Genomic DNA, 56195 nt, shown 5'->3' on the forward strand with positions numbered 1-56195 from the left:
AAAGCGAGCCGCCCGCCATCGTACGAGCTTATTTGGGTCTTTCAAGGCGTCTGCCATTGCTCCGATTGCTTCCGGATCACCCAGATCGGATAAGGTATCCCCCGCGGTACGACGCACAGAGACCGATTGATCCTTTAGTGCACGGTATAAATAAGGCAAAACAGTTTTCCCACCGATCATGCCAAACAAGACCGTTGCCAACCGGCGGATGGATTGCTTGGAATCCTCCAATGCCTTGGCGAGAACAGGAATTTGCTCCTCGGTAGGTTCCATCTGCTCCAGCAGTGCGTATCGTTTTTGCCAATCCGGTTGATCGAACATCTCCAGGGTTACGACAGGTCTGGCTTTTTTCTCTGCTGCTTGAGGAACTGGCGCTTCACCCGATTGCAATGCTGCCTCCACTAGCGCATGTAACCGCTCCTGATCATAAGCTGCTTCAATTTCTTGAGCGACTTCCTCTGCAATCTCCTTGACTTCTCCGTACCTGACACCTTGCTCGATCCATTTTCGTTCGAGAATCAGGTTCGTTGAAACCGAGCTTGCCTTCGTCGCAGCCTCACTAAATCGATCCGAAAGCGCAATCCTCACATGTTCGGTAGGAGAGGTTACCTTTACCTGCCATGGAATCTCGCGAAACATTTGTATAAAAACATGTACTTCTCCAAACGAGGTCACTTCTTCCGGGGGTGCCTCTGCTCCCGATTGTGCGGAACCCTCAAGAATTGCTCGTACTTGAGTCAGGATGGATTGCCAATCAGCATTTGGCTTTCGTTCCAGCGAGAGAAAATCAGCAGTGTGGAAAACACTTGTTACTCCCTGAATATCCAGCAGCTTTTGGATTTCTGCTGGTGCTTGATTACTATTGGCTTTGGTATATTCATGCTGAGCACCCACGGGCAGCTTTCTGTCCAGGTTCAGCTTCATCGCATTCGGGCTTGGTGTAGGCTCAATGGACAACAGCCTCATATCAATCAACTCCCTTTCCGACTGATCTCTTGCTCAATATACTAACAAACAAGCAAAAAACTGCAAGAGAACCAGCTTTTCCGATGTGCTGAAATCTACGAAAAATGTGATTGACCACCTAGTTTATCCTCTGTTTTCTTGTTATTATTAAATTCAAAATATTGATGTTAATTCAAGAAATTGGGTGAGTCAAATGAGTAAATTGATCACTAGCCAAAAAGAAGTCATCTTCCGCATTGAGAGTGAAGAATACGCTATTTCCGTACTAGAAGTTGTATCTATCGAACGTTCCCAACAAATAACTGCAGTTCCCAAACAAAACAAGTACTTGCTAGGCGTAATTGATTTGAGAGGCAACATCATCCCGATCGTCGACCTGAAAAAAGTGCTGACTGGAAATGAGGCCATACTCACCGACTCAACCCGTTTGATCATAGTCCAAGTTGACACTCAAGTAATCGGCTTCGTAGTCGATGCAGCAACAGACATCATTGATATTCCCAGTTCGGCCATTCAGAAGCCATCCCTGTTCCAATCTGCATTTATTTATGGGATCGCCAAACTGGAAGAACGGATGATCATCCTTTTGGATATTCCCTATCTTGTCGATAATGTCATTGGTGATTTGCGCATATCTTAAGTGGTTAATGAAACTCAAAATCGTATCCTGCGTAAGAGAAGGAAAGAAGAATACTCTCCTTCTCTTTTTTAATGTAAAGAGGTGTAAAAATGAAACCACGTGTCTGGGCAGTACTAACAGGGGTTTTACTGATTTATAGCCTGATTGTGTTCTTTATCGGTTGGAACGGATATGTTTGGCTACGTACGCTGGTTGACGTACATGCAGGCTATTATTCCGTTATTATGGCGATATTGGCTTATTCGTATTTTCTCGGGCGAGTCAACTATCGGTTGTCTATTTTCAAAGTCATCGGTTCGTACTGGTTTGCTGCCGTCCAGTTTGCGCTCATCCTCCTGCCTCTCGCTGACTTGTCCGTACTCTTGGCTAGCGCGGTCGGAATCCCGTTAGAATCAGCCGTTTTCTGGACTGGCGCTGTTGTCCTGGCTATTTTCATATTCGCCTTTCTTCTCGGTTCCTGGAATGCTTGGAGTCCAATCGTTCGTACTTATCAGATCAGCATACCGAAGCCTGCGGGGAAATACCGTTCCCTTCGCATCGGCATGGCATCTGATCTTCACTTAGGCACATTGGTAGGCAACGTTCACCTGCACCGTTTGGTGACACAAATCAATGCGCTCGGGCCCGATCTGATTCTATTGCCTGGCGATGTCATTGATGATGATATTGAACCCTTTATCCGAAAAAACATGGGAGAAGTGATGAAACATCTGCAAGCTCCCCTCGGTGTGTATGCTGTTTTGGGCAATCATGAGTATATCGGCAAGAAAATCCCTGAGTATGTCAAAGAAATGACAGCCATTAACATCAGGGTACTCATGGATGAGATCGTTACCCTTGCAGACAGCATCACTCTGATCGGAAGAAAAGATCGAGCTGCACGGCAACGGCAATCCTTGGAACAGCTAGTAGCTGGTGTCGATCCTGCTCATCCTATCTTTGTCATGGATCATCAACCGTATGAACTGAAACAGGCTGCCTTGCATGGTGTTGATCTGATGCTTTCGGGGCATACCCACCGGGGTCAAATCGTGCCGAATCACTTGATCACCAGACGTATTTTTGAACTGGATTGGGGATATTTGCAAAAAGAGCAGCTCCATGCTATCGTATCCTCTGGATTTGGAACTTGGGGCCCTCCGCTGCGACTGGGCAGCCGTTCTGAAATCATACAAATTGATATCACTTTTACCGGATAACCATAGCATTCGATCCTATTGTCAATAATACCCGCTGATACCTCATGCCAAAAGGGAGCGAGCCATGCCACCCGTACCTGATCGGGTGGCTTTCTATTTTCCAATGAATGTGAAGGATTCCTTTGCTTGTTCCCCTTCTTTTCGGTATCATAACACGTATCATGTGTTTTGCTAGGAGGCAGTTTGCTTGTTACTGTCACATAAGAAGTATCGCTTTAGTTCTGTTCAGATCATTGTGTTTTTTTACGTCAGCACAGTGCTCCTTTCTGCCCTTTTGCTCATGCTGCCGATATTTCACAATCCCGGCGTTTCTCTATCATTTATTGATGCACTGTTTACTGCATCGAGTGCCATAAGTGTTACAGGACTTTCGGTTATCACGATTCACGAAGTGTTCAATCAGTATGGAATCATCTTGCTGACCCTTCTCTTCCAGGTGGGAGGAATCGGGATCATGACCATGGGTACGTTCCTCTGGATGATGCTAGGTTGGCAAATTGGGCTGGAGCAGCGAAAATGGATTGCCACTGACCACAACCGCCCTACACTGGCTGGTTTGGTTGAACTGATGCGGAATATCCTGATGCTCACCCTTTTTATCGAAATGATCGGAACACTGCTGCTCGGCAGCTATCTCTTGTGGGCAGGCTATCATGAGGAATGGAATACAGCCTTTTACCACGGATATTTTATCTCAATCAGTGCCTTTACCAACGCAGGTTTTGATCTCTATGGCAATTCACTTCACAATTTTGCTCATGACTACTTCTTTCAAATCATCAACATGACCCTGATCATTTGTGGAGCCATTGGTTTTCCTGTGCTTATTGAAGTGAATAATTACCTGGACAGTCGACGTCGAAAACAACGGTTTACCTTTTCCTTGTTTACCAAGATTACGACTCTTACGTTCTTTTCGCTCGTTGCAATCGGTGCGATCTTCCTGTTTATTTTTGAACGCGATGCATTTTTGCAGGATAAAAGCTGGCACGAGTCGCTCTTCTATTCACTTTTTCAATCCGTATCTTCACGAAGTGGCGGTCTGGCAACAATGGATATTAGCCTTCTCTCACTCCCATCTGCTATCATGCTATCTGCCATGATGTTCATCGGAGCATCTCCCAGCAGTGTAGGCGGTGGCATACGGACTACTACATTTTTTGTTCTGATCGCTACTGTCTTCTCCAACATGCGTGGACATAAACAGGTGAAGGTATTTGGCAGGGAGCTGGTGGAAGATGACATCATGCGCTCATTTGTCGTTTTCTTCGTCGCTATCTGTTTAGTTTTCACGGCTGCCATGCTCCTGGTCTGGATGGAAGACTTGCCTTTCCATCACATTCTGTTCGAGGTTTGTTCTGCATTCGGTACCACGGGTCTCTCCATGGGAATCACTCAGGAGTTAGGCGTTTGGGGAAAATTGATCCTGGTCATCATGATGGTGATTGGGCGGATCGGAATTATCAACCTGTTGTTGCTCTTGAAACGAGATGACCAGACAGTTCGGTACAAATACCCTAAAGAGCGAATTATTATTGGGCAATAAGACGGTCATGACCGTTTTGCCCTCAAGCGGGCGCATCTACTTTTATGACAAACGTCGAGATATTTGTCACTTAAAAAAGCAGGCGAGTTCTCTTTTTACGGAGAGAATCGCCTGTTTTTTGCGAGGGAGCACTTTCTAACTACGCACCGTACTCTCAAACTTTCCTTTGTGAGCGCCATTACAGAAAGGTTTGTTGCTGGACAGTCCGCATCGACAGAGATAGATCTGCTCTTTGCTATCAAGAGGCTTCCCTTCACCATCCAAAAGTGTTACCCCCGTAACCAGCAATGGACCGTTATCCAAAACTTTTACTTCCGCCATTTCTCCTTCACCTCCTTTTACTATCTATATTTGCCTTCCCGGAATCTTTGTACACAGATAAGGCTAGACAAGAAAAAACGGCAACCAGTTTGAACTGATTGCCGTTTTGCTTTTGCTTCATAGAGTGATTAGTAAGGACGTCCGCCTTTAATAAAGCGATAGCCCCAATGTGTACCCTCGAACTTCGTAATCTTCACACCGCCTGCTCCAAACGTATGAAGAATTTGATTGTTGCCGAGGTAGATTCCATTATGTTGAATTGGCTGTACGGATGTATTGATTCCTTTATAATCAGATTCTCTCCAGCCTTTATATTTCATGAACCATACGATGTCGCCTGGTTTCAGCTTGTCCTTATCGTAGAAATAGGTTCCATGTTCTTTTACATAGTTAAAGTGAGAAGTGGCTCCGCCTCGACCGAGATTGATTTTTGCCCCTTCCAGATAGGCCCACATGACGAACTCGGAGCAGTCCATTGTTGTTTTCGTGGAACGGCTGGATGCATATTGATATGGAGTGCCTAAGTATTTCATTCCTGCATCGATTACCTTTTGTCCAAGTGCGGAAGTATTCGGTACTTGTGGAACTGTTGGAGTAGTCGGATTTGTTGGTGTTGTTGGCGCCTCAACAGACACACGACGAGCAGTAACCAGATACTTTTCAGCGTTGGCAAAACTCTGCTCAATCACTCCCCCTTTGCTTTTGGAAGCATAGAGGAATTTGCCATTACCAACAAAGATTCCAACATAAGTAGAGGTTGAATCAAAGACTACAATATCTCCAGGCTGTAGGTTGCTCTTTGAAACAGATGTACCTACCTTTTTGAGTGCACTGATCGTGTCATCAACTTTTACCCCTTGCAGTTTCAATACATAAGCTACAAACCCTGCGGAGTCAAAGGATGAAGGTCCATTTCCATCGCTTTTATATGGCTTGCCCACCAAACTATATGCTTGGTTTACCATCGTTGCGTTGTCCAATTGTGCAGCAAAAGCTTGTCCACTATCAGCCAACATCAGCAGTGTCGTACTTAGCATGACGGCCATTGTTGACTTTTTTAACCAATCTCTTTTCGTCATCTTCTTTCCTCCTGACTGTGATGTTCCCATTTTTCTGGGTCTGTTTCCATACTACTGCCAAGTCGGAGGGGAGATAAGCCCGCAAATATTTCCAAACGTTCATTTGATTACATAGTCCTACATGTTTCTCCTATGAAAAAGGTGGAACTGCTTGCTGAAGAGAGTCTCTGGAACTAATTATTCTGGAAATAATTAGTTCCAGATAATTTTACCTTCTAATTTTATTCAGCAAATCTTCTTTTATAAATTGAGCAAGCTGCATATAACCAATTGAATTGGGATGGATACCGTCCTCACTCCATCCAGAGTGATCCATCGTGAACGGGGCACGCCAAATATCGCTGCACAATATCGTATACTTTTCACAGCTTTTTCGAATCAGTTCATTCAGTTCCTGCAATTGTATACGAACTTGCTCAGCTTTTTGATCGGGCAATTTACGCAACACAGGGAAATCTGGTACCGTAGATGAAATGATTGTTGCTCCTGTCTGTGACAACCTCTCCAACATAAACGTGAACTCCCGTTCAAAGATCGTTGGATTCCATACACTTTTCAACACATCGTTGCCACCTGCCACAACTGAGACAATATCAGGTTGCAAAGAGACAGCTTTCTCCAGTTGCGTCTCTCGCACTTCGGCAGCAGTTAATCCTCTAATCGCTAGATTCTCATAATAGAAGGAAGTATTTTTGTTTTGCCATTCCAAGGCTAGATGATCCGCCCAGCTTCTGCACGGGATGTTGTTCACTTCATCACCGATACCTTTTGTCACGCTGTCACCGATGGCAACAAAACGATTCCACATGAACATCCTCTCCTTTACTCCCCTCGATCTATCCATTCTTTCTTTCGCTTGGCACCGCTACCGTACAACGAGAAATACATACGAGTTGATCCTGTTCATCAACAATGCGAATATCCCACACCATCGTAGAAGACCCGATATGGACAGGAGTAGCATGAGCAAACACAACTCCATCACGCTTGGAACGGATGTGATTCGCATTAATCTCCAAGCCAAGCACGACTTTGCGGTCAGGTGGCAGGTTGATAAATGAACCGAAGCTGGCAGCCGTCTCTGCCAACACAACAGAGGCCCCTCCATGTAAAAAGCCAAACGGTTGGTGAACCTTGGGTGTCACTGGCATTTTCATTACAACGCGTTCCGGTGTTAACTCGACCGCTTCAATCCCGAGCTGTTCCATTATGGTGTTTTTCATCATCTCTTCCACTTGTTTCATTATCAATTCACCCTCCTATTTTCCGACGATAACGTCTGTTTAGTAAGAATAAAGCCTTCCAGATAAGTAATCATTTGCTCCATATACGTCTGGTCTTCATAAAGCCGACTAAGCATGAGCGCCCCTTCCAGAGAAGAAATCAAGATGGTTGCCATTGCATCTGGTTGAACGTCCGGGTTCACTTCCCCCCGTTCGATCCCTTTGGTTATCACGCTGCTGATGGTTTGTCTAAGGGCTTCCATCGCTGTTCTTGCTTTTTCTTTCAATTCAGGGTGTACCGTATCGGTTTCGATTGCCACATTCATAATGGGGCATCCTCCTGGAATCGGCTTGTTGTTATAAAGGCTACTAAACACTCTCAATACTCTGATCAGGCGGTTGATGGCGTTCTTTTCCTGGGACAATGCCTCTTGAAAGATGGCAATGATCGCTTCCACTGCATGATCAAATGCCTTAACAGCTAATTCGTCCTTGCTGGTAAAGTGATTGTACAAGCCCCCTCGCTCCAGACCCGTTTCGTTCATGACATCGACCATTGACGACGCTACGTACCCCTTTTGGTTGAACAGGGCAGATGCTTTTTGTAATATCATGTGTCTGGTTCTTTCACCCTTGCGCATGAGAGTATCCCCCTTTCAAACCATGTATCTCTCTCTATTAAAAAAGAGACATATGTGTCTTTTTTACATTATATACCAACTAAATCTGAATATTCAATTATTTATCTGTTTTTGTTTTTGCAGGAAATAGGCGTTTGACTATACACCAAACCAGTCGACACGGCGTAATTTGCTAGTGCATAGACAAATAACCATATATAAAAAAGGAGGAAAATCGTTGAACTCTCAATACAAAGCTTGGGTTCCCTATCGAGGTCCGTTCGATCCTTGCCCACCGATCCGTGTGAAATGGTACTCAACCCCTCCCAATCTGTATTTAGGCTTTCAACAACCGGATTTACCCCAATTCTCTCCGATGGAAGCACTAAAGCTCGGGGTACTTTGGCCTGTTCTCTACAGCCCGTATGAAGGAAGATTTGAGGGCCGTGAATGGGGGGAACACAAATGAACGAACATCGTGAGGTCGATCAACGGTACTATCAACTGCTGGAACAACTGCAAGCATTGGACTTCGTACTAGTCGAGCTGAATCTGTATCTAGATACACATAAAAACGATCCGAATGCATTGAATCAATACAATCAGTTCACACAGGAGCGCTGGAAAGTAGCACAAGAGTTTGAATCACACTATGGACCATTGATGAACTTCGGCCACAGCTACTCACAATTTCCCTGGCAGTGGACTGACACACCTTGGCCCTGGCAGGTCTAACTTTCGTCGATATTCGCTCTAAAAGATAAAGGAGGATTTCGATCGTGTGGATATACGAAAAAAAATTACAGTATCCTGTTCGAGTAAGCAAATGTGACCCTTATATGGCTAAGCTTCTGTTAGAACAATACGGTGGAGCAGATGGAGAGCTTGCTGCTGCCCTGCGTTACTTGAATCAACGGTATTCCATCCCTGACAAGGTAATCGGCCTTTTGACCGACATCGGGACGGAAGAATTTGCCCATCTCGAAATGATTGCCACGATGGTGTATAAACTGACCAAGGATGCTACTCCTGAGCAAATGAGAGCAGCCGGTCTCGGTGACCACTATGTAGCGCATGACAATGCTCTCTTCTATCAAAATGCTTCCGGTGTGCCATGGACGGCGGCCTACATTCAGGCAAAGGGAGATCCGATCGCCGATTTGTACGAAGATATTGCAGCAGAGGAAAAAGCACGTGCAACATATCAGTGGCTGATTGATATGACCGATGATGTTGATCTCCAGGATGGGTTGAAATTCCTGAGAGAACGCGAGGTTGTCCACTCTCAACGCTTTAGAGAAGCGGTTGAAATATTGAAGGAAGACCAGTCAAGACAGAAAATCTTCTAAGATAGAAACACAAAAACACCAAGACTCTTCTTTAAAAGAATCTTGGTGCTATTTATGTAGACGTATTTGAAAGTGTCATTATGGTGCGGTCGGCGAGACTCGAACTCGCACGGGTCGCCCCGCCACCCCCTCAAGATGGTGTGTCTGCCAATTCCACCACGACCGCAAAAACAATGTAACGATGAAAATAAAGTGGCGGAGAGAGAGGGATTCGAACCCCCGTGACGTTGCCGCCTAACGGTTTTCAAGACCGCCCCGTTATGACCACTTCGGTATCTCTCCGCAATAAAAAGTAACATTATGGAGCGGGTGATGGGAATCGAACCCACGCGACCAGCTTGGAAGGCTGGAGTTCTACCATTGAACTACACCCGCATGTTTTGAATGTTCCCGGGTCCCCGAAAAGTAATCGGTGTATGCAGCGAAGGCATACGTCACTTTTTGGGGTAAAATGGTGAGCCATGAAGGACTCGAACCTTCGACCCTCTGATTAAAAGTCAGATGCTCTACCAACTGAGCTAATGGCTCTCAAACTATGAAATGGTGGGGAGAGACGGATTCGAACCGCCGAACCCAGAGGGAGCAGATTTACAGTCTGCCGCGTTTAGCCACTTCGCTATCTCCCCCGATGATGTAACCCCAAAATGTGTTATCTATTCCGGGGTCCCTGTAAATACACCCCAAAAAGTGAAGAAGTCCGTTGCAGCTTTCACCGAATACTTTTCGGGGACCCGCAACAAAACCTTACTACTTTTTTGGAAGTATGCCGGCGATAGGACTTGAACCCACAACCCCCTGATTACAAGTCAGGTGCTCTACCAATTGAGCTACACCGGCACAATATCGATCACGGAATTACAATATAACATGGACAAGCAAAATAAATCAATAGCAAATTTCGGTAAATCCAAAAAAGGTTTCTCCCCCTTGATACCGTCCGGCTGATTTTATGATTCTTTACTACTGCCCGGTTCAAATGGCAGCGTAACAGTAAATGTCGCACCCTTTCCAGGCTTGCTTTGCACACTTATGCTTCCCTGATGAATCTCAACGATTTTTTTCACAATCGCAAGTCCCAGACCACTTCCGCCATTGAAACGGTTGCGAGATTTGTCGACTTTATAGAATCGTTCAAAAATATGTTCCTGATCTTCCAGAGCGATACCAATCCCTGTATCTGAAATTCGTACGACGACTCTATCATTTTCAAGTCTCAGATGAATGCCAATCGTTCCACCGTTTGGCGTAAATTTAATACAATTGCTGATCAAATTGACCCACACCTGACTTAATAAATCTTCATCGGCAATCAGGTTCACTTCTTCAAGATCAACGTCCATCTTCAACTCTTTCTCCATCCACTGCGGCTCACAGGAAAGGACAATCTTTCGCAGTTGTTTATCCAATCGATAAGATGTCGGCTCAAACGGATGATGCTCTGACTCTAGTGAAGTCAGCTTCAGCAAGTTATCGCTTAATTTGGACAGTCGCAAGCTCTCCGTCTCGATAATCGCTAGGTAATGGTTGCGTTCCTCGGCGCTGAGTTCCTCATTTTGCAGTGCCCGGGCAAAGCCGCTAATCGAGGTGAGCGGTGACTGAATTTCATGAGAGACATTGGAGATAAACTCCTGCCTCATTCGCTCCATCTGGCTCAGTTCTACAGCCATATGATTTATACTCTGGGCCAGCTCGCTGAATGGATGTCTCTCTTCCACTTGCAGGTTCAGCTTCACATCAAAATCACCTTTTGCCATACGCTTCAACGCTTCCAGGATCGGCTGAAACGCTGCCCTTCTCCGTGGGTGAAGAGCACGCCCTACGATATACATCATGAAGCCAAATGCAAAGAATCCAACCAGTCCATTGATAAGCTGCATGAGAAAAAAGGACGGTTGCCAGCCAATACTGTCATAAAACAAAGAAGTACCTAGAATGGCCACTGAAAAACAAACAGTAGTTGCTGTAAGCAAGCTAACAATGCCCTTCAAGCGATGCAAGACATGCGATTTTCTCATGAACGAACCTCCAAGCGATAACCCAATCCCCGAATCGTATTGATTTTGAAAGTTGATTGCTCTTCGGGAAACCGTTCCCGCAGTCGCTTGATATGGACATCAACGGTTCGCTCGTCTCCCTCGTAGTTATAGCCCCATATCTGTTCAATCAATTGCTCACGAGAAAAGGTTTTGCCCGGATAGCTGGCCAATGTAAAAAGCAGATCGAATTCTTTCAATGGGAGTGTCATGCTTTTGCCTTCGTAAGAGAGTTCGAACGTTTTGCGGTCGAGCAACAGCTCACCGATTTGGACTGTCTGCGACATGGCAATTCGGTATCGTTTCAGCAATGCCTTCACTCGGGCAACCAATTCTAGCGGCTCAAACGGCTTAACCAGATAGTCGTCTGCACCAAGCTCGAACCCTTTCACTTTTTGAGTCGTTTCTCCTTTGGCCGTGAGCATTAGCAGCGGTAGATCATATAGCTTCCTTAGTTCTTTGCACAGCGTCCATCCATCCATGTTGGGCATCATGATATCCAAAATGACCATATCCATTTTCTTTTCCTCTAGCATTGCTAAAGCTTCTACCCCGTCGGCTGCTTCGTGGATGTCAAAACCTTCCTTGCGTAAAATCAACCTGACCAATTCTCTAATATGTGAATCGTCATCCACGATCAATATGTTGGTCATCTAATTCACCTCATTAAACAAGCTCTTTGATTCTCAATTGCTGGGTGGCAAATTCACGGTACATCGCATGTGTTTGATAAAGTTCGTCATGCGTTCCACTGCCCGTAATCGATCCTTTTTCCATAAACAAGATTTGATCTGCGTCTACAACAGTGGATAGACGGTGGGCGATTACTAGAGTCGTCCGTCCCTTCATCAGGTTTTTCAGCGCCATTTGTACGACAATTTCTGATTTGCTATCCAGACTTGACGTCGCCTCATCCAGCATCAGAATTTGCGGGTCCCGCAACAACGCCCGTGCGATAGCAATTCTCTGGCGTTGCCCACCCGATAGCTTCATACCTCTTTCCCCTACTTCTGTATCATATCGATTAGGAAGCTCCTCGATAAATTCATGGGCATACGCCATTTCCGCAGCGTGCTGTAGTTCTTCATCTGTTATTTCCCGTTCCATTCCGTAGATGATGTTCTCTCGGATCGTACCGGAGATCAGCGGGCTCTCCTGTGAGACATAGCCAATCTGCCTTCTCCAGGATGACAATGTAAAATCATTGATCGGTTCGGTTCCTAATCTGATCGTACCACTCAGTGGCTGATAATACCTTTCCAACAGCGAAAATAGTGTAGTCTTTCCGCTTCCGCTCGGTCCGACAATCGCAGTAACCTTGCCCGGCTTCACGGTAAAGCTTACGTCCTTCAAAATAGTTTCTCCTGATTGATAGCCAAACGTTACCTGTTCGACTTCAATTGGCTGATTCGCATTCTCCAGAGTGTTCCCGGAAGCATAATCCTCCTCATTTTCGGCAAGCGTGGTAATGATTCTTTCGGTCGCCCCCATCGCTTTCTGAAGCTGTGTAAAAAACATGGTTAGTTGACTCATCGGAATGACAATTTGAATCAGATACAGGATAAACGCCACCAGATCACCTGCTGTCAATGCACCTGTGGATACACGCATCCCACCGTAACCGATGATAAGAACAAGCAGCATCATGACGACAAATGACATGATTGGAGCAATCAGCGCCTGGATTTTTGCTTCTTTCAAGCCAAATTGCAACAGATTCGTAATTCCCTTTTTCCCGTTGCTGTACTCATTCGCTTCAGCGTTGGATGCCTTGACTAGACGAACCTCTGACAGCACCTGATTCAAAATGGTCGTAAAGTTTGCCGTTTCATCCTGTAATCCTCTCGAGATCTTGTGCATTTGGCGACCAAGCGGAATGAGGATAGCAAGAGCCACCGGAACCGCCACAAGCATGATCAACGTCATTTTCCAGTCGAGATACAGCAGTACAGTAACGGACCCGATGATGGAGATAATGCCTGTCAAAAAGCCCGCCAAATGATCCGTAATCAGTTGTTTGACCACAGCCGTATCGTTCGTCATCCGACTGATCGTTTCCCCTGTCTGATGATTATCATAATAAGGAATCGGTAAGACAAGAAGCTTTTTCCACAATCGGTCTCTCAGACTGGCTACAATATTTTGTCCGACATGATTCAATAAATAGGTAGACAACCCCAAAGCCAACGCCTGAGCGATAAAGGCACCAACAATCAGTACAATTTGAGTCGTACTGATGGTTGCAAGTGAAAAGCTGTCTACAAGATTGCTCGTTACCAGGGGAATCGCCAAACCAACCATCGTTGTCGCCACGCTCATAAACAGTGCTATGCCCAGTAACAGCTTAGATGGATTGGTTTCTCTGATCAGTTGGTAAAACTGGCGCCAATCCCCCGATTTTTGTCCCTGTTTCATTCTCCATATCGCTCCTTTATCTGTAAAAAACTGTTTTTATCTCTAATGTTACTAAATCATACAACATCACTATGAACTCAATATGAACTAGCCAAAGCTTATGAAAAAAAAAGAGTCTGGATTGTTCATCCAAACTCAGTGAAATGACTTCCAAAACGCTCCATTCACATTGATAATATTCATGATCTGTGCAAATGGGATTCGGAAGGTAGGGAAGCCTGCAGCATAAGGAGCAATTTCGTAAGGGGAGAAGTAGATGTACAACGCATCTTCTTTTACGTAAAATGGTTGATCCGGTTGAATTCCCTTGTAGCTGTCAGGAAACACATAGGAGTATTGTGGGTCGGTTTTGATCTGTTGCCCGATGATATCGCTCAATACCTGGACATAGTTGCTGTTCGGCCTGAACAAATCCTTCAACTGAAAAAATCTTCCGCCCTGCAAGTCAATGATGGCGTACACCATCGTCGGCATGCCATGTGCTGCGCCAAAGGGGAAATTGTAGCCTGTAAGCTGTAATTCGAGCAGGTGTTCTTTAAAGAATTCTACTGAAAAATCCCCTGAGTAACTGTAATCCAGTTGAGCATTGCTGTCGATTTTCTTGATCTGTGACATCTCTCTTAGCTGTCGATTTACTTTATCCTGTGCTGTCTGGATACTCATTCCTTCAACTTGAGGGTAGTAGACAAAATAATCCTGATTGGGATTGTACTTCTTCTCGATGACCCGATAGGGCTTCTGCAAGGGGATTACAGTGTTTTGCTGATATACGATCCGACCATTCCGATCGTAGTAGGTCACTCGCTGATCAATGTCTGTCTTTATCAGTTTTCCCTCCAGCGTTGCTGTTCCCATTCCTTGAAACGTAGGCAGGGTATCTGTCTTTTTCCCGCTACGATCAATAAAAAACGTAGTTTGGTTCGCACTTGCTGAAGCATAGCCATCCTGATAACTCATTACATTTTGATAGATAAAATCAGTCAAAAAGCGTCCTTGTGTATCTGCAACGGCATAGATAGAACCGAGGTACGGCTGCTTACTATCTTTTGCCCTGCCTACTGCGACCCGTTCCTCTCCAAGCATTTGAATATCGTTATACTCTGGCTTGATCAAATAAGTACCTTGCTTATCAATCAGTCCAAATTTGTTTACCGTGAAATCGGTTGAAGCATTTACGATCGCTCTGCCATTCTCAAAGGGAAGTGCCATTGAATATTTGGGCGGGACCACTACTTTTCCTTCTGTGTCCACATATCCATACAGCTCACTGTTGATCGGCCTGAAAGCCATTAGCCCCTCACTGGGAGAGTTTAGTGACGCATACGGGAACGTCCGGAGCCTGGTTCCATTGCGATCAATCAGGGCATACTCGTTTGCCTTGAGTTGAACCACGGCTTGACCTTCAGAAAAGTCATTCGCTGCTTCAAATTGAAGGGGAATCACTTCCTTCCCTTCCCCATCAAGATAGCCGTACAGGTATTTCCCTTGAGGCGTATTATTTGCTGCCACTGCTCTTCCATCCTGATAAATTCCGATGTAGCTGTATGGTTTCTGTGTCAGTATGGTTCCTTTCTCATCGATCATCCAGAACCCCTTGTCGTCAATTGCTCCTGCTCGCCCGTCCGAAAATTGGGTGATTGATTCGTATTTTGGCAAAATCACAAATTGCCCTGCACGATTGATTACCCCGCTGCGGTCTTTCACCTGGACAATAGCCAGACCGTTATCCTGAAAATCATTTGCCGATGTAAAGCGAGCAGGGATCACAAACTGACCACTTTCGTTGATATATCCCCAAAAGGTTCCCTCTTTCGTTTTCACAGAGGCAGGGTACAGGTTTACTGTTCTTTTCCTCAACTGATACCTGACTTGCTGAATCCAGTTATCATTTCGTTTGGCATTCACAACGATTTTCCAGCCGCTCGGACTGTTTTTTAGCAGAAGCAGGTAATTCTCGCCCTGCCATTCGTAATAACCAACGATTTCTGGAACACCATCACCGTCTACATCCGTCGCATACACGTACTTGCTCCCGTCGTCTCCCCCTGAGGCAAGCAATTCCGCTCCTACAGGCAAAAACATATATACCTTGCTGACAATACTCTGTTCATCCCACATTGCGTTACTCCCCTGATGTTTTATATGAAAAGTGATGGTATATCTTACGTAGGCAAATGCCGGATGGTGTGTAAATAAAAAAACAGCCCTCTCAGCAGGATGCTGAAACAACTGTTTTCTGTACGATCAAGACCGTTTTATTTATATTGTTCCACTTTCTCTTGCAGGACTTTGCTGGTTGTTGGCCCGATAATATGATCCCGAATGACGCCGTCCTTGTCGATAATGAAAGTTTCTGGCTGTCCATTCACCTGATATCGCTTGGATACTTTAAAATCAGGGTCAAACAGATAGGTAGAAGTGGTATTGAATTTCTTCTGGAAAGCGATTACCTGCTCCTTGGTTTCCCCACGGTTGATCAAGAGCAATGTGGCTTTTTTGGATTTCTCGAATCTTTCCAGTTCCGGCGTTTCCTCGATACACGGTTCACACCAGGTCGTAAAAAAGTTCAGTACTACTACTTTTCCTTTATAGTCGGTCAACGACTGCTTCTGGCCGTTCAAATCTTCTAATTCAAAAACAAAGCCTTTTTCTCCTGGAACTGCTCTCGTCATACTTTCTCTCGTACTGAATGCTACTAGGACGGCAATACCGATAGCGATGAACAGCAGAAGCGGCTTTACAAAGTTACGAGTAGTCATTGGCTATTCCCCCGCTATTGTTTGTTCCACTCTTCAAGCATGTCAATCTGCTTTTGCAAATCTCGTTGACGCTTTCCTAGTGTCAAAATATATCCTCCGAGCAACAACCAAATGATTGTATAAGCAGCAAATAAGTAGCCCATATATTTCTCCCCCTCTTTACGAGATAAGTCTTTCTTGAGATTCTTCTTTGGACTTGGCCAGTTGCAATCTCATTTTTTCGATGGCGATTCCTTTGTTCATCAAGACAACATAGACAACGGTGAGTGTGCACAGACAGAACATGAGCGTGAACAGCATTTCCGGTTCAACCCCGCCACCAGACTGATTCACACCTTCACCAAACACCACTGGGTGGAATTTGGTCTGCCACCAACGAATGGACATATAAACAATCGGTACATCAATGAATCCGACAATCCCAAACACCGAAGCGAGACGGGCTTTTTTCTCCCAGGTTCCATCCATCTTGCGAATCATCACATAGGCGATATAGATAAACCAGAGGATCAAGGTTGTTGTAAGGCGTGGCTCCCAAGACCACCAGGTATTCCAAGCAGAGCGTCCCCAGATCGGTCCGGTAATTAATACAATAGTTGTAAACAGAACCCCAAGCTCAGCAGATATCCCTGCGATAATGTCATATTTGCGGTTACGAGTTTTCAAAAACAGGATACTGCACACGCAGACCACAAAAAATGCGAGGAACGCATTCCAGGCTGATCCGACGTGAAAGTAAAAGATCTTTTGTACTGGACCCATCGTCTTCTCTACGGGAGACCAGATGAACACCAGGTACATGGCCATGACCACGAGCGGTATCGATAATATCGTTAGAATTTGGGTAAGCCCAAACCGCGAATTAGATTGCATGGTTATACCTCCAGGATGTATTCGAATAATAGAAAGCAAGCCGTAAAAATAATGACATCGTATGCACCGATCAACTGCATCCACGACCAGATGCCGGCTGTACCTTCCGTAGAAGTCAATAAAATCTTGGTAGCCTGTACGGCAGCCAGCAGCACCGGACTTGCCACAGGAAACAACAGGATCGGCAACAGCATTTCACTGCTTCGTGAATGGGAAGAGAGCGCCGCAAGAAATGTTCCGATACTGATAAAACCAATACTGCCGAGTAATAAAATCGCTATTAACGCCAGGTAATTTCCTGACCATCGAAAGTCAAACAAGAGAAAAACCAATGGAACGGCAACCAGTTCAATAATGATCAGGTTGACCAGATTCGCCAACACCTTGCCAACATAAATGCTGGAAGGATCAACAGGAGCCATGATAAGCGCCTGTAAGTTATCATTTTTCATCTCTGATAAAAAAGAACGATTGAGTCCGAGGATGCCTGAAAAGACGATCAGCACCCAAATGATCCCGGGTATTACATTTTTCACGACCATGTTCGTCGGGTCAAAAGCAAAACTGAATACTACGATGACTAGTCCTGAGAAGATTAACATCGTAGAGACGACCTGTCGTGTTTTCCATTCGGTATATAAATCCTTTTGGGCAATGGTTAGTGCAGCCTGCCAGAGATTCATAGATTCAATGCCACCTGTTTTTCGTATTTTTGGGTCAAGGTACCGATATCCTGCTCTTCAAGTGGGAAGTCGTCACTAATTGTCCCTTTACTGATAATCAGTATGCGATTGCAAAGCGATGCAGCCTGTTGAAAGTCATGCGTTACCATCACACATGTTGTCCCTTCCCCTTTAAGCCGCTGGATGACCTTGTTCAGTGTCAGAACCGCTTGTTGATCCAAACCGGTATGCGGTTCATCCAGCAGGAGAATCTCTGGCGAAGGAAGCAGTGCTCTCGCAATGGACGTCCTTTGCAGCATTCCCCGGGAAAAGGAGCGAACTGGTTCATGTATGAACTTTCGCATCCCAACTTCATCGAGCAGTCGCTTGGCTTTCGCTTCACAGTCCTTCACGCCGTACAGCTTCCCGTGAAACATCAGGTTTTCCATCGGTGAGAAGTGGTCATAGAGCATACTGCTGTGAGATACAAAGCCAATTTTCTTTTTTAGTTCATTGGCATGCTGTTTCGTGTCATACCCCATCAGCGAAATTTCTCCTGATGTCGGTTTGGTGAGCAGGGCAAGCATGCGGAGCAGTGTGCTTTTTCCCGCCCCGTTTGATCCGAGGACAGCAATAGACTCACCACTCTTGATCTCAAAAGTGACACCCCGCAAGATCACTTTGTCTCCTGCTGTTTTGGTAAGTGATTGTACCTGAATCATAATTTGTGGCTCCCCATTTACTGAGTATTGGATTGCTCCTTCAGGCGAAGTTTTACCTGTACGAGAAGATCTTTGTATGCCCCTTGTTTCTTGGCAAACTCTTCATCGGAAATTTTCTGTTCTTTATGTGATTGCTCCAGTTCAACCAGCTTATCCATTAAAACGGTTTGCTTGGCCAGCAGTTGTTCCACTGTTTCAATCGTTTCGTTCTCTCTTGCTGCTCCCATCCGTTTCTTTTGCCAGCGAGAGAAGCCATACAACAAGCCAATCACCAGCAATGCCGCTACAATGGCAATAAAGATGCGTGGTTCAATCGTACGAAGCGGTGTTTGGTTATAGAATTGGAGCCAAGCTGACTGCTCGGTAGGAGTTTGAATTTTGCCTCCTCCTTCAGCCGCCTCTGTGTTTGCTGCCGCTTGATAGGATAATAGAAGCTCCTGGCCTGCTTTTACGCCTTTAATTGTATATCCTGTATAGTTTTGATTATTGAAAGAGTAACTGTTTTTATCAGCCTTGAAGTTTTCAAGGTTAATGTCCCCGCGCCCATCAGGAATCATGATGTGAACTTCGCCTGCTGGATAGTCAAACGTCATCGGAATCTTACCTGATACGCCCCCGTCCAGTTTAAACGAATAGGGAAGATCAACCATTTGACCTGCTGAAAGCGTTTGGGTGGAATAGATCAATTCTTTATCGACTTTCACGGTTGTATCCTTCTCATTGAACATCATAACATCCTTGGCGCCCTTCGGAAGCTGAATCTTGATTACCTTTCCGTCTGCGCTGCCGGTATAGATCTCTTTGCTTGTATTTCGGAAACTAACCATATTAACAACTTCGACCCCACCCTTCATCGGTCGAATAATGGAATAGTACATTTCTGACTGAATCGCCTCTTCAGCAGCAGCTGCCATCCAGGATGGCAACAACAGCATGACTGTCAGAACACAAAACAATATTCGTCTCACTTAGGATCTACCTCCGATGAGTTGAGCTTTTTCTTTAGTTCCAGCTCAATTTCCCTCTCAATTTGTTTTACCAGATCATCATTCGAATCGCTTGCAAGTGAATCACGTTTCGCAGGCGGTTCCGCTTGTACCGATCTGCTCCTCGTTGATAGTGCAAAGAGAGTACCTAAGGTAACGATAATTCCGCCAATCCAGATCCAGTTGATCAGCGGATTTACTTTCACAGTAAAAGTAGCTCTGCCGTCCGGTTCCCATGCGCTGAGAACCACGTACAAGTCTTCCCCCCAGGAACTAAGCAAGGCAACCTCAGTGGAAGGCTGTTCCCACGTTGTATAGAAAATGACTTCCGGTCGAACAGTAGCAATCCGTTTGCCGTTCTGCTCAACAGCAACATCCGCAAAAACGACATCCTTGCTTCCTACCGGTTTTTCCTTCAAATTCTCGTACGTAAGCTTGTAATCTTTAATCGTGATCGAGTCACCGATATTGATGGTCTGCATCACTTGTTGAGTAAAGTTGTGAGAACCAATAATGCCTAGCGCCATGACCGCAATACCCAAATGGACAAAATAGCCTCCGTAACGACGACGGTTCTTGCCAATGATACCGCCAAGCGCTCTCGCAATCGTTTCGCCTGTTGATTTCTGTCTTGCTTTTGCGTCGCTTACAAACGCTACGAAATGGTTGGCAATCATAAACAGCACAATGATTGTGGCAAATAACGGATACAGCTGGCGAATTCCGTACACATAAAGCGAAGCGCCAATGACCAGACTCAGAATGGAGGTAATAATTAACTTCGTCCGCAATTCGCTAAACCCGGCGCTGTTCCACGCCAGCAGCGGACAGATTGCCATCAGGAACATAAGCCCGACCAGAATCGGTGCTTCTACTGTATTGAAGAACGAGATATCAAGGGCAATTTTATTGCCTGTCAAAAATTCAGAAGTAAGCGGGAATACTGTACCCCACAGGACGGCAATCGCAGCTCCTACCAACAAGAGGTTATTCACGAGGAAACTGCTTTCCTTGGACACATAAGACTGAAACTGTCCAGAGTTCGCTTGCAATTGTTGATAACGGCTCATCACCGCATAAACGGTGAAGACAATCGTCATTCCCATGAACGCCAGGAAGTAGTTACCCAACGGTGAATTCGGGAATGCGTGTACAGAAGTAAGGGCGCCACTTCGGGCAATGTACGTTCCAAACAAGGTCAACGCATAAGTGAACGTGATAAGACCGATATTCCACACCCGCAGCATATTTTTGCGCTCTTGCACCATGACAGAGTGCAAAAAAGCAGTTGCTGTCAACCACGGCATGAAGGAAGCATTCTCTACGGCATCCCATGCCCAGTAACCGCCCCAGCCCAGCTCCACATATGCCCACTGTCCGCCCAAAACGTTACCTAGCGTCAGGAACAGCCAGGCAGTCAACGTCCATTTACGAGTCAGTTGGATCCAGTCTGAATTCATGTTTCTCATTAACAAGGAACCGACACCAAAAGCAAAAGGAACTGCCATACCTACATAACCGAGATATAACGTAACAGGGTGAATGACCATCCCTGGGTTTTGCAACAATGGATTCAATCCTGAACCGTCAACTGGCACTGTATCCAGAACGACGAAAGGCTTGGTAATAAAGGCAAGCATAAACAAGAAGAAAATGTTGTTTGCATTCATGATTGCCCCGGCATAAGGAACAACGGCATGATTTCTTGTCTTTTTGCTGTAAAAAATGATTGTTGTGTACAGCGTCAGGAGCACCGTCCACAACAGCAATGATCCTGCGTTACCAGCCCATAAGGCAGACAACTTATACATCATCGGCAAATCGAGATTGGTGTATTTGCTGACGTATTCATTTTCAAAATGGCTTGTGCCAAGCAAATACAAGAGAACGCCGGTTGCAACCGCAGTTCCGATGAACATTCCGAAGCCTGCAAGCTTTGCTTGCTTTAAGAATGTTTCACGCTTGGTGAATATTCCAATGATGGAAGCCACGAACGAGTATACCGCCAAGACTAAACCGAAGACGATGGCTCCATGTCCTAATAAGTTCATGTTGTTTCAATCTCCTCTATCCCATTTATTTCGATGGTTGCTCCGATTGTTGTGAGGGCAGCTGTTGTTTCATTTGTTTATGTTTTTCAGGATCGTAGTTTTTCGGATCTTGACCTTCATATTTAGAAGGACAGCGAGTCTTTACGTGTTCGGCTGTGAAAAGACCGTCAGCGGAAATCGTTCCATCGAGCACAACAATAATTTCATCGGTGAAGTTATCTGGCTTCACACCGTTGTGAGTGACATGGAGGATATTGCCTTTCTCATCCTTTACATCGAATTCAAGTTGGATTTTATCGGCATCCCATTGAATTGATTTTTCAATGAGGTTTCCTTGGGTCATAACATATCGATCGTTAAATTGGGAGGGGTTTGCTGCTAGCTCACTGACTGTAACCTCTGAACCACTGGCTCCCGGTGTGGCTGCAATTAATAAAGAGAAGATCGCAATGGCTATAACAATACCGCCAATATACATTTTTTTGTTTTTATTCATCTTTCTTTTCCCCCTCCACGAATTTCCAACTTATTAAGATTGTTAATAATGCTTTACCTCCAACTTACGTGACCATCTGACACTATGATGTGAGGTTGATCACTTTTATTACAATGTTTGAAAAGTTGCCGTAAAGTCTTCAATTACTGTCCACAAACATCTGATGACCCTAACCCTTATAATCATGGTGTGGGGAAATAAACACATTTAAGGAAAAGGAGGGAGAAGCATGATTGGAAAACTTGTCACCGCATTAAAGAATAAGTATCTGATCGCTGGACTGCTCGTGTTTGGACTCGTTTATGTAGCCTATGATCAAGGTATGGCTGCAACCAGTTCCAAGGAGTTTTGTACAAGCTGCCACGTAATGGCTGACGTGGGAGCAACTTTATCAAAATCAACCCACAAAAATCTGTCTTGCGGAGATTGTCACGTTCCAAAAGACACATTGAACAAAGTGGTCTATAAAGCAAAATCAGGTATGTCCCACATCTATCACAACACGTTTGATGACAAACTACCTGCTGACTTTGTAGCAAAAGAATCCTCTCAAAAAGTGATTCAACAGCGTTGTATCGACTGCCATAGCAGCACAATTTCCAAAATGAGTCATGACACTGGCACAAGTTGTATCAGTTGTCACCGAGACTTGCCGCACAACACGGGACGCTTGCAAAAAGAGAAGAAAGCTGAACCAGCTGTAACTTCAAAACAATAAGCGTACTTAATTAGAAAGTTAGAAAGGAATGTGTTCCATATGAAGATGAGGCACAAATGGCTTGCTGTGCTTGCTCTCGTATTCGGTCTTGGCCTTGCGCTAACCGGTTGCGGCGGGGATCAAACAGCATCCGCTCCTCCAATCCAAACAAACATTCCAGATGGCGAACCAGATTCAGAAGTATGGGGTAAAGAATTCCCGCTTCAATATCAAAGCTATATGGAAAATAACGATGATAAAATCGAAACCAAATTCGCTGGATCCAAACCAGTACCAAAAGTTGACCAACAACCTCTTCTGAACGAATTATTCAAAGGCATGGCATTCGCGAAAGAATATAACGAAGATCGCGGTCACACATTTGCGATTGAAGACGTAACTCACATCAAACGTATCGATGAGAAATCCCCGTCTTCTTGCTGGAACTGTAAGTCTCCTGACGTTCCTTTGCTCGTTGAAAAAGAAGGCGTTGCGTTCTTTAAAGTTCCTTTCAGCAAACGTAAAGACCAAATCACCCACTCCATCGGTTGTGCAAACTGCCACGATGCGAAAACGCTTGAATTAAAAGTAACAAACAAAAACTTCATCGATTCTGCAGCACGTTTGAACATCGATTTGAAACACGCTACAAAACAGGAAATGCGCACGTACGTATGTGCACAGTGTCACAACGAGTACTACTTCAAACCTGATACCAAAGAAGTTGTTAACCCTTGGGATAAAGGTAAAAACCCTGAAGAAATCGTATCTTACTACAACGAAAAAGGCTTCAAAGACTGGGTGCATCCAGATTCCAAAACTCCTATGATTAAAGCACAGCATCCTGATTACGAAATGTTCTCTTCTGGTATGCACGGACAAAACGGCGTAAGCTGCGCAGATTGTCACATGCCTTACCAACGTGATGGCGACAAGAAGAAATTCTCTTCCCACCACTGGCAAAGCCCGATCAAAACACCTGAAACAATTGAGGCATCTTGCCGCACTTGTCACCGTGAAAAATCAACTGATGAGTTGAAAGATCGCGTATTGTACACACAAGTAAAAACATATGACATGCTTTTGAAAGCACAACAAGCGACTCACGATGCTCACCAAGCAGTGAAAAAAGCGCTTGAAAACCCTGCACATAACAAAGACATGATCAAAAAAGCACAAGACTTGATTCGTAAAGCTCAATTCGAGTGGGATTTCGTATCTGCTGAAAGCAGCATGGGCTTCCACAACCCACAATTAGCTCTTGAATCTCTTGGCAAATCCATTGACGATGCTCGTCAAGCTCAACTTCTTGCAGTTCAAGCAATCAGCGCTCCAGTAGCTATGAAGTAAAGAAAAAACCACGCTTCATTAGCGAGGTATAGGGAGTAAATCAAATTAGCCTGATCACACCATGGATCAGGCTTTTTCTTTTTGTCTGTGAAAACGGCTAAGACCATTTTGTGGTATAGTTATGGAAATCATTTGCATTTCAAGGAGGTTTCTATATATGAACGTCGCACAATTGCAGCGCTTAACTGATCACATACTCTATTTACCTGCCAATAACGAAGTGGATCGCCCCATATTGGGTGCCATTTACGGAAAAAACAGAACCTTGCTCATGGATGCAGGAAACTCGCCAGCGCACGCGTCACTACTGCTCGATCAACTAGCTGCGCTTGATCTGCCCCAACCTGAGGTCCTTGCACTTACTCACTGGCATTGGGACCACGTCTTTGGGATGAACCATATCAACTTGCCGACCATTGCCCACAGAGAAACACACGCTGCTCTCTCACAACTGGTTGGGTTGGAATGGACAGACGAAGCGCTTGACAAGCGAGTACAGGAAGGAACAGAAATCGAGTTTTGTGCCACTTATATCAAAAAAGAATACGAGCCTGCTATTCGCAACCAAATCCATGTCACACTTCCCCACATCCTGTTTGATACCAAGGTAGAAGTGGATCTCGGCGGCATCACCTGTGTGATCGAGCATGTGGGCGGAGATCATGCAGCAGACTCTTCTGTCATTTATGTAAAAGAAGAAAAGACATTATTTTTGGGAGATTGCCTGGGTTCAGAAATCTATTGCAAGGAACGCAACTACGTACCTGAGAATTTCCTCGCTTTGCTTGATAAAATCGAGCGTTATGACGTCGAATGGTATATCGAATCACATTGGAAGCCTCTCTCCAGGCAGCAGTTCCAAAGTGAATTGGCGGAAATGCGAGAAATTGCCCTGCTCACGCTGCGTACCAAAGGTGATCGGGAAGCAATCATGCATGAATTCTCCAAGAAGGTAGCCAGAGAATTAACCAAAGATGATCTTACGGTGATCAGTTACTTTATCGCCGGATTCTGTAAAAAAAGCTTCTTATCGTAGCCCATTCGGAGCGGTAGTCGAATTCTTCTTTAGCGATGCTCCGGAAACTTTAACACTTAAAAGTTGTTAAAATTTCCTACACGAAAAAAGTTAATACATAACCTGTCTAATCCTGACAAAAAGTAAATGGGGTGATAAAAATACGGGAGTGATAAGGTTGAAAAAAATCATGATAACGTTTCTTCTGGCAGTGCTTTGTGTATCCGTTCAGACACCAATTGTCGATGCAACCAGAAAAGATTACGCTTCGCTGAAGATAGACACCTCAGCCGTAAGCAACGAAAAGCAACTGGTTAAACGCTCCCAACTGATTGTGTATGGACGACCGGATACAGCATATGAAGAGTACCCTACCAATACGAAAGTTCCTGGCGGCAAAGTTGTCAATTTCCTTCAAAAGATTCATGTTTTACAAACGATGAAAGGCACCACGCCCCAGTTGATCACATTGCTGACCGAAGGAATCGAACCACTCCCCGATCGTTCAAGCCATCTGAACAAACGGTATCCGGGGCCACTGGCAGAAGGCGAGTATATCTGTTTTCTCCAACGAATTGCAGGCACTGACCTTTATTCTCTAGTGGGAATCTGGCAAGGAGTCTATCCCGTTTTCGACGGAAAGACGATTGCTCTGAAAGAAATGGGATTTGCTTCCTTCAATAACCTGACCATTGATGCAATAAAAAAACAGGTACAAATGCTTGACAAGCCAGGCCGCTAACTACTCTTTTGTGTTGAGAAACATTGAAATTCTGCTATAATCGGAATCAATGTTTTGGATTAGAGAGAGGGTTAACTGCTGTGAGTTGGGAAGTATTTAATATTATTGGAACCATTGCCTTTGCAATCTCTGGTGCCGTTGTTGCCATGGAAGAGGAATATGACATTCTTGGCGTCTATGTGCTGGGACTGGTAACTGCATTTGGCGGTGGGATCATTCGTAACTTATTGATTGGCCTGCCAGTGTCAAGCATCTGGGGGCAAGGTGACTTGCTGAAAATTGCACTTCTGGCCATGACCATCGTGTTTTTGCTGCCGAGCCGCTGGATATTCAGATGGAAACGATGGGAGAATCTCTTTGATGCCATCGGACTCTCTGCCTTTGCGATCCAAGGCGCACTGTACGCCACACAAATGCAGCATCCGCTCAGTGCCGTGATGGTAGCTGCCATGATGACTGGTATTGGTGGCGGAATTATTCGGGACATTCTCGCTGGTCGCAAACCCACTGTACTCCGGGCTGAGATCTATGCCGTCTGGGCCATGCTTGCCGGACTTGTGATTAAGCTTGGCTGGGTAAACAGCGACGTTCCCGTTCAGCTTTACCTCCTGTTTGGCATCATCGTGATCCTGCGGCTTGTCAGTGTGCATTATAACTGGCGACTGCCAAAAAGAACGGTGAACAGATGTGAAGAAAGCCAGTCCTAGCCGGACGTGAAACCAAAAAACTCATGCTTATGACAGCATGAGTTTTTTCGTGTATTTCAACTGATTAATTTCCAATCGCATTCTCGAAGTTAATGATCGCCAAATTGTAATTGTAGACAGCACTTTGATACTGGTTTTCACGGTTGGAAAGCTCTTCTTCAGCCTGAATCGTCTCAAGCATCGTAGACAATCCATTATCAAAACGCAGCTTCACTAGTCGATAATTCTCTTTGGTAGCATCCAGTGCTTTTTTGTTCGCCTCAAGTGCTTCTTTTCCCGTTGTGAGATTCAGATATGCCTGGGTTATCTCAATGGTAATTTCCCGTTTGGTATCTTCCAGATTCAATTTGGACTTCTCTACTTCGTTGATGCTCAACTCTCCCTGATAAGTTGCCAAAGATGAGTATTTATTGATCAGCTCTTTGTTTAACTCAGCCACTTTGATCTCTTCCTGCTTTTGCAGAACTTCGGCACGTTGTGTCAAAGCAAGTTCAACAGCAGATTTACGGTCCAGCTTTTGCGAGTCCGTATTCAATGCATCTTGCGTAATGATCCATTCCTTATCCAGATCAGCACCAATAAAGCTGTTCAGTTTCATCTGGGCAATTTTCCAATTGTTCTCCGCTGCAGCAAATGAAGCATTGGCTCCTGCTACTGCCGCTTGTGCTTGCAAGACGTCCGTTTTCGCTCTGGTTCCCAGCTTGAACGCCAAATCAGCTTGTTTCAACTGTGTTTCGGCACGTGTCATTGATTGCTTTTTCAAGTGCAAATCAGCTTCTGCGTTTAACAAATCATAGTAGGCTTTCTTTACGCCTAAAATAATTTTCTTTTCCGTTGCCTTCACAAAGAGATCGTTGACCTTCTTGGCCATCTCTGCCTTTGCTTTATTGATATACTTTTGCTGTGCCATATCAAGTGAATCAATGAAATCAGTAGGAATATCCTTCACTTTGGAATTCACCAATCGTGAGTTGAGATCAGCAGAGTCTGCATCAATCCGCAGTGCTCGCAGATCGCTGTTGTTCTTCAAAGCAAGCTCGTTTGCCAACGCAATTGAAAGCTTGTCACCAACAGGCTGTTCACTCGTGTCAGGCTTTGTGCTTGTGTCTGGTTTCGTCGTGTCTGGCTGCTGCTCTACTGGTTGTTCAGTCGCTTGGTCACCAGAATTTGCAGTTGCAATCGATACTACTCGCTCCTGCTGGTTCCACTCCACCTTCGCCCCTAGTGATTCACCAATAAAACGCAGCGGCACAAACGTGCGGCCATTCGCAATGAGGGCTGGCGCATCAAGAGTTACTTCCTTGCCTCCTGCATCCGCTTTGGTTTGCTGGATGGTTACGTGAATAACCGAATCACCTTGCGTAATGGTCACCAGTTGCTTCGTCGCATCCCAATCAACCTTCGCACCCAATCCTTCACTGATCAAGCGAATCGGCACCATCGTGCGGCCATTTGTAATAAAAGGCTGTGCATCAGGCGAAGCGATCTCTTTTGCATTAATACTTATGTGAATGGGTTCTGTTGCTGTTTTAGCTTCAATTACCGCCGGAACGGTCGTCAGAATCATTGTTGCAGCTAATAGAGCGGTGATTTTTTTCTTGGATAGTATGGCTAGCATATTGTTATCCCCTCCCAAAAGGTACAAACTTTTTCTCAATCTATTTAATGTTATCTGTCATCATTTCAATCCAATGTAAATGAGTGATTCATATACGAAACTTACAAGTTAGATATACAACAAGTGGGGTTGCAAAATCACTAGGGAATCTCCGGCAAAAGTCATTTTCCTCTTATGATAGAGCACATTAATAAGGTGCCAAACTATTTCACAGAAGAAAAACCTATGGAAGGTCCTTCACTTTTTCCAAGCCCTTTAACGTCTTTTGCAGCAAATCAATCAACGTTTCTCGTTCTTCTAGGGTAAGCTCTGACATGAGCAACTCGGCGTTCTTGAAATGAGTAGGCAAAAACCGCTCGATCAATTCATAGGCAGCATCTGTCAAATGAATGGTAATCATCCTGCGGTCACTGCTATGATGCTTTCGTTCGATCAAACCATCTCTTTCCAGACCGTCGATCAAACCTGTAATTGTGCCTCGGGTAACGCCTGCTTTATCTGCTAATTCTGACGGGGTCAGCCGATCCCCTTTATTCCTGAACAGTAGCAGTAATAATGCGACTTTTCCTTGGGAAATCCCATAGCTTGATAATCGTGATTCCATTTCTGTAAATATATCACGTGATGTTCGCATTAATACCATTAAGGTTTCTACAGCCGATACGTCCGTGCCTGGATAGCGAGTTGCTACTTCGTTAAGTACTTGTCTTGTGGGGAGATCACGCAAAACGAACTTCATTTGAGCACCTCTAAAAAATAGTTTGCCACCAAATAATATACCACCGAATCATTTAGCGTCAAGACCGAAAAAATGTATCTAGCAAATTTTCACCTAATTTGCTGCTTCAATTTTGTCTATGATCTGGACGATCTGTTTATAATCAGAGTACCCTTTCGACAGTAAATAGAAATACGTATCTGATGTTTGTAAGTAGAGTCTTGGAAATGTCTCGGCTTGTAATTGTTTCGCTAAAGCAAAATCATATCGTGCTTGTTGCTGAAAGTAATTCTTGTTCATATTTTCGATGAATAATTCAGGATCTAACTGAAAGTGAGTAGCCAGATTTCGATAAAAACCTTCATCATTAGGATTACGTCCCTCAAGAAACAGATAATTGTGGAGCTTATGAACAAACTCTATTGAAGATACAGAGGTTTTGAACTCGCGAAAAACAGCTAGCGCTCTTGCTGGAATCTCGGAATTCATCACGATTTCTTCGTCTTTGATGCGATCAAAAAACGCTTCGCTAAATGGAACTCCTGTTCGTTCTGAGATTTGTTGATAGCCTACTCTAAGGCTTTCGCTTTTTTCCCAACCACCAATCGATTTCACCTGATCGTCTATAATCATCCCCCCGCTTATCACATCAAACTCGAAAGAATCACGATAGTTCTCATAAAGCTGATGTACGACTGGTGTAAAAGCATAGCACCAAGGGCAATAAGCGTCGTAAATATAAATCAATTTTTTCATTGTTCTTTTCCATCTCCGTGTTCGATTCTATTTTTTAAATCTGTGACTGCATCGATTTTCAACCTGATATTAACTTTAAACCATCACATCATGTGAGGCTCAAGTATTTTATATACTAACATGGCTTCAAAAATAATAAAGGCAGAGACCATTGTCAGCCCCTGCCCTAGCGATTCAAAGCACTACACTTTAAATCGGGAAATCAGTATCTGCATTTCTTCAGCCATCTTGGATAATGCTTGGGATGATGAAGTGATTTCTTCCATGATAGCCAATTGCTCTTCTGTCGCTGCTGACGCCTGCTGTGTACCAGCTGCATTGGAAACAGCCACTTCTGCGATACCTGTAATCATATTCGTCAGACGTGTGCTAGTAACCATTTCTGAAGATGACACGGAAACATACTGAATTTGTTCTGCTACTTCGCTTACTGAGCTTTCGATTCGCTTGAAGGATTCACCGGCTACATTAACTACTCTTGCACCTTCCCCTACTTCTTCCATCCCTGTCTCCATTGTGTAAACTGCATTTTGAATGTCGGCCTGGATAATCTGAATATACTCACCGATCTTGCCTGCTGATGCAGTCGATTGCTCTGCCAGCTTGCGAACTTCGTCTGCTACGACGGCAAATCCTCGTCCATGCTCACCCGCACGTGCCGATTCAATTGCGGCATTCAGCGCAAGCAAGTTGGTCTGCCCTGCAATGTCTCTGATTACCTCGACAATACTGCCAATGTGTTGTGACCGCTCTCCCAGTCCTTTGATTACATTAGCAAGACTGGTCATGGTTTGGATAATAGAATTCATTTGCTCAATGGTAGTTTGTATCGAACGATTCCCCTCAGTTGCGGTAAAAGCAGCATCTTGTGCTTGTCGATTCACATTCTCTGCATTTTTGGCAATGTTCTCTATGATCGTATTGATCTCTTGCAGCACGTTGCGACCGGATTCGATGCTTTGCACCTGATTATCTGTACCAACTGCAATACTTGCAATCGTCGTAGCAATTTCTTCACTAGCACGGGACGTTTGTTCTGCACTTGCCGACAATTGTTCTGAATTGGCTGAGAGACTGAGCGATTTTTCTTTTACCTGTTCAACAAGCGTACGCAATCCGTCTACCATTCCGTTAAAAGTATGATTCAATTGCCCAATCTCATCCTTGAAATGATAGTCCCCAGTAACCGACAAGTCTCCTTGTTCTACCTTTGCCATCAACTCTCGCAATTTACGAATTGGATTTGCGATAACCTGGCTAATGATCATACCAAAAAACATGCTTAACAAAACTACTAACAAAGTAAGCACGATGGAAATGTTTAGTGTCCGATCTAGTTCTTGTTTACTGTGGTTACTTAATTCATCTGCAATTTCAGAATTGATTCGGATAAGTTCATCAAGCGTGCTTCTTAATTCTTCACGCGGTTTTTTTACTTTATCCAAATAATAAGAATATGCTTCGGCATTTTTGTTCTCTCCTACAAGCCCGATTACTTTCTTTTGCTCATCGAGAACTGTTTTGGCAATCTCCTTCGTCCGATCCATTAATTCTCTTTCTTTCGGTACCATGTACGTTTTGTCATAGAGTGCCAAATATTCGTTGTTTTTTGCAGCTCCATCCTCTATGTATTGCGTTAACTTTTCTTTGAAACTCATATCTGTAGTAATCATCATTTCTAATGAGTAAGCATCATTTCTAGCAATTTGGGTACGCACTTCACTTAACCACTCAATTGGCAATGTACGGTCGCTGTACATCTCATCAGCGTTGGCGGCCAATATGTTCATACTATAAAAACCGTAAGAACTTACTCCAATCAGCAAAAAAACATTAAATACAATTAATGTAATAATTTTTTTCCTAATAGAACGGTTGCGTAACCAAGTCATTTCTCCCATCCTTCCTTTATGTAACACGCAAAAAGCACAAAATTACTATAACATGAAATTTCATCCAATTAAAGAACTAGCTATCGTCTATCTTTATCGATAAATATTTTTTTATTAGTATTTCTTCAAAAGTTAAACTGACTTGTATTTTCACAAAAAAAGTGCCAGACATACTGCATCTGGCACCTTCTTCTTTCAACAATTTATTTGTTTAATGCAAACTCTACTCCTGCTTCAGCGTGAATTTGCGTTGTATCAAATATTGGTATACTACAATCAGATTGATCAATCAGCAGCATAATCTCTGTACATCCAAGTATTATACCTTCCGCTCCACGCATGACAAGTTTATCAATAATGCGTTTGTACTCCGCCTTGGATTCCGGTTTTAGCTCTCCCATCATAATTTCCTGATAGATGACATGATGGATGAAATCTCGATCCGCTTCATCCGGAATGATTACGTCAATGCCAAACTTCTCTCTCAACCGATCCTTGTAAAAATCTTGCTCCATGGTAAATTTGGTAGCGAGCAATCCTACTTTTTTCTTCTCGCTTTGCACAATTTTGTCGCCTGTAACATCAGCAATATGCAGTAAAGGAATGGAAATGCTTGCCTGTACCTCTTCGGCCATCTTGTGCATGGTATTTGTACAGATCATGACGAAATCAGCACCCGCCTGCTCCAGTTGCTGCGCGGATTGAACGAGAATGTCTGTTGCTGCATCCCATTTTCCATTGTATTGATGCAGTTTGATCTCTTCAAAATTAACAGAAACCATCACCGACTTGGCGGAAAAATGCCCCCCGAGCACTTCTCTAACCTTTTCGTTGATGATACGATAATACTCAATAGAGGACTCCCAACACATTCCACCAATTAATCCAATCGTCTTCATTGATATCCCAACCTTTCTCTTAACCGAATCATACCAACGGCTATTCATGGGATCAAATGAAGGTTTCTCATATGTTACATGAATAAATACTCATACTTCATCAAGAATGTAGATTCATTTATACGAAAAAATAGAGGGGCTGATCGTATGACCTTGGTCCAATTTGAAGTATTCCTCGCAGTCGTAAAAGAAGGCAGCTTTACCAAAGCAGGAGATGTCCTGGGAATGACACAATCTGCTGTCAGCCACATCATCTCGAATCTCGAGTCGGAACTGGGCGCTGCTCTTTTAGTCCGTGACCGCAAAGGAATCAAACTCACATCCGCAGGCGAAAAAGTGCTTTATCATATCCAGCAAATCATGAGTCACACGAAGCTAATTCACGAAGAATTGCTCGAATACAAGGGGCTTGCCAAAGGGGTGATCCGCATCGGAAGCTTCCCTAGCGTTTCTGCTCACTTACTCCCCTATGCCATGAAAACATTCCAAGCCAGTTATCCGGGCATCGAGCTGATTTTTTTGGATGGAACCAATCAGGAAGTTCGCAATTGGATCTACACCGGAGCTGTCGATGTGGGCTTCGTTACACTCCCGGACCCGGAATTCGACACCACCTATGTTGTGCAAGACGAGATGAATGTAATCGTACCTGTTACCCATCCTCTGGCTACCTATCAGACCATCACGGTAGACCAGCTTCAAGGAGAATCATTCATTTTGACCAAAGGCGGTTGTGAGGCACTGATTCGCCGGATATTCAAGGCATGCGACCCACAAATCAAATACGAGGTGAAAGAAACTTCCACCATCCTGACCATGGTTCAGCAAGGGTTGGGGATCACAATCTTACCATCAATGGCACTACCACAGAAGCTTTCTCATTCAGTTGTACTTTCCCTTGATCCACCGATATATCGTTCGCTCGGGTTAGCTGTACCATCCCTGGATCGTGCCCCAAAGGCTGTACCTCTCTTCATGCAGCATGTGCAAAAGATCTGTAAAAAAGAAGGGATGTAACTGTCAAAAATTATTGGGAACGAAAGTTTTGATCAGTAGAAATAATGGTATAGTAATACAGAAATCAAAATTCGACAAAAATCGAGTTTTCACTGATCTGGGGTGTAGTGCAATGAGTTTGAGAATCAAGATAATCATCGCAATTGGTATTTTTATTTCTATTATTCTTGCTTGTGGTACGTATTCTATCGTAAACAGCAAATCCAGCAATTCTGCACACGAGATGCTGTTGCAGGATTCTCGGACGCAATTCCTCATCAAGTCGATCCAATTTCGCCTGGCAGGTCGATCCAATGATGAGCGTGCCTTTTTATTAAAAGGTGATGCCAGTTTCGTAAACGAAATGCAAAAAAAAGACGAGGATATTCAGTCCTACTTGACTGAACTTGTCCAGACTGTTGAACCATCAGACAAGGAGATTGTAGAGGCCATTCAAGCTAATCTACAGGATTTCCAACGGGCAAGTCAGCAAGTGGTAGAATCCTATCAAAAGGGCGACAAGCAACGTGCTGATGAATTGCACTTCGGTGAAGAACGGGAAGCCCGCAAAAAACTTGATCCTGTCATCAGTGATTTTGAAAAAGAAATGAAAGTACGGTTTGATTCTGCCAAGAGTCAATTGGAGCAAAGTCATCAATTCCAGACAATGCTGCTAAGCACTTTCATCGGGTTGGCAGTCTTGTTTGGTCTGTTTATCGGGTACCTGTTCATGAGAACGGTTATGAGACCATTGTCAATTGTGAATGGTCAACTAAAGGAAATTGCTGAAGGTGAAGCCGACCTGACTCGCCAGTTGCCCGTTCTGTCCAAAGATGAAATCGGACAATTAGCTGCATCCTTCAATCAAATGATGGTAAACCTGCGTGAATTGATTTCTCAGGTTACCAAGAATGCCGTACAGTTATCTACTGCGACAGAGGATCTTTTTGTCAGCTCGCAAAGAACTATGCAAAGTACAGACTCGATTATTAACATGATTCAAGAAGTGGCGACTGGATCGAACACACAACTGCAGTCTGCCCAACACACCGTTTCAACGATCGACTCAATCACTTCTGACATTCACACCATCGCCACCTCAGTAGAAACAGCAAAACATTCTACGAACGAAGCGACACACAAAGCCCAGGAAGGAAACCATTCTATCCAAAGGGCCATCCATCAAATTGATTCGATTCGCCAATCTGTGGGAGATACCTCCCAACTGGTTCAACAGCTAGGGTCACGCTCCCATGAAATTGGACAGGTTGTCGATATCATTACAGATATCGCCAACCAAACGAATTTGTTAGCGTTAAACGCCGCCATTGAGGCTGCTCGTGCCGGTGAACATGGCAGAGGGTTCTCCGTCGTTGCTGATGAAGTGAGAAAACTGGCGGAGCAATCGAAGAACTCGACAGAACAAATCAAGCTATTGATTGAACATATTCAAGCAGATACCAAGCAAGCGATGAACGCAATGGACAAAGGGAACGAAGAGGTCCAAGAAGGGATTGCTGTCATCCATTTGGCAGGAAAGAACTTTGAAAGCATCCTCTCATCTGTAGATCAGGTAACTACTCAAGTCGATGAGGTTTACAAGGTTGGAGAACAGATGAGACGTAATTCTGATCGCATTACGGGCTCGATTAGCGAGATGGAACGCATCGCCGACGAAGCTTCCCACAGTACACAAGGCGTTGTCGCTTCTTCGCAGGAACAATACGCATCCATTGAAGAGATGGCTGCTTCCATCGAATCTCTACGTAGGATGGCTGCCCATTTACATGAGATGGTTGGCCGGTTTAAAGTTGAGTGATTACCAAACAAAGCCTCCAGAATCCGTATTCTGTATACGGTACTGAAGGCTTTTTCTTCTAGTTTTTTATTGGCTATGTAAGTATTTTTCGAAATTGAGTTAATGCCGTCGGGCTACATTTCCGCTCCAAATGCTGAAATACCCTTTCGATTGCTTGTTCTCTCGGGTACCACTTCTTGACATCATCGAAACCTGCAAACCAGCGATCCGTAATGTCAAAGGACATACTATTCCAACCCGAATTCTGTCCTTCTTGATTATTCCGTGGTTTACTTCCCGTAATGACAATATCGAATGACTCCTGCAAATCCACCAATGCATTTTCAAAAGGGGTTTTCTCTTCTTTTGCCTTCATGCCGACCAATCCCCTCAATGTTCTGGCATCGGTTATGCCTTTTTCTTCTATGGCCTGATAAATTAGATAAGCAGCCCGAGAAACAAGTCCAGCTTCATACCGTTCCTGTATCGAGCGTTGATCACCTCGTAAGGATCGCATATAAGGAAACAATTCAAGAGAGATAAATGTAGGCTTCTTCTTGAAGAACTTCCCGTATGCAGCCTCTTTGTCATCAGCCAGACGAACCCTCCATCTCCATGGATCAGCATCCGTATCGGAATGCCAGTTTTCTTTTGGCGTTAACGACTCCAATGATGGATGATCGGATATGTAGCTTGATAGAGGTAACAATCCGTACTTTTTGACAGCCTGTATTGCATCTTCATACCGAACAATGCTTGCTACTTCCATACTCTCACTGCTTTCTATTCAAAATTTTGTATCTGCCCATCCATTTGCTGTCAGTAATATTATACAATATCCTCAAAAAACGAAGAGAACCGTAACATAAAAAAATATCCTTATCTCTATGATTGACCATAGAAGAAAGGATAAGACGATTTATTGGCGCTCTTCAAATTACTTGCTCATGTTTTTCGAAGCAATCTTTTTTGTGTTTTTCGAAGCAATCTTTTTTATGGTGCTTTTCAAAGCAATCTTTTTTGTGTTTTTCAAAGCAATCCTTTTTGGGATGTTTTTCGAAGCACCCTTTTTTGGGATGTTTTTCAAAGCAATCTTTTTTATGATGTTTATCGAAGCAATCCTTTTCGAGGTGTTTATCTTCAGTACCTTCGTGCTTATGCTTTACTACTTTTACGGAGTCAATATGGCATATCGTGATGTGTACAAAAATCAACCTTCCTTTACAATGGATGGCAAGTTTTACTTTTCCTTTCGTCACATGCACAACGGTTCCAATAAATGTTCTTCCATTCACAAGACCAATCTCTGCCTGGTGACCTTCCAAGGAACGCAACTTGTGGCGCAGACTTTTACTGCAGGATGTCTCAATGTGACAACATCGCTTTTTCTTTTTCTTGCTGTCTGACTTGGTTTTTTTCTTTGTACTCACGGTTTCACCTGCCTTCTGTCACTTTCTTCATGAGTATAAAGCACTATATTGCACAATGGGATGATTAACGCCCCATGATGCGGTTCAAAAATGGAAATACTTCCATGCGTAACCTCAACGAGTTTACCACTTACTTCGTTATCTGCTGTGGTGAGCACGGCAATTTCCTTGCCAATCAATTTGTGCAACTGTTTCCAAAGATCATGCGTACACTTGTCTTCCACGCATTTACAATGTTTCCGCTTTTCTTTTTTCTCTTTATGCTTACATACACAAACACACTTCGATGGTTTAGGCTTTATTTTTATCACTTTCTTGATCACTTTCTTTATTACCCTCTTTATCACTTTCTTTTTTGCTTTCTTTTTCACTTTCTTTTTACATACAAAAACACACTTGGGAGGTTTCCGTTTCTTTATTTGCACTTTGCGAAAGCATTTGTTCATCTGTCTACTTTCCCTCCTTTTTTACTTCATTCTATTCAGGGCATCCAAGCAGTGTACTAGACTTGAATCTCGAAAGTATTGGTCTAATAGATAAGTATCTACCTTGATAAAGCCCCTTTTTAACGAGGGGGCATTCATCTAAACTTCATATAAAAACAGATATCAAAGGGAGAGAATATGTAATGAAGAGTGACATTATTTTAACTGTAGTAAGCGTGTCCGTAGTTGAGGGAGAGCGTGTCTTGATCGTTCAAGAAGGAAAACCAGCAACTTTTCAAAAATGGAACTTTCCAGGCGGTAGGCTTGAGCCGGGCGAGGCTATAATCCAAGCAGCCATAGCCCATTACACCAGCATGTGATTAGATATCACTTCCAAGCAGAAGTGGAAAAAGGTGAAGTTTGCTGTGACGGACAGGAAATTTTGCAGGTCGTCTGGAAATCTTTTCATGAGCTGGAACAGATGGAAGACGAGCATCTTTTTTGCCCAGAAATCTTTAGAACCATCATAGATGATGTAAAGAAAACGCAGCTCCATCCGTTGCAGGTATTAAAAGAATATGTACCAATCAAATGATTAGGGAGGAATAGGTATGGGTGCTTGGGGAACAGGATTTTTTGAAAATGATGATGCCCTTGATTGGAAAGGGGATTTATTGGAGTCATCTACTCTAGGACTCATTGAGGAAACGCTATCGGCATCTGCCGCAGAAGAGTATATTGAAGCTGATTTAGCCTCCCAGGCTCTTGCTGCAGCAGAAATTGTTGCTGCTCTGAATGGAAGGCCAGGTATGGAGATTCGAAATGAAGCAGGCGAAGTAGAAGATCTTGTTGAATGGCTAAAAGCTCAAAGAGAACAGGCCCCTCATTTACGTCAATTAGCCCTGACAGCCGTAGAAAAAATAAAAACAGAATCTGAACTGCAAGAACTTTGGGCAGAGACAGATGATTACGAACTATGGATTGAGCTCTTAAACGATTTACAGAACAGGATAAAGGAACTGAAGTAGTAAAAATCCCCCCAGTCCATGAGAGGTTGGGGGGATTTTCACTACACGGTAAAACGATTCACGAAGTCTTGTAATTCCTGCGCTTTCCTACTTAAATCAGACGCTGTGGCTGACATTTCATTCATAGAATGTAGCTGCTCTTCTGTTGAGCGAGTTACTAACATGGTCTTCTCGGCTGACTCCTTGGCTATCGCAGTTACTTCCTGAACGGTTGCAACAACTTGCTGGGAGCTTGCCGACATTTGTTCAGAGGTAGCGGAAACATCCTGGGTCTGTTCGTCTACATCTTTCGCAGCCTGGAAAATACGATTAAACGCTTCCCCTGCTTCGTGTACAATTTGGACACCTTCTCTTACTTCCCTGGCTACTGACTCCATCGCTTCGATCGAATATTCGGTGTCATTTTTTATTTCCTCGATCAATTTAATAATCTTTCTTGCTGATTGATCGGATTGCACTGCCAATTTGCGAACTTCATCTGCAACAACGGCAAATCCTCTTCCGTGTTCCCCTGCTCTCGCTGATTCAATTGCTGCATTCAATGCCAACAAATTGGTTTGAGCAGAAATGCCGGAAATCACTTCAACAATCAGACCGATATCCTTCGATCTTTCCCCAAGCAAGTGAATCTTTTGCGTGGAATCCTGAACAGAATGATCGATGGTTTCCATCTGGAAAAGTGCTTTTTGCAATGATCGGTTTCCTTTTTCAGCCTCGTTGACCGTTTCAATGGAAGATTCAGATACTGCGGACGAATTCTCGGCAACACGCTGAATTCCCATGCTGATTTCCTGCAAAGTATGGGCTGTTTCTTCTGTTCCATGCAGTTGCCTGTTCGTACCAAACGCTACTTCTTTCATAGATTCAGAAATCTGGTTGGCAGTGCTGGCAACCTGTTCAGAGGAAGCAAGCAATTCTTCAGAAGAGGCCGCTACTGAATCTGCCAATTCTTTATTCATTCGAATCAAATTTGAAAAAAAGTCAGCCATTTCATTTACTGCAACGGCAATCGCCTTTGTTTCATCACGAGTAACCAGTCGTATTCTCTGGGTGAGATCTCCGTGGGCGATTGATTGGGTTACCTGTTCGATTGTAAAAATGGACCGCTTCACAGCCAAAAAGAATCCGATAAAGAAATAAACAATGAGCGCTACCAATACGCTCACAATAAGCATTGTCACATTTCGTTCCACAGTAAGTGCCTGGATTCGTTCTTGAAGTGAGCGTTGAAATACATCTGTTACCTTCGTCAGCACGGTATACTGTTTATCAATTGCTTGGGTTGAACTATTATAGTACTCTTCTGAATCAGCAGAGATATTGGATACGTTCAAAATATGATCCGAAATTGATTGCACAACGGCTTCTGCCGATTGATTCGCATGATTGATCTCTGCGCCTAGCTCCTGCTTGTAGTGATCAACTCGGAAAACATACTCCATATTCGATTTGAAATCTACAATCGAGCGTACCATGGCACTTTGTAAGAAAAGAAGACTTCCCCGCTCATCTTCGCTTATTTGTTTTTTGGAAAGAATTCCTGTTCCCAGCGCTCGCCCCTGTCCCATATATTCTGTCGCCCATGGAAGTTTGTTTGAGAGTGTATCTACCAAATAATACAATTGTGGATCTCTTTCAAAAATCAGACCGGATGTATCAGCTATATAACTGTGAAAACGAAGAATTCGATCAATTAACACAATGTGTTTTTCCGTAGATTCCTTGACCGAAATCTGTAAACCTTCTTTTTCCAGACTCATCCACTCCTGTTTGATTGCTTGCCACTTTTCTGTAGCTTGCAGGAGTGCCCCATCACGATGATCCAACTGGTCGATTGTTTCCACGTCTTTCTTGATTGATTCACGAAGGTCTAATACCTTCTCCTTTGCATCGTTTTTTCCACCTAAGTATACGTTGGACATTCCCCTATGCTGCTGAATGTGTTGAACCATGCCTCTTAGTCCAGTTATATACTCCAAGCCTGCCATTTCCTTCTTTGAGTTTTGCAAATCTCCATTAATCTGCACGATATAGTTGGTGATGAAGAAGGCTAAAGGAATGAGAAAAACGAGAAAAATAATACCAAATTTCTCAAGGTATTTCAATCGATTCATCAGAGCGATAGCTGGTTTGAACAGCAACATGGTGTCATCCCCCGATTCAGATCCAGAATCAACAGCTTTAATTTCATTACCCATATTAGGGTTACTAGTAACAAGAGATTACACTTCCAATATTCGGAATAAAAAACTACCTGCCCTCGACAGATCATCGAAAACAGGTAGCTTGTGAATTCTTATGATTCTAGAACTCCCTAGTCAATCTCTCAAAAAGAATCTTGTCTTCCAGATAGATATGTTCACGAAGGTCCTCTTCCAATTCCACAAATTTTCGGTATACACTGTGATAGTTCTCATCCGCATCTGCTGGAAGTTGATAGTCGTTCGTCACCTTGCGCAGCTCAGCAAGTATGTGTAGAGAGATTTCGTGCTCTCCCTCCAGCGTTTGGGCCATCCGAACCAGCAAATGCGCTTTCGGATGCATCGGATTTTCGTCGTATTCACGAATGAGGCGGAAAGTGTCCTTTTCTTCTCTTCGCAAATGGGTATCCAGGTCTCTCTCTAACAATTGAAACAAATGCTGCACTCGTCCGAGCTCATGGTACTCAATCCCGTACTTGCTGACAAGTTCTTCGATAAGCTGCTTCATGATAGGCAGTTCCTGCTTCACATATGTATGATGTTTCTCCTCGATATAGGTAACCAGATCGGCATAGGATGCGTCTTTCCATTCTTGATCTAACTGAAGATTCTGCTCCATGGTCAGGCCCTCCATTTTCAATTAATGTAGTGGTATCTTACAAGTATAGTGTATTTTCCCTGCGAAAAGTGTAATTAAGTTAACATTATGCCCATTATCTCCTACTACTACATTGTATTTGACAAGCTTTTCAATAGCACAGATACTTGTAAACATTGTTTGAACAAAGTGCACGTGAAAACCAAAAAGAGCAGACGCCCGTTCTCGTCTGCTCTACTTATCTACTACATAGACTGACTAAAGTTTACTTCATTTCAATTCGCTTCAAGTCTGGACGTCCAAGTGCATCGATGTGGATACCTTTTTTCACATTATCTCCCTGTACCCATGCACGAGTGTACGCATAGATAGGAGCAACCGGCATTTCATCCATAAAAATGGCTTCCGCCTCTACTAGAAGCTGTTTGCGTTTCTCCGGATCTGTCTCTTTGGTTGATTGGATCAGCAATTCCTTGTACTTCGGATGTTCCCAGTTGGTATCGTTATTGCCGCCCTCTTTATCACGGAACGCTTCCATGAAGTTAATCGGGTCATTGAAATCGGCGACCCAACCCATGCGTCCCACTTGATAATTCCCTTGATGCAGCTTCTCGAGATACACCTTCATCTCCGTATTTTCGATCTTCACATCGGCTCCAAGATCTTTTCTCCAGGAATCCTGAATCGCTTCAGCAATTTTTTTGTGGCTTTCAGACGTATTGAAAGAGATCGTGATCGGAGGAAGCTTTGCCATTCCCAATTCTTTCAAGCCTTCATCTAACAGCTTTTTGGCTGTATCCACATCATGATCCTTGAAATAACCGTCTGGCTTCAGTGCCATGGATGGCGGCAGCATGCTTAAAGCAGGAACCTGTTCGGCTTGCAAAATGTTATCGATGATCGTTTGACGGTTAATGGCGTAGGCGAACGCTTTGCGAATTTTGGCATTGTTAAATGGCGGCTGCTCTACGTTGAACTTATACCAGTAAAGCGTTGCTACCGGCTTGGTTTGCAGCTTTCCTGACTCCTTCAAAGCTGGCATCGCATCAATCGGCAGGCTGCTGTTCGGACTGCCCGCCCAGTCGAGCTCTCCGTTATCAAACATGGACAACTCCGTATTTTCATCCTCGATCATAGCAAGTTCTACTTTATCGACTTTTACTTCTTCTTTATCCCAGTAGTTTTCATTCTTCTCTAGGACGATTTTGTTTTTATGCTCCCAAGCAACCATTTTGAAAGGGCCGTTGCTTACATACGTTTTAGCCTCTTGTGCCCAGTCTTTATTGGCCTCAACCACTTTTTTATTTACAGGCATGTAGGTATAGAAACAGGTCAGCTCCAGGAAAAACGGAGTTGGATTCTCCAATTTTACTTCGAGTGTCTTGTCATCCAGCGCTTTAACTCCTACCTGGTCTTCCTTGGTTTTTCCTTCATTGAATGCTTGACCGTTCTTAATATAGTAGAGCTGATAGGCGTAGTTGGACGCCGTTTTCGGGTCAAGTGCTCGCTTCCAGGCGAATTCAAAATCAGCAGCAGTTACAGGATCGCCGTTACTCCATTTCGACTCACGAAGATGGAAGGTGTAGGTAAGTCCATCTTCAGAAACGTCCACCTTCTCGGCAACTGCTTCATGCGGGAGATCATCCTCCCCTTTTCTCATCAAACCATCAAAAACGGATGAAATTACAAGGCCAGATGTACTGTCTTCTGCAATACCCGGATCAGCAGTAGAAGGCTCCGAGTGGATATTCATGCGGAAAACTTTGGGACCTTTGCTTTCTGTTGCTGCTGGTGCGCTGCTGTTTTGCTCACTGCCTGCAGGTGTTGAAGAACTGCTGCCACATCCAGCCAAAGCCGAGCCGAGCAGAACGACGGAGCTGACTAGTGCAAATATACTTTTTTTCATTTTCTATTCCCCCTCTATAGTTCACACTTTATCAGAATTGCCTTTTTATATTCATTTATCAGATTATTAAACTTAATTGTGTTTTCTAAACTGTCTGATAACGCCATCTTTTAGTTACAACAAAAAAACCACTTCATTATCAGCATGAACTGGTTTTAAATTTACTTAAATTGAATTTCACACCTGTTACCCTACTCTCTTGTTTATGTGATAAATAAACAAGTATTAATGAACAATCAATTATATTTATGCAAATTGACTGATATTTTACAAAAATATAGAAAACGTTTACAAAGCTAAATTCCCTCGACAATCCGCTTCGCACGAGCAGTTGCTTCGAACAGGATCCTCTCTTTATCGACCAGGAGCATTTCTTTCTGATGCATGAGCCATTGTCCATTTACCATTACGCTTTCCACATCTGAGCCCTTCGCAGCGTATGCCAACAGATTAGCGATATCATGCTGCGGCAACAAATGCGCACAATCCGGGTTGATCACAATCAGATCGGCAGACTTGCCTCTCTCCAGACTTCCTGTGATAGACCCCATATCGAGAATTGTTGCCCCTTGTTGGGTTGCCATCGTCAGCACCCTTCTTGCGGACAGCCGGGTTGGGTCACGGAATATTACCTTCTGCATCCAGCTTGCCGCCTGCATTGTCAGAAACATATCCAGAGACGATGCACTGCCTGCTCCATCCGTTCCCAAGCCGACTGTAACACCCTTTGCAATCATCTGTTCGATCGGAGCAATACCGCATCCAAGCTTGAAATTGCTGACCGGATTATGTGCTACTCCCCCCTGGATGTTCCCTAAGAGAGCAATATCTTCCTCATCCAGATGAACGGCATGCGCCAACAGAATCGGGTGCCCGTCCAGTAATCCGCACTGCTCCAGGTAACGGGTAGGCGTACATTGATAACGTTCCCGGATCTTGTGCCACTCTTCTTCTGTTTCTGCCAGATGAATATGGATCGGGATGTTTTTCTCTTTTGCCAGGCCTCGAATCATCCGAAGCGACTCAGGCGGACACGTAAAAGGTGCGTGCGGCCCAAGCATGACCTGGATTCGCCCATCCGCCTTCCCATGCCATGTTTCGAACAAGGAAAGTGCTTCATTCAACCTGCGCCCGCCATCATCCTCCAAAAACACCATACCTCTGCAAAGAGAAGCTCTCATTCCCGCTTCCTCTACTGCCGCTGCCACCCTGTCCATCTCGACATACATATCGGCAAATGTGGTCGTCCCGGACTGAACCATCTCCAGCATCGCCAGTTGTGTTCCCCAGTAGATATCATCCGGCGTCATTTTCTCCTCTGCCGGCAGCATCTTCTGGCTCAGCCATTCCATCAAACGCTTGTCGTCACTGAAGCAACGTAACAGACTCATTCCTGCATGATTATGCGTATTTACGAAGCCGGGTAGAACCCATTTACCTCTTGCTGAAACAATCTCCACGTTTGCCTCATCATCTGATTGCAGCATCTCCTTGAGATTGGTACCAATTTCCATGATCTTGCCATCTTCTACGAGGATGTCCATCGTCGGGAAATGAATGGAATCGCCTGCCCCCTGCATCACCGCCCCATCACAGATCAATGTACGCTTTACCTGATTCATCATTGCATTCTCTCCTCATTATCAAAAGTTTAGGTATAGAATGAGGCTTGACGCAACGAGAAGGTCAAGTATTTATTTATGGCAGCAAATGGTATACTATATCTGGGTTTTCCCTAGAGAGGAGAGCATTTTTCCAGATGAGAATCAGACTTGTTCAGGATGGTCGAATGCATGAAATAGAAGATGTGGAAGAAACACAAACTGCGCCGCCATTCGGATTTTACTGGATTCAAGCCAGTCTGTTTGATCTGGATGAATTGCAACGTATCTTTGGCTTTCACGATCTAGCCATTGAAGACTGTATAGATGAAGAAGAACAGCGTCCCAAACTGGAGGTTTATCAGGATCATTATTTTATCGTCATTAATAGTGTAGAGTTCATCAATCAGGATATTCATCTTCGAGAAGTGAACATCTTCATCGGTCCGCATTATATCGTCACGGTGACCAAACATCCTGTCAGAGAGATTCATGAAATTGAACATATTATTCGGGAAGAAGAACTCAAAACCGCTGACTTCATGCTATACCACTTTATCGATAAAATTGTGGAAAATTACTTTCAGGTCATTGACGATATCGAAGACCTGATCGAGCAGTTAGAGGATCGAATCCTGATGAAAACCGAAAAGTCACAGTTGAATGAAATCATTGGACTGCGTAGTGAGATCCTGTATGCCAAGAAAATGCTTGGCCCACAACGTGACTTGATCGCCGCTTTAAATAAAAAAGATCTTGCTCTCATCGATGATCATTTGCAAAAGTACTTTGGCGATGTCTACGAAAACTCCGTGAAAATCGTAGAGAGCTTCGATACCTTTCGCGACTTGATGGGCAACTTGCGTGAGGCTTATCAGGCAGCATTGGCGAATCGAGCAAACGAAACGATGCGGGTATTTACAGCCCTTACGACGATCTTCATGCCACTTACTATTGTGACAGGCATCTATGGGATGAATTTCGACAACATGCCTGAACTCCGCTCACCATCCGGCTACTATGTGGTGCTCGGGATCATGGCTACACTTGGGATTGGTATGTATATCACTTTCAAGAAAAAGGACTGGTTGTAATTTCTTGACAATTTAATGAACCGTGATCAAAAATTGACCACGGCAAGTGCTTTCATATTATCATATCTTTATGCAGCCTCTGAGCTCTTGGAATGCACCCTCTTCATGAACTCATTCACATCTGCTGGAACTTTCCGATCCAACTTAGAGACGATCCAAACTGTCAAGAAACCAATAGGAACAGTGATAATTCCCGGAGATTTGAATTGGAGGTATTCCGGTAGTGTCTTGGCAAGAAGAATCATATACATTGACACCAACAAGCCAACAACCAGACCAGCAATTGCCCCCTTCTCAGTCATTCCTCGCCACCAGATGCCCAAGATGAAAATTGGCGTGAATGTACTTGCAGCCACTGTAAAGGCCAGAGCTACAAGATGTCCAATGGACGCTCCTTTCACCATGAGCCCGAGAATCCCATAAAGGATACCAAGAATGAACGATTGCAACTTTACCAGCTATGACATGCTCCCGCTCCGTAATTTTTTTACGGAATACTGTGGCATATAAGTCGTGAGCCAGAGCTCCTGAACTTGCGATGAATAGACCGGACAGGTTGGAGAAGATCGCTGCGAATGCACCTGCTATAACCAAACCAAGCAACCATTTGCCGCCCAGTACCTGTGCAGTAGAAGGTATAACCATGTTGTCTCCACCTGTGATCAAATCTTTCATTACCTGTGGTTCTGCTGTGCCACTAAGGAAGATTGATCGTCCAACAACGCCTAAATAAACTGCGAAAAAGAAGAACAAGCTGGCAATTCCAATCGCCATCAAAGCGGAGCGGCGAGCAGCTTTTGCACTCGGATTGGTATAAAAACGAAGCAGGATGTGCGGCAATCCAATGGTTCCGAATGCCAATCCTATTGTCATCGATAATGTTTGAATAAAGTTAGGGAAGAAATTACCTGTCCCCGTCCACTTCTCGCCATCGAACACAACATCTTTGGAATCTTGTGCGAACTGAGCCGTATTGGCAACCGTGCCTGAAAAATCATTAATCGCTGCCAGAATTTTGTGATAGTGCAGGCCACCATAAATCGCTGCTGCCACCATGAGAATAAATGCGCCTAAACGAATCCATAATTCCAGCGCTTGGTTGATGGTAGTCCCTTTCATCCCACCAACACCTACATAGAAGATCATCACCGTACAGGTAAAGATAATGCCAAATTCATAACTTGTACCAAAGAACATGCTCATAATCTGGGCTGCGCCTAACAATTGAGGCGCAGCATAAAATCCAGATATGGAGAGAACAACCGCCACTGCTACAATGCGCGCCCTTTTGCTATGAAATCGATAGGCTAGGAAATCTGCAACGGTATATGCTCCGAACCGTCGAAGTGGTCCGGCTACAAAGATAGCCAGAAGAGTCAACCCGATCGAAAAACAGAAAGCATAGTAGGCACCGTCATATCCAAGCTTGTAAGTCAATCCGGCAATCCCAAGAAATGTTGCTGCACTCAGATAGTCACCACCAATTGCAGAGCCGTTCGTAAACCAGCCAAAGCTTCGGCCTCCGACAAAATAATCAGATGCTGTGGTATTGCGCTTGGTCATGTACGTAATCCAGACAATTGTACCCATCAGAATGATTGTAAACAGAATCTTTGGTTCCAAGATCGCTTGAATCATCCAACCTGTCTCCCTTCCGTCTCTATCTTGGAGTTATTGGCGGAGTCATTTCTCTGTAACCGTTTTTCGTATGAGAAGATATTGATGCAGGCAATGACAAATGCCATTAGCATCGCCAAAATACCGGTAAAAAACCATGCGTAGGTCATACCACCCCACATACGAGAAAACATGAAATCACCCGCAAACCAATTCAAAACAGGCATGGCAAAAATGAAGGTAAAATAAATAAGAGTTAATTTGAGGCCGTTACCCAGTTCTTCTTTCATCGTTTTTCCTGTCTCTTGGTCTAGCGGTTTCAGTTGATCAATGTCTACTTTATCAGCAGCAATGTACCCATATTCTGTGAATTCACCAGCCATTATCATGTCCCCCTCTGATTGTTAATAGTGAAAACGATATTTTCATCCCCCTTTTTGAGCTGATAAGGTTACACTGATTTTACAGAAATAAGGATCTCAATACCTTATAATAAATTGTCCGAAATGTATAAATTTTTACACTATTTACGTTAGGGGTTTCTTATATGATTACTATCGATTCATCCACCCAACGAGAATCTATCAATTCCTGGATAGTCGAGTGCCTTGCTTCCGAACAGCATCGCCAGAACACCACTAACATTTGGCTAGTTGAAGTAAATAAATTATTCGATTGGTTAAAAATATATCGACTGCAAAAGAAACACCCAGAAATCAAAATTATCCCTTTGATTGACAGCTCTTTAGGAACCTCCGTACAATTGGTTTCCCATCTGAACCTGCCATACTTTCTCATGAAACCTGTCAAAAAACGAACCTTTTTACGTACGGTAAAACAAGCCATTGAATCGATCAACCAAGATGACACCACACATAAAGACTATATTCGAGAATCTTTTTTACGAAGGCTGCTATGTGGAGATATGATTTCTAGCAGTGAACTGATTTCATCAGAAACTCTTTTTCCTGATAAAGTCTTTCCCAACGTTGTTTATTTTTTGCAAGGATTTATTCACCGACTCAATGAGTGTGAAGTAGACCGCATTGCAATGGCTCCCATGCTGATCCAAAAGTTGCTAAGGGAAAAGCTAAGCCCAATTTTGAAAACAGTTTATTTTATACCATTTCATAACCACTTGACTATATTATCGAATGTACCTCACACCTACATCTCTTTACGTGACTGGACTGAGTTGACTGACACTTTGTTAACTGCAATGGAGCAATTAAAAAATGATCACAGCATCTACACCTACATCGGAGTAGGGTCAGTCGTCAAAGAGCCCAATTCCCTGCACACTTCCTATTTGCATGCACGTAAAGCTAGGCACACTCCCCCATCACGCACAATGACATTGCGTTTTTTTGAAGAAGTAAGCAAGGATGTAAGCTTGCAAAAATGTTTCTCTTTTATTGGTCACCATTTCAATGAAGACCTGTCTATTGGCGTTGTAGCTAACCACTCCAATTTGAGTTACAACTATTTCAGTCGATTGTTCAAGAAAGAAACAGGTATGTCTTGTGTTGATTATGTTACGTTTATCCGTTTGCAACGAGCAGTCTGGATGCTCCGCCACTCCGACAAAACAATTGAACAAATCGCAGAAGAAACAGGTTTCAATACTCCCAACTATTTTAGTGCTATCTTTAAAAAGCATGTGGGGCTTTCACCAAGTGAATACCGGACAACACGTGAGATATTTTTCAGATAAGAAAAACGTTGTCCCTTTCAGGTCTCCCTGACAGCTTGCAATGATGCTAAACTGTCCGACTTTTCTTATCCTCAGGAAGTAGTCAAACACGTTGCAGCCTCTTATGTGTCGCTGGTTGACTACTTTTTCCCTGATGATTGCCAAAAGTCTTAGCTGCGCTGCCAAAGTCGCTTGAAAAGGACAATCATTTTTCTTGAATACTAATGGAAAAAGTATAAATACTTTACTACCTTAAAGTGTTTATACTTTCCGATACTATAAAAAAGAGTCGGTACAGTTCTTCTTTAAGAACCATTCCGACTCTATTAAATGATTGATTTTGCAAAACTACATGATCAAATCACAAGATTCAATAAATATATTTAACCGTTTTGACAAGTCGATTTCAAATGGCACGGAGATGTTGTTCCCTTTCTCATCTGTCAATATCCGCACGATTGGTCTGCTTGGCGCTCCCCGATTGTAGTCGATCACTACACCTTCTTCACCTGTGTTCAGAGTAACTCCGAGTCCAATCGGATAGAGTGCAATCGAATCCCGAAACGCTTGTACATTGTCTTTTATGTACAGCTTGTCCACACCGGAATAAAGGATCTCCATCGCCTGATGCGGCAACATGGCTCTTCGATAGACACGATGCGTCGTCAGTGCGTCAAAAACATCGCCGACTGCTAAAATTTTTGCGTAACGGTGAATATCCTTTTCCTTCAACTGGCGTGGATAACCGGAACCATCCAACCGTTCATGATGCTGGTAGGCACAGTGAGCAGCCAACAGTGGAATATCATCTTGTCTGCGCAATATTTCAAACCCGATTTCCGTATGTTTCTTGATCTCATTGAACTCTTCATCAGAAAGCCTGCCAGGCTTCTGCAAAATCTCTAACGGAATCATCATTTTTCCTATATCATGAAGCAGGGCTCCCAATCCAAGCTCGACGAGTTCCTTTTCATTTAACTGTAGCTGTAGCCCGACGGCGGTTGAATATAGTGCCACGTTAAATGAGTGTTGGAAGATATAGTGATCTGTTCCACACACACTCCCGAGCAAACTCATCGCATTGCGGTTGGCCTTCAGCTCGTCAATGACTGAATTCATGACCTGACGAAACTGTTTGCCTAATTGTTTATTTTGAATAAACTTCTGTGTTCGCTGTGGTTCGTCATGAAAGGTCTTGAATGTTTCGTTAATCGTTTTCATGGCTTCTTTTCTGGTAGCTTCACTAATGACATCTTCCACAACAATATCCGCTGTCCGTTCATCATGAATATAAACGGCAGTCACATTATAAGACTGAAGTCTGTCCAGCATCCGTTGGTTCAGTTCAACGCCTTCACCAACGAGCACAACACCACTATCGGAGTATATGGTTTTTGCCAGCCGTTGTCCTGGCAAGCATTTAGATAGTGAAATGAGTCGCATAATTTCAACTCACCTTTCTGAGAAGTACATTCGTAGATGAAAACACCGCAGGGAATTTTCGTAATTTCTCTACTCTATAATAGTAAAAATAGAGCACCCATGTAAATGGATGCTCTACAACATTTTCCTTATCGCTTCTCTTCCGGTTGTTCCGACCGTAATTCCCATGCTCTCGGCCGTTGTTGTAACGGATTCCAATGGTGCATCCAATAACTGCTGAATCGTTTTGACTCCAACCGCTCTTCCCGCAATAATTTCTCGGTCGGCTAACTTCTGATTCAGTAAGCTTACATCCAATGCACCACACATGATATAACCCTTATCCGTAGTTACAGCCAGTAATGTCGTCTTAGGTAAGCGAACGGTAACTGCTACAGCAGATCCTTCTTCAAAATGCAACGGTTGTACTTCAATCATGCCAATCCCTCCTTACCCCTCTTCATTACTCTATGTAAACGCACAGGTAAATGTGAGTTAACCTCGTTAAGAGGAAGTTCTAAAACCGACACTTTAATGGAGCGAAATAGAGGGTTCTTCGATTTCCATCGCTACTTTTCGTTTCATCACCTCAACCATATAATACGCCACCATATGAAAAAGCTCTTCTTCATCCATTTCATTGACAAGCTTAATCAGGTCATCCTGTGTCTGCTCTGCCAATATGCCTACGACAACCGCTACAATATCCTCTTCGTCACGAGTCAAGTGGCCCCGATATAGTTCGTATAATTCATCGATAAAGCGCATCTTTGTTCACCCCGCACATTGACTTGCTCTTATCATTCCCTAACCGGATCAGAAAAGTAGTCGAGGAAAGTTTTACACCACTAGCCAGCGTTTGGTAAAGCACTCTTCCAACACTTTTTCATTCGTGATCATTTCAGCAATGATCTCCCGAAGCACCTCTGGTAAGAAAAAGTGATGTGGAGCTTCCTGAAATTCAGGATACAGTCGATTAAACATGAACATATCTACAGTCCCTATTTTATACGTACGATCCAAATCGATAGGATACCCTGCTACAAGTACTTCCGTTACAACTGGGTTATCTTCTTCTACTCGATACCTGATTTGCAGGTTGTCTACGCCCATCCATCCGTGCTTTTTTCCACGAAAGCCAAAGCCGATCAGTTCCTTGTGGACAGTGGAGGGCTGGATTGCCTTTTGAAGTACACTAAGTAATTGGCTTCCTGTAAGCTCAACGAGACAAGGATTAATCGGGTGGGGAAGACAGGTAAGCAAATCCTTCCGTGTCACTTCGCCTTGTTTCAAAGCATGCAACAATAATCCTCCATTCGCCAAACCAATTTCTGCATTTGTCCAATGCCGGATACTGGCGGCCAGGAAAGAACCAAACGGTGTTTCCTGTTGCCAATCGATTAGTAGGTTCCAACGCAAATCAGCAATTGGTTGTGCAAGGATTTCGAAAGCAGTCTGTTGATCCTGTGAGATTACTTTCTCCAGCTCAAGATCCTTGGCAAAGTCCGAAGCCGAAAAAACCTCCACTTTACCTGCAGTTATGCATCTACTTTCTTTTTCGATCTCAAGTCGTACATGTCCAATATATTCCCCGAACTTCCCTGCCTGTGCAATCCAGGTCTGATTCACTTTTTCGCCGTTAGCGAGCAGTCTGTGGGTGTGCGCACCGAGGATGACGTCAATCCCGTCAATCTCTTTTGCCATCTGGACGTCAGCATGATATCCCAAATGAGAGAGCACAAGGATGATATCGACTTCTGGTCTTAGCTGTTGAACGTATTGGAGAAGAATGGGAAAAGGATCTTTCACTTCCCATCCGAGTTGTTCATAAAAGGTGGTAAAAGCAACTGTCACACCAAGAATCGCTACCTTGATCCCGTCCCATTCATAAATGTCATATGGGATGGCCCAGCGTGGAATTGATTGCGTTTTTACATCAACAAAGTTAGCAGCGACAACCTGGAATTCTGCCTGATCATAAAGGTGGTCCAATTCCTTTTTGGGAAATGTAAGCCCTTCGTTATTGCCGATTGTCACATATTGATAGCCAGAATGATTCAATACCCGGACATTCGCTTGACCCCACGTTGCTTCTGTTTTCATTCGCATACGGTCGGTATGATCACCGATATCAACTGTCAGGACATATTCGTTGTTTGCTTCCCACAATCGTCGTTTTTCCTTTAGACAAGTAGCGATTTGTGGCATGTTCTCAAAATGGCTGTGCAGATCATTGGTATGTAATATATGCAGCGTACAGGTCTGAGACACGAATATCCCTCCCTCTTCTCTTCCTGATTTCGCACTATGCCCAAATTGCTTTGGAAATCATCTGAATAGCAATACCAAGAATCAACACCCGAAGCAGTAGTACAATAGTTTTTCCTTTGAGACGTTGTGCCAGATAAGCACCCAGCTTGCCGCCGATCCATGCACCAGGTGCAAGAACGAACGCATAGACCCAATGAATATTGTCATTCAAGATGTTGGTCGCACTTCCTACAATTGCTGATAAGAAAATGACAAACATCGATGTTGCCGTAGCCACATGAGGTGGAAAGCGAAACAAGACGATCATCATAGGAACAAGCAACACTCCGCCACCTACACCAAACAAAGAAGAGGTTACTCCTACGAAAAACGCTACGGTAATAGCGACCCAACGTTTATAACCGTACTCATGGGTCACTCCTTCTGAATCGGTGAAAGTTCGTTTTACATCCCAGCCCATGTTTCTCGGTTTCAGTTTGTCCTTGACCAGCATCAAGATGAACATGGAAATCTGGAATAACCCGAACAAGAGATAGAACGACTGAATTTGCAGCATTTTATTTAAATATACGCCTGCAATGGCTCCCGGAGCACTTCCGATAAAAAACAGCCAGGCACTTTCCGTATCCACCTTTTTCTGTTTCAGAAAAGAAAGCGTGGATGACAACGCCGTGATGATAATAACCAAAAGAGATGTTCCTGTCGCCATCGCATGACTCATCGAACCTGGTTCGGCAAGATTAACGAAATAAAGCAAGGCAGGAACAAAAAACAGGCCACCGCCAATCCCCACAATACTTCCAATCGCTCCGGCGACGATGCCAATGATGACAAATAAAACAGACAACTCTAACAGCATGTGACTTCCTCTTCCTACTCATGCGAGCGCAAAATTCTATCTAGAATAACTCAATCTGTCTCGGGTGCAATCCAGTAGCTTCTATTCCCAACAGCTTCATGAACTGTGCCGCATTATCAGCAGCGTCACCACCGGAGTTGTTGTTGAACAGGATACAAACTTCCTGACTCTCCGATGCCAGCTTTTTAATATAAGGCGTCCATTCCATTAACTCTTCCTGACTGTAGCGATACAAATAACGGACATCTCGCCAGTTTTGCCCTTGACCAGGGTCCCTCCATCCAGCCTTGTTGCGGCCATGGAAGCGAACAAGACTTAGCTTGGACGATGTCGTCTCTGCTACGATTGGCACACATCCCGTTCCGATTTGCGGCTCATCACAGACAACGTGTATCGCTCCCACCTCACGCAAAAAGGCAAGTGTCTTGTCACGAAGCGATTCCTCAAACCAGCTTTGGTGTCTTAACTCAACAGCTACGGGATATCGGGAAAAATGCTGAACACAATAGCGGATGTAGTTTACGTGCTCCCGTTTACAATCAAACCAGGGCGGGTATTGGAACAAAATCATCTTCAGTTTATTGCTCGCAACAAGCGGTTGAATACTCTCTTCGAACCGGCGAAACAATTCTGTGCGATCCCCTTGCTCCTGACTGCCACGCTGATGGCCGGTCATCCCCTGATGAGGTTTGACCACAAAACGAAAAGAATCAGGCGTTTCACGTGCCCAGGCTTCATAGTTTTTTTGTGGTAAAATAGCGTAGAACGAGCTGTCAATCTCGACAATGGGGAAATGGCTGGCGTACACAGCCAGCTTATCTCTCGCTTTTACACCCTGTGTATATAGCGTATCATGATCTCCCCAACCGCATAATCCCACATGGATATTATTAGCGTTCATCGTTACAAATCCCTCAAGTCTGAAAGGAATTTTTTCAAATGGTACTTTCTGTTATGGGTAACCCTTTTCGGCATCAATCAGACGCAATACAAATCGAGAAACAGGTAATAGAGCGCCTCTTCACCGAGGGGCGAGAGGCGCTGCCAACTGAATATACGGCTTTACTCGCAGGACACGGCAGTCGGATTACGACACTCTACTCAGCTCCGCCAGATGACACAGATTTACATACCTTCAACTGGAGCGGGCAAGCCTTGCTAGATAACCTGCGTAAGATGAAACAGGATGGAGTAGAATGGCTCGGAGTGGTGCATACACATCCCACTGCCCCGCCGATACCATCATCTGCGGACAAAGCAGGCTGGCATTATCCTGAACTTAGCTACTGGATCGCGTCTTTTATGCAAAATGAAAATGCACTTTGCTGCTACAAAATCGTTAACAACCAATTTGTGCCGATCTCGTTTACGATTGTTTGACAACTACCTCAAATGTTGGCTCTACCGTAACTTCTACATTACCTCTCAACGCCTTGGAGATCATGCACAACTGTTCTGCACGGTGGGCAGCATGTGTCGCATTCTGCAAGATTTTTTCGTCCTGTTGGTTCAGGCGAATTGTTGGACGGTGAATAATCGCTCGGAAGCCGAGGTTTCCTTCTTCTACGGTCAATTTTCCTTCCGAATGCAAGGTAATTGACTCGACTGGTATTTGTCGTTTATCTAGAATGGCAGCAAGTGTAATCAAGTAGCAAGTCATAGCTGATCCAATCAGCATTTCTTCTGGATTCGTTCCCTGACCAGGACCTCCTAACTCAGCAGGCACAGAGATGGTCGCTTGCATTCCATTGCCTTTTAACTCTCCCGTGCTCAGACGACCACCCCGCCAGTTCGCTTCCATATGAAAAAAATGTTGCTCCATGTGATTGATTCCCCCTACTCTGTTTGCCGGACTTTTTTTAACTTACTCTATTAGTGTACGCTGAAGTAGATAAGACTACAAACACCAGATGGGCTATTTGGCCATCCAATGCTTCCATACGCTCGTCGCAACCACTGACCAATTTGCCTCAGAGGTATTAATTACTAACCAGTTTAGCTTCGATTTTTGGACTAGCGTTCGCAATTGTTCCTGCTGCTCTAGATAGTGAGCCAGGATTTGTTCGTCGCTCTCTCCATAACGAGATATATATTTTCTCCACGCTGGAAACGGTCTCGAGTCAATGATTCGCTGTTTCATTACCTCTGGATCCATGACCAAAAGACAGCCTTTTCCTGACAAATCATTCAATCTCTCTTCAATCGCAGAAAAATCCCAATCCCGCAAATATGTATAATTGGTTGCGTGAGTAAGGTGAAATCTTTCCAACAGATAGGTAAATCCGAACTGTTCCTGGCTTCCATCCCAGCCTCGCTCTGCAAAACGTTTCTGCTGTTGTTCCAGTGGAAGAAGTATTTCGTCAAGCAACTCGATATGGTCTTTTGCTGATAAGCTACCTTCCAGACTTCGCCGCTCCAAGGTGCGCTGTGTCATCTCTTCGCCAATCATCAGAAGTGAAGTTGAGGCTCTCTGGGAAAAAGTCGGTATGCGTTGGATCTGGCGGATCGTACAGGTTTTGCCCGTCCCTGGAATTCCTTCAATGAGTAAACCTCTTGCAGCTCCCAGAACAACTCCTCCTTTATCTGCTACACGATTCATTCTTTCTATCTATTGTATTGATTATTTGGCCATATAGCCATATAGAAGCGAGAAAAGACTCACGCAAAAGAAAAAAGCCACCCTCATGTCAGGATGACTTCGCCCTTGCTTTCATACAGTTTTGTGCTGCCATGCAATCTTCCCGATATTCACACAGCGCTTGTGAGATGGAGCACCAGGAACGTTTGGCAAAACAGATCGGCAACTCTTGCTCCTTCGCCTTCTGCTTGATTACTTTTGAAAGATTGTGATTCACATAGTCCGTCAATACGAGGATGAGATCAGTGTCTTCCGAGATAGCCTTTTTCACTGACTGCGTTTTA

At 44.0% G+C, this 56195-nt stretch carries 59 protein-coding genes and 6 tRNA genes (2 of these 65 running past the window's edge); 18 read left to right on the forward strand and 47 right to left on the reverse strand.

Annotated features, from left to right (window positions below; translation table 11 throughout):
- A protein-coding gene (locus tag ACPW7N_RS04460; protein ID WP_425649822.1) for a virulence factor crosses the window boundary here: on the reverse strand, positions 1-966 show its 5' portion. 165 nt of this gene lie to the left of the window's left edge; only the first 966 of its 1131 coding nucleotides appear in the window; the start codon lies at positions 964-966; its stop codon lies off the left edge, out of view.
- A gap of 193 nt (positions 967-1159) precedes the next feature.
- On the opposite strand from ACPW7N_RS04460, the gene ACPW7N_RS04465 reads away from it, so the two are divergent.
- From ACPW7N_RS04465 to ACPW7N_RS04475, 3 genes are all read left to right on the forward strand, one after another.
- Positions 1160-1606 (forward strand): chemotaxis protein CheW, encoded by a 447-nt coding sequence (locus ACPW7N_RS04465; protein WP_425649823.1) that lies wholly within the window; start codon positions 1160-1162, stop codon positions 1604-1606.
- A gap of 89 nt (positions 1607-1695) precedes the next feature.
- Complete coding sequence (locus ACPW7N_RS04470) at positions 1696-2805, forward strand: metallophosphoesterase (RefSeq protein ID WP_425649824.1); 1110 nt, start codon at positions 1696-1698, stop codon at positions 2803-2805.
- Between the two features lie 187 nt (positions 2806-2992).
- On the forward strand, positions 2993-4351 hold the full coding sequence (locus ACPW7N_RS04475) for a TrkH family potassium uptake protein (protein WP_425649825.1): 1359 nt from the start codon (positions 2993-2995) through the stop codon (positions 4349-4351).
- A gap of 135 nt (positions 4352-4486) precedes the next feature.
- Here ACPW7N_RS04475 and ACPW7N_RS04480 read toward each other — a convergent pair whose 3' ends face one another.
- From ACPW7N_RS04480 to ACPW7N_RS04500, 5 genes are all read right to left on the reverse strand, one after another.
- Positions 4487-4672 (reverse strand): CDGSH iron-sulfur domain-containing protein, encoded by a 186-nt coding sequence (locus ACPW7N_RS04480; protein WP_425649826.1) that lies wholly within the window; start codon positions 4670-4672, stop codon positions 4487-4489.
- Positions 4673-4800: 128 nt separating this feature from the next.
- On the reverse strand, positions 4801-5751 hold the full coding sequence (locus ACPW7N_RS04485) for a C40 family peptidase (RefSeq protein WP_425649827.1): 951 nt from the start codon (positions 5749-5751) through the stop codon (positions 4801-4803).
- Between the two features lie 208 nt (positions 5752-5959).
- Positions 5960-6559, reverse strand: a complete 600-nt coding sequence (locus tag ACPW7N_RS04490; RefSeq protein ID WP_425649828.1) for an SGNH/GDSL hydrolase family protein — start codon at positions 6557-6559, stop codon at positions 5960-5962.
- Between the two features lie 28 nt (positions 6560-6587).
- Entirely contained in the window at positions 6588-6974 is a 387-nt protein-coding gene (locus ACPW7N_RS04495) for a hotdog fold thioesterase (RefSeq protein ID WP_425649924.1), read from the reverse strand.
- Positions 6975-6997: 23 nt separating this feature from the next.
- The gene (locus tag ACPW7N_RS04500) at positions 6998-7615 is read right to left on the reverse strand and encodes a TetR family transcriptional regulator C-terminal domain-containing protein (protein ID WP_425649829.1); all 618 of its coding nucleotides are present in this window, start codon (positions 7613-7615) and stop codon (positions 6998-7000) included.
- Positions 7616-7832: 217 nt separating this feature from the next.
- Between ACPW7N_RS04500 and ACPW7N_RS04505 the strand changes: the two genes are divergently transcribed.
- The 3 genes from ACPW7N_RS04505 to ACPW7N_RS04515 are packed head-to-tail and all read left to right on the forward strand — an operon-like array spanning position 7833 to position 8943.
- Positions 7833-8063, forward strand: coding sequence for a spore coat associated protein CotJA (locus ACPW7N_RS04505; protein WP_425649830.1), 231 nt, complete (start codon positions 7833-7835; stop codon positions 8061-8063).
- Positions 8060-8329, forward strand: a complete 270-nt coding sequence (locus ACPW7N_RS04510; protein ID WP_425649831.1) for a spore coat protein CotJB — start codon at positions 8060-8062, stop codon at positions 8327-8329. The genes ACPW7N_RS04505 and ACPW7N_RS04510 overlap by 4 nt, the downstream gene beginning before the upstream one ends.
- Before the next feature lie 44 nt (positions 8330-8373).
- Entirely contained in the window at positions 8374-8943 is a 570-nt protein-coding gene (locus ACPW7N_RS04515; RefSeq protein ID WP_425649832.1) for a manganese catalase family protein, read from the forward strand.
- 81 nt (positions 8944-9024) lie between these two features.
- On the opposite strand, the gene ACPW7N_RS04520 is transcribed toward ACPW7N_RS04515, so the two are convergent.
- The 18 genes from ACPW7N_RS04520 to ACPW7N_RS04605 form a co-directional block, all read right to left on the reverse strand.
- Positions 9025-9109: transfer RNA gene (locus tag ACPW7N_RS04520), tRNA-Leu, on the reverse strand.
- 27 nt (positions 9110-9136) lie between these two features.
- A tRNA-Ser gene (locus ACPW7N_RS04525) sits at positions 9137-9225 on the reverse strand.
- Positions 9226-9244: 19 nt separating this feature from the next.
- Positions 9245-9318: transfer RNA gene (locus ACPW7N_RS04530), tRNA-Gly, on the reverse strand.
- A gap of 77 nt (positions 9319-9395) precedes the next feature.
- Positions 9396-9471, reverse strand: a tRNA-Lys gene (locus tag ACPW7N_RS04535).
- Between the two features lie 13 nt (positions 9472-9484).
- Positions 9485-9569 (reverse strand) — tRNA-Tyr (locus tag ACPW7N_RS04540).
- Positions 9570-9707: 138 nt separating this feature from the next.
- Positions 9708-9780, reverse strand: a tRNA-Thr gene (locus ACPW7N_RS04545).
- Positions 9781-9890: 110 nt separating this feature from the next.
- Entirely contained in the window at positions 9891-10958 is a 1068-nt protein-coding gene (locus ACPW7N_RS04550) for a sensor histidine kinase (protein ID WP_425649833.1), read from the reverse strand.
- Positions 10955-11629 (reverse strand): response regulator, encoded by a 675-nt coding sequence (locus ACPW7N_RS04555; RefSeq protein ID WP_425649834.1) that lies wholly within the window; start codon positions 11627-11629, stop codon positions 10955-10957. Before ACPW7N_RS04555 ends, ACPW7N_RS04550 begins: the two co-directional genes overlap by 4 nt.
- A gap of 13 nt (positions 11630-11642) precedes the next feature.
- On the reverse strand, positions 11643-13391 hold the full coding sequence (locus tag ACPW7N_RS04560) for an ABC transporter ATP-binding protein (RefSeq protein ID WP_425649835.1): 1749 nt from the start codon (positions 13389-13391) through the stop codon (positions 11643-11645).
- A 135-nt stretch (positions 13392-13526) separates the two neighbouring features.
- Positions 13527-15509, reverse strand: coding sequence for a WG repeat-containing protein (locus tag ACPW7N_RS04565; RefSeq protein WP_425649836.1), 1983 nt, complete (start codon positions 15507-15509; stop codon positions 13527-13529).
- A gap of 137 nt (positions 15510-15646) precedes the next feature.
- Complete coding sequence (locus ACPW7N_RS04570) at positions 15647-16150, reverse strand: TlpA family protein disulfide reductase (RefSeq protein WP_425649837.1); 504 nt, start codon at positions 16148-16150, stop codon at positions 15647-15649.
- A 14-nt stretch (positions 16151-16164) separates the two neighbouring features.
- Positions 16165-16293 carry a CcmD family protein gene (locus ACPW7N_RS04575; protein ID WP_425649838.1) on the reverse strand — a complete coding sequence of 43 codons (129 nt, stop codon included), beginning with the start codon at positions 16291-16293 and terminating at the stop codon, positions 16165-16167.
- Between the two features lie 16 nt (positions 16294-16309).
- The gene (locus tag ACPW7N_RS04580) at positions 16310-17023 is read right to left on the reverse strand and encodes a cytochrome c biogenesis protein (protein WP_425649839.1); all 714 of its coding nucleotides are present in this window, start codon (positions 17021-17023) and stop codon (positions 16310-16312) included.
- A gap of 2 nt (positions 17024-17025) precedes the next feature.
- Positions 17026-17706, reverse strand: a complete 681-nt coding sequence (locus ACPW7N_RS04585; protein ID WP_425649840.1) for a heme exporter protein CcmB — start codon at positions 17704-17706, stop codon at positions 17026-17028.
- Positions 17703-18407 (reverse strand): heme ABC exporter ATP-binding protein CcmA, encoded by a 705-nt coding sequence (gene ccmA, locus ACPW7N_RS04590; protein WP_425649841.1) that lies wholly within the window; start codon positions 18405-18407, stop codon positions 17703-17705. The genes ACPW7N_RS04585 and ccmA overlap by 4 nt, the downstream gene beginning before the upstream one ends.
- 17 nt (positions 18408-18424) lie before the next feature.
- Positions 18425-19375 (reverse strand): hypothetical protein, encoded by a 951-nt coding sequence (locus ACPW7N_RS04595; RefSeq protein ID WP_425649842.1) that lies wholly within the window; start codon positions 19373-19375, stop codon positions 18425-18427.
- On the reverse strand, positions 19372-21444 hold the full coding sequence (locus ACPW7N_RS04600; RefSeq protein ID WP_425649843.1) for a heme lyase CcmF/NrfE family subunit: 2073 nt from the start codon (positions 21442-21444) through the stop codon (positions 19372-19374). Before ACPW7N_RS04600 ends, ACPW7N_RS04595 begins: the two co-directional genes overlap by 4 nt.
- Before the next feature lie 25 nt (positions 21445-21469).
- Positions 21470-21940, reverse strand: coding sequence for a cytochrome c maturation protein CcmE (locus ACPW7N_RS04605; protein WP_425649844.1), 471 nt, complete (start codon positions 21938-21940; stop codon positions 21470-21472).
- Positions 21941-22169: 229 nt separating this feature from the next.
- Between ACPW7N_RS04605 and ACPW7N_RS04610 the strand changes: the two genes are divergently transcribed.
- The 5 genes from ACPW7N_RS04610 to ACPW7N_RS04630 all read left to right on the forward strand — a co-directional run bounded on the left by ACPW7N_RS04610 (position 22170) and on the right by ACPW7N_RS04630 (position 26451).
- Positions 22170-22658, forward strand: a complete 489-nt coding sequence (locus ACPW7N_RS04610) for a cytochrome c3 family protein (protein WP_425649845.1) — start codon at positions 22170-22172, stop codon at positions 22656-22658.
- Between the two features lie 39 nt (positions 22659-22697).
- Entirely contained in the window at positions 22698-23987 is a 1290-nt protein-coding gene (locus ACPW7N_RS04615) for an ammonia-forming cytochrome c nitrite reductase subunit c552 (protein WP_425649846.1), read from the forward strand.
- 157 nt (positions 23988-24144) lie between these two features.
- Positions 24145-25023 carry an MBL fold metallo-hydrolase gene (locus tag ACPW7N_RS04620; RefSeq protein WP_425649847.1) on the forward strand — a complete coding sequence of 293 codons (879 nt, stop codon included), beginning with the start codon at positions 24145-24147 and terminating at the stop codon, positions 25021-25023.
- Between the two features lie 157 nt (positions 25024-25180).
- Positions 25181-25744, forward strand: coding sequence for a hypothetical protein (locus tag ACPW7N_RS04625; protein ID WP_425649848.1), 564 nt, complete (start codon positions 25181-25183; stop codon positions 25742-25744).
- A gap of 80 nt (positions 25745-25824) precedes the next feature.
- Positions 25825-26451, forward strand: coding sequence for a trimeric intracellular cation channel family protein (locus ACPW7N_RS04630; RefSeq protein WP_425649849.1), 627 nt, complete (start codon positions 25825-25827; stop codon positions 26449-26451).
- 64 nt (positions 26452-26515) lie between these two features.
- Here ACPW7N_RS04630 and ACPW7N_RS04635 read toward each other — a convergent pair whose 3' ends face one another.
- The 5 genes from ACPW7N_RS04635 to ACPW7N_RS04655 form a co-directional block, all read right to left on the reverse strand.
- The gene (locus tag ACPW7N_RS04635; protein WP_425649850.1) at positions 26516-28069 is read right to left on the reverse strand and encodes a stalk domain-containing protein; all 1554 of its coding nucleotides are present in this window, start codon (positions 28067-28069) and stop codon (positions 26516-26518) included.
- Positions 28070-28292: 223 nt separating this feature from the next.
- The gene (locus ACPW7N_RS04640; RefSeq protein WP_425649851.1) at positions 28293-28808 is read right to left on the reverse strand and encodes a MarR family winged helix-turn-helix transcriptional regulator; all 516 of its coding nucleotides are present in this window, start codon (positions 28806-28808) and stop codon (positions 28293-28295) included.
- Positions 28809-28901: 93 nt separating this feature from the next.
- Positions 28902-29543 (reverse strand): DsbA family protein, encoded by a 642-nt coding sequence (locus ACPW7N_RS04645; RefSeq protein ID WP_425649852.1) that lies wholly within the window; start codon positions 29541-29543, stop codon positions 28902-28904.
- Positions 29544-29725: 182 nt separating this feature from the next.
- Positions 29726-31435, reverse strand: a complete 1710-nt coding sequence (locus ACPW7N_RS04650) for a methyl-accepting chemotaxis protein (protein ID WP_425649853.1) — start codon at positions 31433-31435, stop codon at positions 29726-29728.
- Between the two features lie 203 nt (positions 31436-31638).
- Complete coding sequence (locus ACPW7N_RS04655) at positions 31639-32334, reverse strand: aspartate/glutamate racemase family protein (protein ID WP_425649854.1); 696 nt, start codon at positions 32332-32334, stop codon at positions 31639-31641.
- A 147-nt stretch (positions 32335-32481) separates the two neighbouring features.
- On the opposite strand from ACPW7N_RS04655, the gene ACPW7N_RS04660 reads away from it, so the two are divergent.
- A complete protein-coding gene (locus tag ACPW7N_RS04660; protein WP_425649855.1) occupies positions 32482-33351 on the forward strand; it encodes a LysR family transcriptional regulator in 870 nt (289 codons plus the stop codon).
- A 112-nt stretch (positions 33352-33463) separates the two neighbouring features.
- Entirely contained in the window at positions 33464-35149 is a 1686-nt protein-coding gene (locus tag ACPW7N_RS04665) for a methyl-accepting chemotaxis protein (protein WP_425649856.1), read from the forward strand.
- A gap of 73 nt (positions 35150-35222) precedes the next feature.
- On the opposite strand, the gene ACPW7N_RS04670 is transcribed toward ACPW7N_RS04665, so the two are convergent.
- Positions 35223-35897, reverse strand: a complete 675-nt coding sequence (locus ACPW7N_RS04670; RefSeq protein WP_425649857.1) for an AlkZ-related protein — start codon at positions 35895-35897, stop codon at positions 35223-35225.
- Between the two features lie 657 nt (positions 35898-36554).
- Entirely contained in the window at positions 36555-36782 is a 228-nt protein-coding gene (locus ACPW7N_RS04675) for a hypothetical protein (RefSeq protein WP_425649858.1), read from the reverse strand.
- Positions 36783-37186: 404 nt separating this feature from the next.
- Here ACPW7N_RS04675 and ACPW7N_RS04680 point away from each other — a divergent pair, with 404 nt between their 5' ends.
- Positions 37187-37363 carry an NUDIX hydrolase gene (locus ACPW7N_RS04680; RefSeq protein WP_425649859.1) on the forward strand — a complete coding sequence of 59 codons (177 nt, stop codon included), beginning with the start codon at positions 37187-37189 and terminating at the stop codon, positions 37361-37363.
- Between the two features lie 231 nt (positions 37364-37594).
- The gene (locus tag ACPW7N_RS04685; protein ID WP_425649860.1) at positions 37595-38011 is read left to right on the forward strand and encodes a DUF4259 domain-containing protein; all 417 of its coding nucleotides are present in this window, start codon (positions 37595-37597) and stop codon (positions 38009-38011) included.
- A gap of 41 nt (positions 38012-38052) precedes the next feature.
- Here the strand turns inward: ACPW7N_RS04685 and ACPW7N_RS04690 are convergent, their stop codons facing one another.
- The 4 genes from ACPW7N_RS04690 to ACPW7N_RS04705 form a co-directional block, all read right to left on the reverse strand.
- The gene (locus ACPW7N_RS04690) at positions 38053-40155 is read right to left on the reverse strand and encodes a methyl-accepting chemotaxis protein (RefSeq protein ID WP_425649861.1); all 2103 of its coding nucleotides are present in this window, start codon (positions 40153-40155) and stop codon (positions 38053-38055) included.
- A 160-nt stretch (positions 40156-40315) separates the two neighbouring features.
- Positions 40316-40831, reverse strand: a complete 516-nt coding sequence (locus tag ACPW7N_RS04695; RefSeq protein WP_425649863.1) for a hemerythrin domain-containing protein — start codon at positions 40829-40831, stop codon at positions 40316-40318.
- Between the two features lie 244 nt (positions 40832-41075).
- Complete coding sequence (locus ACPW7N_RS04700) at positions 41076-42716, reverse strand: peptide ABC transporter substrate-binding protein (RefSeq protein ID WP_425649864.1); 1641 nt, start codon at positions 42714-42716, stop codon at positions 41076-41078.
- 296 nt (positions 42717-43012) lie between these two features.
- Positions 43013-44341, reverse strand: coding sequence for an amidohydrolase (locus tag ACPW7N_RS04705; RefSeq protein WP_425649865.1), 1329 nt, complete (start codon positions 44339-44341; stop codon positions 43013-43015).
- Positions 44342-44475: 134 nt separating this feature from the next.
- On the opposite strand from ACPW7N_RS04705, the gene corA reads away from it, so the two are divergent.
- A complete protein-coding gene (gene corA, locus ACPW7N_RS04710) occupies positions 44476-45411 on the forward strand; it encodes a magnesium/cobalt transporter CorA (RefSeq protein ID WP_425649866.1) in 936 nt (311 codons plus the stop codon).
- A gap of 68 nt (positions 45412-45479) precedes the next feature.
- On the opposite strand, the gene ACPW7N_RS04715 is transcribed toward corA, so the two are convergent.
- From ACPW7N_RS04715 to ACPW7N_RS04725, 3 genes are read right to left on the reverse strand one after another with little or no spacing between them, the layout of a single operon-like run.
- A complete protein-coding gene (locus ACPW7N_RS04715; RefSeq protein WP_425649867.1) occupies positions 45480-45815 on the reverse strand; it encodes a sodium:solute symporter family transporter in 336 nt (111 codons plus the stop codon).
- Positions 45706-47049, reverse strand: a complete 1344-nt coding sequence (locus ACPW7N_RS04720; RefSeq protein ID WP_425649868.1) for a sodium/solute symporter — start codon at positions 47047-47049, stop codon at positions 45706-45708. Before ACPW7N_RS04720 ends, ACPW7N_RS04715 begins: the two co-directional genes overlap by 110 nt.
- Positions 47046-47411, reverse strand: a complete 366-nt coding sequence (locus ACPW7N_RS04725; RefSeq protein WP_425649869.1) for a hypothetical protein — start codon at positions 47409-47411, stop codon at positions 47046-47048. The genes ACPW7N_RS04720 and ACPW7N_RS04725 overlap by 4 nt, the downstream gene beginning before the upstream one ends.
- 164 nt (positions 47412-47575) lie before the next feature.
- On the opposite strand from ACPW7N_RS04725, the gene ACPW7N_RS04730 reads away from it, so the two are divergent.
- Entirely contained in the window at positions 47576-48742 is a 1167-nt protein-coding gene (locus ACPW7N_RS04730; protein ID WP_425649870.1) for a helix-turn-helix transcriptional regulator, read from the forward strand.
- A 327-nt stretch (positions 48743-49069) separates the two neighbouring features.
- Here ACPW7N_RS04730 and ACPW7N_RS04735 read toward each other — a convergent pair whose 3' ends face one another.
- The 6 genes from ACPW7N_RS04735 to ACPW7N_RS04760 all read right to left on the reverse strand — a co-directional run bounded on the left by ACPW7N_RS04735 (position 49070) and on the right by ACPW7N_RS04760 (position 54174).
- Positions 49070-50164 carry an HD-GYP domain-containing protein gene (locus tag ACPW7N_RS04735; protein WP_425649871.1) on the reverse strand — a complete coding sequence of 365 codons (1095 nt, stop codon included), beginning with the start codon at positions 50162-50164 and terminating at the stop codon, positions 49070-49072.
- A gap of 114 nt (positions 50165-50278) precedes the next feature.
- Entirely contained in the window at positions 50279-50581 is a 303-nt protein-coding gene (locus ACPW7N_RS04740; protein ID WP_425649872.1) for a YunC family protein, read from the reverse strand.
- Between the two features lie 93 nt (positions 50582-50674).
- Positions 50675-50911, reverse strand: a complete 237-nt coding sequence (locus ACPW7N_RS04745) for a DUF6154 family protein (protein WP_425649873.1) — start codon at positions 50909-50911, stop codon at positions 50675-50677.
- Between the two features lie 72 nt (positions 50912-50983).
- Positions 50984-52414 carry a bifunctional metallophosphatase/5'-nucleotidase gene (locus tag ACPW7N_RS04750; protein WP_425649874.1) on the reverse strand — a complete coding sequence of 477 codons (1431 nt, stop codon included), beginning with the start codon at positions 52412-52414 and terminating at the stop codon, positions 50984-50986.
- A gap of 34 nt (positions 52415-52448) precedes the next feature.
- Positions 52449-53273 carry a sulfite exporter TauE/SafE family protein gene (locus tag ACPW7N_RS04755; protein WP_425649875.1) on the reverse strand — a complete coding sequence of 275 codons (825 nt, stop codon included), beginning with the start codon at positions 53271-53273 and terminating at the stop codon, positions 52449-52451.
- Positions 53274-53313: 40 nt separating this feature from the next.
- Entirely contained in the window at positions 53314-54174 is an 861-nt protein-coding gene (locus tag ACPW7N_RS04760) for a DUF72 domain-containing protein (RefSeq protein ID WP_425649876.1), read from the reverse strand.
- 38 nt (positions 54175-54212) lie between these two features.
- Here ACPW7N_RS04760 and ACPW7N_RS04765 point away from each other — a divergent pair, with 38 nt between their 5' ends.
- The gene (locus ACPW7N_RS04765) at positions 54213-54653 is read left to right on the forward strand and encodes a M67 family metallopeptidase (RefSeq protein WP_425649877.1); all 441 of its coding nucleotides are present in this window, start codon (positions 54213-54215) and stop codon (positions 54651-54653) included.
- On the opposite strand, the gene ACPW7N_RS04770 is transcribed toward ACPW7N_RS04765, so the two are convergent.
- The 3 genes from ACPW7N_RS04770 to ACPW7N_RS04780 all read right to left on the reverse strand — a co-directional run.
- A complete protein-coding gene (locus ACPW7N_RS04770; protein ID WP_425649878.1) occupies positions 54640-55095 on the reverse strand; it encodes an OsmC family protein in 456 nt (151 codons plus the stop codon). The genes ACPW7N_RS04765 and ACPW7N_RS04770 overlap by 14 nt on opposite strands.
- Positions 55096-55188: 93 nt before the next feature.
- On the reverse strand, positions 55189-55872 hold the full coding sequence (locus tag ACPW7N_RS04775) for a hypothetical protein (RefSeq protein WP_425649879.1): 684 nt from the start codon (positions 55870-55872) through the stop codon (positions 55189-55191).
- Between the two features lie 88 nt (positions 55873-55960).
- Positions 55961-56195, reverse strand: partial view of a DUF2325 domain-containing protein gene (locus ACPW7N_RS04780; protein ID WP_425649880.1) — the 3' portion only. The gene runs 98 nt beyond the window's last position; the window shows 235 of its 333 coding nt (coding positions 99-333); the start codon falls outside the window, past its right edge; it ends in the stop codon at positions 55961-55963.

It is taken from the genome of Brevibacillus nigriterrae (assembly GCF_049846925.1).
In the GTDB taxonomy this organism is placed as follows: domain Bacteria; phylum Bacillota; class Bacilli; order Brevibacillales; family Brevibacillaceae; genus Brevibacillus_H.

Excerpts from the sequence above, each read along its gene's own strand:
- ACPW7N_RS04465 (WP_425649823.1), top strand. The coding sequence starts at position 1,160 with ATGAGTAAATTGATCACTAGCCAAAAAGAAGTCATCTTCCGCATTGAG.
- ACPW7N_RS04470 (WP_425649824.1), top strand. The coding sequence starts at position 1,696 with ATGAAACCACGTGTCTGGGCAGTACTAACAGGGGTTTTACTGATTTAT.
- ACPW7N_RS04480 (WP_425649826.1), bottom strand. The coding sequence starts at position 4,672 with ATGGCGGAAGTAAAAGTTTTGGATAACGGTCCATTGCTGGTTACGGGG.
- ACPW7N_RS04485 (WP_425649827.1), bottom strand. The coding sequence starts at position 5,751 with ATGACGAAAAGAGATTGGTTAAAAAAGTCAACAATGGCCGTCATGCTA.
- ACPW7N_RS04490 (WP_425649828.1), bottom strand. The coding sequence starts at position 6,559 with ATGTGGAATCGTTTTGTTGCCATCGGTGACAGCGTGACAAAAGGTATC.
- ACPW7N_RS04495 (WP_425649924.1), bottom strand. The coding sequence starts at position 6,974 with ATGAAAAACACCATAATGGAACAGCTCGGGATTGAAGCGGTCGAGTTA.
- ACPW7N_RS04500 (WP_425649829.1), bottom strand. The coding sequence starts at position 7,615 with ATGCGCAAGGGTGAAAGAACCAGACACATGATATTACAAAAAGCATCT.
- ACPW7N_RS04510 (WP_425649831.1), top strand. The coding sequence starts at position 8,060 with ATGAACGAACATCGTGAGGTCGATCAACGGTACTATCAACTGCTGGAA.
- ACPW7N_RS04550 (WP_425649833.1), bottom strand. The coding sequence starts at position 10,958 with ATGAGAAAATCGCATGTCTTGCATCGCTTGAAGGGCATTGTTAGCTTG.
- ACPW7N_RS04555 (WP_425649834.1), bottom strand. The coding sequence starts at position 11,629 with ATGACCAACATATTGATCGTGGATGACGATTCACATATTAGAGAATTG.
- ACPW7N_RS04560 (WP_425649835.1), bottom strand. The coding sequence starts at position 13,391 with ATGAAACAGGGACAAAAATCGGGGGATTGGCGCCAGTTTTACCAACTG.
- ACPW7N_RS04565 (WP_425649836.1), bottom strand. The coding sequence starts at position 15,509 with ATGTGGGATGAACAGAGTATTGTCAGCAAGGTATATATGTTTTTGCCT.
- ACPW7N_RS04570 (WP_425649837.1), bottom strand. The coding sequence starts at position 16,150 with ATGACTACTCGTAACTTTGTAAAGCCGCTTCTGCTGTTCATCGCTATC.
- ACPW7N_RS04575 (WP_425649838.1), bottom strand. The coding sequence starts at position 16,293 with ATGGGCTACTTATTTGCTGCTTATACAATCATTTGGTTGTTGCTCGGA.
- ACPW7N_RS04580 (WP_425649839.1), bottom strand. The coding sequence starts at position 17,023 with ATGCAATCTAATTCGCGGTTTGGGCTTACCCAAATTCTAACGATATTA.
- ACPW7N_RS04585 (WP_425649840.1), bottom strand. The coding sequence starts at position 17,706 with ATGAATCTCTGGCAGGCTGCACTAACCATTGCCCAAAAGGATTTATAT.
- ccmA (WP_425649841.1), bottom strand. The coding sequence starts at position 18,407 with ATGATTCAGGTACAATCACTTACCAAAACAGCAGGAGACAAAGTGATC.
- ACPW7N_RS04600 (WP_425649843.1), bottom strand. The coding sequence starts at position 21,444 with ATGAACTTATTAGGACATGGAGCCATCGTCTTCGGTTTAGTCTTGGCG.
- ACPW7N_RS04605 (WP_425649844.1), bottom strand. The coding sequence starts at position 21,940 with ATGAATAAAAACAAAAAAATGTATATTGGCGGTATTGTTATAGCCATT.
- ACPW7N_RS04610 (WP_425649845.1), top strand. The coding sequence starts at position 22,170 with ATGATTGGAAAACTTGTCACCGCATTAAAGAATAAGTATCTGATCGCT.
- ACPW7N_RS04615 (WP_425649846.1), top strand. The coding sequence starts at position 22,698 with ATGAAGATGAGGCACAAATGGCTTGCTGTGCTTGCTCTCGTATTCGGT.
- ACPW7N_RS04620 (WP_425649847.1), top strand. The coding sequence starts at position 24,145 with ATGAACGTCGCACAATTGCAGCGCTTAACTGATCACATACTCTATTTA.
- ACPW7N_RS04635 (WP_425649850.1), bottom strand. The coding sequence starts at position 28,069 with ATGCTAGCCATACTATCCAAGAAAAAAATCACCGCTCTATTAGCTGCA.
- ACPW7N_RS04640 (WP_425649851.1), bottom strand. The coding sequence starts at position 28,808 with ATGAAGTTCGTTTTGCGTGATCTCCCCACAAGACAAGTACTTAACGAA.
- ACPW7N_RS04645 (WP_425649852.1), bottom strand. The coding sequence starts at position 29,543 with ATGAAAAAATTGATTTATATTTACGACGCTTATTGCCCTTGGTGCTAT.
- ACPW7N_RS04650 (WP_425649853.1), bottom strand. The coding sequence starts at position 31,435 with ATGACTTGGTTACGCAACCGTTCTATTAGGAAAAAAATTATTACATTA.
- ACPW7N_RS04655 (WP_425649854.1), bottom strand. The coding sequence starts at position 32,334 with ATGAAGACGATTGGATTAATTGGTGGAATGTGTTGGGAGTCCTCTATT.
- ACPW7N_RS04660 (WP_425649855.1), top strand. The coding sequence starts at position 32,482 with ATGACCTTGGTCCAATTTGAAGTATTCCTCGCAGTCGTAAAAGAAGGC.
- ACPW7N_RS04665 (WP_425649856.1), top strand. The coding sequence starts at position 33,464 with ATGAGTTTGAGAATCAAGATAATCATCGCAATTGGTATTTTTATTTCT.
- ACPW7N_RS04670 (WP_425649857.1), bottom strand. The coding sequence starts at position 35,897 with ATGGAAGTAGCAAGCATTGTTCGGTATGAAGATGCAATACAGGCTGTC.
- ACPW7N_RS04680 (WP_425649859.1), top strand. The coding sequence starts at position 37,187 with ATGAAGAGTGACATTATTTTAACTGTAGTAAGCGTGTCCGTAGTTGAG.
- ACPW7N_RS04685 (WP_425649860.1), top strand. The coding sequence starts at position 37,595 with ATGGGTGCTTGGGGAACAGGATTTTTTGAAAATGATGATGCCCTTGAT.
- ACPW7N_RS04690 (WP_425649861.1), bottom strand. The coding sequence starts at position 40,155 with ATGTTGCTGTTCAAACCAGCTATCGCTCTGATGAATCGATTGAAATAC.
- ACPW7N_RS04695 (WP_425649863.1), bottom strand. The coding sequence starts at position 40,831 with ATGGAGCAGAATCTTCAGTTAGATCAAGAATGGAAAGACGCATCCTAT.
- ACPW7N_RS04700 (WP_425649864.1), bottom strand. The coding sequence starts at position 42,716 with ATGAAAAAAAGTATATTTGCACTAGTCAGCTCCGTCGTTCTGCTCGGC.
- ACPW7N_RS04705 (WP_425649865.1), bottom strand. The coding sequence starts at position 44,341 with ATGATGAATCAGGTAAAGCGTACATTGATCTGTGATGGGGCGGTGATG.
- corA (WP_425649866.1), top strand. The coding sequence starts at position 44,476 with ATGAGAATCAGACTTGTTCAGGATGGTCGAATGCATGAAATAGAAGAT.
- ACPW7N_RS04715 (WP_425649867.1), bottom strand. The coding sequence starts at position 45,815 with ATGGTGAAAGGAGCGTCCATTGGACATCTTGTAGCTCTGGCCTTTACA.
- ACPW7N_RS04720 (WP_425649868.1), bottom strand. The coding sequence starts at position 47,049 with ATGATTCAAGCGATCTTGGAACCAAAGATTCTGTTTACAATCATTCTG.
- ACPW7N_RS04725 (WP_425649869.1), bottom strand. The coding sequence starts at position 47,411 with ATGGCTGGTGAATTCACAGAATATGGGTACATTGCTGCTGATAAAGTA.
- ACPW7N_RS04730 (WP_425649870.1), top strand. The coding sequence starts at position 47,576 with ATGATTACTATCGATTCATCCACCCAACGAGAATCTATCAATTCCTGG.
- ACPW7N_RS04735 (WP_425649871.1), bottom strand. The coding sequence starts at position 50,164 with ATGCGACTCATTTCACTATCTAAATGCTTGCCAGGACAACGGCTGGCA.
- ACPW7N_RS04740 (WP_425649872.1), bottom strand. The coding sequence starts at position 50,581 with ATGATTGAAGTACAACCGTTGCATTTTGAAGAAGGATCTGCTGTAGCA.
- ACPW7N_RS04745 (WP_425649873.1), bottom strand. The coding sequence starts at position 50,911 with ATGCGCTTTATCGATGAATTATACGAACTATATCGGGGCCACTTGACT.
- ACPW7N_RS04755 (WP_425649875.1), bottom strand. The coding sequence starts at position 53,273 with ATGCTGTTAGAGTTGTCTGTTTTATTTGTCATCATTGGCATCGTCGCC.
- ACPW7N_RS04760 (WP_425649876.1), bottom strand. The coding sequence starts at position 54,174 with ATGAACGCTAATAATATCCATGTGGGATTATGCGGTTGGGGAGATCAT.
- ACPW7N_RS04765 (WP_425649877.1), top strand. The coding sequence starts at position 54,213 with ATGGTACTTTCTGTTATGGGTAACCCTTTTCGGCATCAATCAGACGCA.
- ACPW7N_RS04770 (WP_425649878.1), bottom strand. The coding sequence starts at position 55,095 with ATGGAGCAACATTTTTTTCATATGGAAGCGAACTGGCGGGGTGGTCGT.
- ACPW7N_RS04775 (WP_425649879.1), bottom strand. The coding sequence starts at position 55,872 with ATGAATCGTGTAGCAGATAAAGGAGGAGTTGTTCTGGGAGCTGCAAGA.